Source organism: Paenibacillus sp. FW101-FHT12H11, assembly GCF_058790355.1.
This window is the reverse complement of record NZ_JBYTCO010000004.1, coordinates 155,793-213,463: the sequence shown is the minus strand read 5'-3', so window position 1 is coordinate 213,463 and position 57,671 is coordinate 155,793. Positions and strand designations below refer to the sequence as shown.

Sequence of the window (57,671 nt, the reverse complement as noted above, 5' to 3'; positions counted from 1 at the left end):
ATCTTTAAAACGCCATTCAATCCCTTCAATACCTGCTGTTGTTGCTGCCTTGGCCAGTTCCTCAGGTGTTAAGTCAGGTGTTGCTACTGTAAAAATAGACAATTTCATATTGAATCCTCCTTAGAGTATCGATCATCGTTGTAAGTAGAATAGCTTGTTTGTTTAACTCTTCTTTATTTTGCAGTATAATAAAAACGTATTCATTGCATTAATTGGGCAAAAGTTTGCTAATATTGACTCCAGTTTACTAGAGGAGAACCTCTCATGCAGGATCTATACCAAAATCTTCATCAGTTGATCAATTTCCGCCATACCTTGACGAATGAGCCGCGGCCGATGGATTTCCATCAGCATCAGGATCAATATGAAATCTATTTTTTCCTAACCGGGGATGTTCACTACTTTATCGAAAAGCAGGTCTATCATTTGCAGTATGGCGATCTGTTAATCATGCACAGCAACGAGCTTCACAGGCCTAATTTCCAATCCAAAAAACAGCGTTATGAGAACTGCGTCATTCACTTTAATCCTGCGCTGCTCGCAAACCTGAATTCTTCACAGTTTGATTTGCTGCACTGCTTCAATAATCGCAAATTCGGCGAACAAAACCGGATGCGTCTGAATCCCCAGCAAATTGATGACTTCCTGAAAATATTCGAGCGCATGGAGCTGTACACGCGCCCTCAAGCGTTGCCTGGATCGGACATTTTATTTGTGGCCGCTTTTACCGAGTTGCTCGTGTTTATTAACCGGATTTTCCTCAATCAAGGCAAACAAGAGGATCAGGTCATGATACCTGATAAGCTGTCCTCTCTTTTTACGTATATTGACGAAAATCTGGATCAAGATCTGTCGCTCGAAGTGCTGGAGCATGTGGTGTTTATGAATCGCTCCTATCTTTGCCGATTATTCAAAAAACATACGGGCAGCACCATTCATGAGCATATTCTATTTAAGCGCATTAACAAAGCGAAGCAGCTGCTCCGCGAAGGCTCCACGGTCACGGATACGTGCCAGTTGGCCGGCTTCAACGACTACTCCAACTTCATCCGCACCTTCAAAAAAGCGGTCGGCCTTCCCCCGCGCCAGTACCAGGCGCAGCAGCGGCGGGGCTGAGCGCGCACATAGCCCCTGTCATCGACGGGGGCTGATTTTATGTACGTGCCTATGCCACTTTAACGTTGAAAATCATTCTTACAGTAGCTAAACCAAAAACAAAAGGCCCCCCATCCCCCGCACACCGTGCAGGATCTAGAGGACCACATCACTCAACTTATTTCAAATTTTCCGGGTTCAACTGCAGAAGCTCAGGCAATACGAAAATGCCGTCCTTGCGAATCAACACATCGTCGAACCAAATCTCGCCGCCGCCGTACTCCGGACGTTGGATGTTCACGATATCCCAGTGCAGCGAAGACTTATTGCCGTTGTAAGCATCGTCGTAGCAGTTGCCTGGTGTGAAGTGGAAGCTGCCGTCGATTTTCTCATCGAACAACGTATCCTTCATTGGATGTTGGATGAACGGGTTCACGCCGATCGCGAATTCCCCAACATAACGGGCACCTTCATCCATATCGAAAATTTCATTAATACGATCCGTATCGTTCGCCGTCGCTTTAATGATTTTACCCTTTTCAAATTCAAGCACGATGTTTTCGAAAATAAAGCCGTCATGCGGTGTAGGTGTATTAAAGGAAATAACGCCGTTCACGGAATCGCGAACCGGTGCGGAGTAAACTTCGCCATCCGGAATGTTCAATTCGCCGTCGCATTTCACGCCGCCGATTCCTTTGATCGAGAACGTCAAATCCGTTCCAGGGCCCACCAGACGCACTTTATCCGTGCGATCCATCAGATCTTTCAGCGCGTCCATCGCTTTGGACATTTTGCCGTAATCCATTGTGCATACGTTGAAATAGAACTCTTCAAAAGCATCTGTGCTCATGCTAGCCAGCTGCGCCATAGAAGAAGTCGGGTAACGAAGAACGACCCATCTTGTATCCTTTATACGAACATCAAAGTGAACTTGTTGATAGTAAATGGAATTGTAAAGCTTCATCCGGTCCGCCGGGATATCCGATAGCTCGTAAATGTTAGCTCCGCCGCGCACGCCAATGTAGCCTTGCATTTTCTTCATTTGGAAAGCGTCCACATCCGCCCAAGTTTGCATTTGAGCTTCTGTTCCTTCCATAACAAGCTGGCGAATGACCGCATGGTCCCGCACGTTAACATAAGGATGAGCGCCGGCTGCGTGAATTTTTTTCACGAGTTCTTTGACAAGCGCGTTATCGATGCCATAAGCTTCGATCAAAATATTTTCACCAGGCTGCGCTTTAACCGAGTAATTCACAAGCACATCAGCCAGTTTCGTTAATCTTGGATCTAACATTTCTATCTCTCCTCTATTTCTTCTCTACTTCATCCACTGGGTCAAAAGACGGCTCATTCGTCTGGAAGCCGACTGTCGTCAAGTAAAACCATTCCCCGTTCTCTTCCTGCTGAGAATCGAGTTCAAAAATAAGCGCGCGAAACTTTCTAAGCCATTCCGCATATTTTTCTTTGCTCATTTTGACTTCGACCTGCGTCATAATGATTGGCCAATGCGCACGGTCAGCAGATGGAATTTGGAACGCCTCTTCCGGGGCATTAATCGCTCTGCGTCTGGCACGCGCAAGCACGCTCAAAGTTCTCTCACGGTAGTAGTTCTCTACCTCGGAAACATAGGGGAGCAGCGCTTCGCTAGGCACGAAGCCACGCGCGACGGCACGGTAAAACTTTTGAACGATACCATTCTTGAGTTCCGTACGTATCACTGAAATCAATCCATGCTTTTCCAGCTCATTCAAATGATAATGTACTTTGGCACGCGCCATTCCTAATAGTTTAGCCAATTGTTGGCCGGTATACGCTTTCTCGATGAGATAAAGCAGCACCTTGGCGCGCAGTGGATCACTTATCGTTTTTAATTGTTCTAACTCTTCAATAATATAGACCGGTTGCAGCTTCATCCTGGATTCGACCTCCCTCTCATGTACCAATTTTGCCGTGTAAACAAGCGTCTGTTGGTCAACTTTTAATCTCTTGCGAGATTAATTAAACGACGGTCAAATCTTTTTAACCGTATCATAATGCGAAAAGGAAATCATGTCAATTGCCGTTTCTGCAATGCTCATCGACATCCCCCTCACTTAAATGTTTCAACGCGTTAACGAATTAACGAAGTTAAGCTTTATTCTCTATGGTAGCAAAAAGGGACGTTTCTGTCACCAAGAAAGGCGCAAAACGTCCCATAATTTTTAACTATAAATTTGGTTTCCCGCTTTACGGAACTCATTAGACTTTTCCTGCATCCCGCTGCTCACCGCCGACGCTTCATCCAGCCCCCGCGCATGCGCGTACTGCCTGATATCCTGCGTGATTCTCATGGAGCAAAACTTCGGTCCACACATGGAGCAAAAGTGTGCTGTTTTGGCGCCCTCGGCCGGCAGCGTCTCATCGTGATACTCGACCGCCCGCTCCGGATCGAGCGAGAGATTGAACTGGTCGCGCCAGCGGAACTCAAAGCGCGCCTTCGACAGGGCGTTGTCGCGAATTTGCGCGCCCGGGTGCCCTTTGGCCAGATCGGCGGCATGCGCAGCGATCTTGTAGGTGACGACCCCAACGCGGACGTCCTCTTTGTTCGGGAGGCCGAGATGCTCCTTCGGCGTCACATAACACAGCATCGCCGTGCCGAACCAACCGATCATCGCCGCACCAATCGCGGAGGTGATATGGTCGTAACCCGGCGCAATGTCCGTCGTCAGCGGTCCTAGCGTGTAGAATGGCGCTTCATCGCAGACTTCCAGCTGACGGTCCATGTTTTCCTTGATCATGTGCATCGGCACATGACCCGGCCCTTCAATCATCACTTGGACGTCGTGGCGCCAAGCGATTTTGGTCAGTTCGCCGAGCGTATCCAATTCGGCGAATTGCGCTTCGTCGTTCGCATCCGCGATCGAACCGGGACGCAGCCCGTCGCCAAGAGAGAAGGCGACGTCGTAGGTTTTCATAATTTCGCATATCTCTTCAAAATGCGTATACAGAAAGTTCTCTTGGTGATGCGCCAAGCACCATGCGGCCATAATGGATCCCCCGCGAGACACGATTCCCGTTACGCGCTGAGCGGTCATAGGAATGTAACGCAGCAGCACGCCCGCATGAATCGTGAAATAGCTGACCCCTTGCTCCGCCTGCTCAATCAGCGTATCCCGATACACTTCCCATGAGAGGTCCTCGGCCTTGCCGTTTACTTTCTCAAGCGCTTGGTACAAAGGAACCGTACCTACTGGAACCGGTGAATTGCGGATGATCCACTCGCGTGTTGTATGTATGTTTTTGCCTGTCGACAAATCCATGATCGTATCTGCGCCCCAACGGGTGGCCCACGTCATTTTCTCCACCTCTTCCTCAATGGAAGAAGCGACCGCGGAGTTACCGATGTTCGCATTGATTTTCACCAGAAAGTTGCGTCCGATGATCATTGGCTCGCTTTCCGGGTGATTAATATTAGAAGGAATTATGGCCCGGCCAAGCGCCACTTCATTCCGCACAAACTCGCTATCCAGATTCTCGCGAATCGCAATGTACTCCATCTCGGGCGTTATAATGCCTTTGCGGGCATAGTGCATCTGGGTTACGTTGCAGCCCGGCTTAGCTCGAAGCGGCTTTCGATTTAATCCCGGGAATACTTCCGCAGCCCCTCTTGCATCCGGCGAGGAAAGTCCGTTATCTTCCGGCTTTACCTCACGTCCCTCATAAGCCTCTACATCCCCGCGTTCTTCAATCCATGGCAAGCGATTAGCCGGCAGCCCTTGGTGAATGTTGGTAATTTGTTCCGTATCCGTATAAATACCGCTTGTATCATACACATGTACAGGCTCATTCGCTACTTCGTCGCCGTGAATATTCGTGGATGTCCCGAGCGAAATTTCCCTCACAGGTACTTGGATATCCGGTCTCGACCCTTGTAGATACACCTTTTTACTGCCAGGAAATGTAGAAACTTGAACGTCTTTCACGGGGCTGCTGTTATTGCTTGTTGTCACATCATGACCTCCTTTTAATGGGTAATTGTATTAACGACTACGGCATCTTTAAAATGCGATCCAGCTCCGACGCTGCGTCCTGCGGGGAGCGCGCGCCAGCGATCGCGCTCACAACCGCCACGCCATCCGCCCCTGCGCGGATGACGGGCCAAGCATTCGTGGCATCGATCCCCCCGATGCCAACCAAAGGCAGCCGGATGCCGCCTTCGCGCATCCGGGCAATCATGGCAGGCCCCCGGACCTCACGCGCATCGAGCTTCGTGCGCGTGGCGTATTGGGGGCCTACGCCCAGGTAGTCGGCGCCTTCGGCTAACGCCGACTGCGCCTCCCCCAGATCGTGGGCCGATACGCCCACGATCATATGCTTCAGCCGCTGCCGCACGGCGGCGGCTGGGGCGTCCTCTTGGCCGATGTGAATCCCATCGGCCTCCAGCTCTAGAGCAAGCCTTTCATCGTCATTGACGATGAAAGGGATCCGGTGCTGCGCGCATAAGCGGCGCAGCCGGGCGCCCAGCTCGAGCAGCGCCGGCCCCTGCAGGGCCCCGGCGCCTTTCTCGCGGAGCTGAAACATCGTGATGCCGCCGGCAATCGCCGCCTCCAGCACCGCATAAGGATCAGCCCCTCCACAGTTCGGGCTGCCCATCACCAAATACAACCGCAGCGCTTTGCGCAGTTCTTCACTCGTCATCGCGTACCTCCAGCGTAAACATCGTGACTCACTATAATCGTGTTGGAGGATGCAGCGCCATCCTGCCTTTGCCCCCGCCCGTACGCCCAATGGTTCGTTGGACCATGGCCGCTTCCGATATACAGCGGTTCGGCAATAGCGGCTTGGATGAAATTTTTGGCCAAATGTAAAGATTCGGAAGCTGACAGTCCCTGCGCAAGTCCGGAAGTGATAGCCGCAGCAAACGTGCAGCCAGTACCGTGTGTATGCGGTGTATGTAGACGTCGGGACGAATACTCTGTAAACGACTTCCCATCATAGAGCAAATCCGTAGCATAAACGGAGTTCGCTTCATGACCGCCTTTGATCATCACATGCTGACAGCCGTATGCATGAATTTTTCTTGCTGCTTGTTGACGCGACTCGCTATCCATGATCGATATCCCGCTAAGCGCCTCCGCTTCCGGAATATTTGGCGTGACCACGTCAGCCAGCGGCAGCAGGTATTCAATCATGGCGTCTATCGCCTCTTGTTGAAGCAAAGAGGCGCCGCCTTTGGCGATCATGACGGGATCGACGACAACCCGCCCCCACTTGTAGCTTTTTATGGCAGCAGCTACGATTTGGATGATTTCAGACGAGAATAACATCCCGGTTTTGAGCGCATCCGGCCGCAAATCGGCTCCGATGGACGCTAACTGCTGTTCCACTGCCTGAGCGCTCATCGGGAACACGCCTTGAACGCCGAGCGTGTTCTGCGCGGTCACGGCCGTAATCACTGACATACCGTAGACGCCCAGCTCTTGGAACGTCTTTAAATCGGCCTGTATTCCCGCTCCCCCTCCGCTATCGGAGCCAGCGATTGTCAGAGCTTTATAGATGGACATCTGGGCTCCCCCTTTCAGAATTCTTTAAAAACTTACGTCCATTAGCACCTTGCGGCTGAGACGGCCTTTTCCTACCGCTCATTGTCGGCAGCGCCGATTTTTCGGCTCGAAACAGCCTTTTCGACTCTCTCAAGCGAACTTATTCGGCCGCTTATCCCCGCCTTGCGGCTGAGACGGCCTTTTCCTACCGCTCGTTAGCGGCAGCGCCGATTTTTCGGCTCGAAACAGCCCTTTCGACTCTCTCGAGCGAATTTATTCGACCGCTTATCCCCGCCTTGCGGCTGAGACGATCCTTCGGCCCCTAAACCCGGCTAAAACCGTCCATCGGACTGCTCGCCGAAGCATAGCGTTTCTTCGGAATTCGGCCTGCCTCGAAGCCGGCGCGTCCCGCTTCAATAGCGAGCTTCATGGCATACGCCATTTTGACCGGATCCTTGGCACCTGAAACCGCTGTGTTCAGCAGCACGCCATCCGCGCCCATCTCCATCGCCAGCGCTGCGTCTGAAGGAGCGCCTATACCGGCATCGACGATGACCGGCACCGTTGCTTGCTCAATAATGAAGCTCAAGTTGAGCGGATTAATAATGCCCTGCCCGGTGCCAATCGGTGATGCTCCCGGCATGATGGCATGCACCCCAAGCGCTTGCAGGCGCTTAGCCAACAACACGTCATCCGAGGTATACGGCAGTACAATGAAGCCCTCTTCCAGCAGCATCTCCGACGCTTTTAACGTTTCAACAGGGTCAGGCAGCAGCGTCATTTCATCGCCAATCACTTCTACCTTAATCATGTCGCAAAGCCCGGATGCCTTCGCCAATTTGGCGATGCGCACTGCTTCTTCCGCTGTTTTCGCCCCGGCCGTGTTCGGCAGCAGCGTGAAGTTCGACACATCCAACATAGATAAGAAATTCGGCTGGCTCGCCTCAAAAATGTTCATCCGCCGCACCGCAAACGTCAAAATCTGCGATTCACTCACATCCACAGCCTGCTTCTGAATATCAAAATCCGGGAATTTGCCTGTGCCTAACAGTAGTCTTGAACGAAATTCATATGGACCGATTTTTAACATGGTTAATTATCCCCCTCCAACAAAATGAACGATTTCGATTTTATGTCCTTCCGATAACTCCGTTTTCACATGATCTTCTTTTTGTAAAATGTTCTGATTATGCTCGACAACGAGCATTTTCTCCTGCAGCTCAAAATGGGCCAGCAGCTCTTCAATCGTACGAATCGCATCCGGAACCTCGACGCTTTGGCCGTTAATGTGCAGCTTCAATGCTGTGCAGCTCCTCTCCTTGTAGTCGCCCGCTTTCCAAGCGCTTGGATGTTCCCGACAGATCGGGGCAAAATGCGTCCAAACTGGGCTGTAAACTGCCTGCGTCCTCGCCTAATACGAGCTGAGCGATGATCTTCCCTGTGATCGGGCTGAGCAAAATCCCGTTGCGGTAATGCCCGCAGGCCGCAAATAATCCCTCATACATCGGGACTTTGCCAATGTACGGCATGCCGTCTGGCGTCTGCGGACGCAGGCCTGACCAAGCCTTCTCCCACTCCGCATCGCCGATTAAGGGCATTAATTGGTTCGCTCGCTCCATCAGCTCTGCAAGCCCTGCCAGCGACACCTTGCGGTCGTAGCTGTTCGGCACAACCGTCGCGCCGACGAGCAGCCGTCCTCCGGCTTTGGGGACAATATAGCACCCTGGCGTGAACAGGGTCTTCTGCAGCTCGCGCTTCTCCGTGAGTACGGAGAAGCACTCCCCCTTCACGGGATACACCGGCAGGTCGATCCCGCTGCCGGCGAGGAACTGGCCGCTCCACGTCCCGGCCGCCACAACAACGTGCTCGCTATACAGCGGCCCCTCGCTCGTCATTACGCCGACGACGCGATCGCGCTCCGTCAGCAGCCCTTGCACATGGGCGAATTCCTGCAGCTTCGCCCCAAGCACCCGCGCCGCCTGCGCGAAAGCAGCCGCCAGCTGCGGCGCCTCGACCTGCCCATCCTCGGGCAGGTACAATGCTCCGCGCGTCGCTCGGCTCAGCGCGGGTTCGAGCGCTGCGGCTGCGGCTGCGCTCAGCCACTCCGCTCTTTCACCCGCTGCGCGCTGGAGCTTCTCCCTCGCGCGCAGCTCTTGCTCCTGATCGTCGCTGAGCGCGACGTTCAACAGCCCTTCACGGACGAGACCGATGTCGATGCCCGTGAGGCTCCTCAGTTCCCCGCTCAGTTCGGGGAACATCGCTCTGCTCTGCCTGGCCCACTGGAACAGGGGCCCGGTGTCCGCCATCTCGGACTGCGCTCCGAGCATGCCGGCTGCGGCGGCCGAGGCCTCCGTCCCCAGCCTGCTGCGCTCCAGCAGCGTGACGGACTGGCCTCGCTTCGCCAAGTGATAGGCGATCGATGCGCCTATCACGCCTCCTCCAACGATGATAACGTCACTCGTATGCTTCAAGTCTCTCACCTCTAGTTTCTTCTTGCTGCTGCAACTCTTGGATGTAAGCTTTTACGGTTTCCACGGGGTCATCCGCCTCCCAAATGCCGCTCATCACCGCGATGCCGGAAGCTCCCGCAGCCAGAACAGGCCTTACTCTTGCAGGTGTTATGCCACCGATAGCGATGACCGGAATCGTTACCTGCCGGGAAACATTCACTAGTTGTTCAAGCCCTCTTGGTTCAACCCCCAGCTTTGAACCTGTTGCAAAAATATGCCCATACAAGACATAATCCGCCCCTTCACGCTCGCGTTTGACAGCTTCCTCCGTGCTATGTACGGAGACTCCTGTGCGATGCGCGCTTGGATAGCTATCTCTTATCTTCAGCAGCTGCGGAGAGCTTTCGGGAAGGTGCAAACCGCCAAGCCCTGCAGCAGTTGCCATCCAGGGGTAGCCGTTGATACAAAGGCTTTTCGCGGGTACACCTTGTTCCAACAAATACTGTACGCCCATAAAAACTTCATCCATCGGCTTATTTTTCTCTCGGATATGAATAGCCGTGACATAAGGATGGATCCGGGTTGCAATGGCAGCCATCTCCTTCCATGCCAACTTGCCATTCGATATCACATGCAGCTCGCGCTCGGACATGGAAGTCCGCCTCCTCACTTTTTATACCGATGTATCGATAGGCAAGGCAGCCTGGTGCGGCAATCAAGACGCAAAAAAACCACTTTTCCTAAGAAAAGTGGTTGTAGGTTGCCCGCATAATAAACATGCAAAAATGAGGCGCCAAAGTCCGGTTTCCACTTTCCTCCGCTGGTATGACCCAGTTCAGGTTCAAAGGGTTCAGATTGCTCTGTCTCAGCCTTGCGGCGCCCCTAGGGATACATTCGTATTCATTTGTTCATTATCATAACACGGTATCCAGTCGATGGAAATAAAAATTTCCAATCCATCTTATCCTAGTCACCCGAAGCTATTGCTCTTATAATGGGGAGAACGCAACCCTCGGCCTTTATTATCCATTGTAAGGAAGGATGAACACCCAGATGCTAGCTCAATTGAATCGCCAACTGGAAAAAATTTTGCCGCTCATCACACCTGTCAGCGTGCTTATCGGTGTTCTGCTCGGCAGTCATTTATCCGGCTTTACCTTCTTATCGCCTTGGCTGTTTGCCTTTATGACATTCTCGGGCAGCATCAGCTCCAGCTTCAAGGAATTTGTTAAAGTGATCGTCCAGCCCTTCCCTCTTATCGCAACGCTGTTGATTCTACATGTCGGTATGCCGCTGCTTGCGCTTGGACTCGGTCACGCCGTTTACAGCTCGGAACCGTTAACCATCACAGGGCTCATTCTGGCCGCAGCCATTCCAACAGGGATTACAAGCTTCGTGTGGGTCGCCATTTATCGTGGAAACATCGTGCTGACCCTATCGATTATTCTCATGGATACCGTTCTTTCACCCTTTGTTGTGCCTTATACACTCTCTGCACTGGTCGGCACGAAAGTCCAGATGGACACTTTTGCCATGATGCAAGGTCTATTCTTCATGATTGTCGTACCGTCCTTGCTGGGCATGCTCCTTAATCAATGGACGAAAGGCAAAATTAAAGAGCAGTGGAGCGGCCGTCTAGGTCCTTTTTCGAAAATATGCATGGGCATCGTTGTTGCGATTAACAGCTCCGTTATCGCGCCATACTTGCGTGATTTTAATGCCAAACTGCTCGGTTTGGCCGGTTTTGTACTAGCCCTCGCTTCCCTCGGCTACATCCTGGGATGGATCGTCGCCAAGCTGATGAAGTGGGAGCAGGACGTCGTTGTGGCGCTTACGTTTAACAGCGGGATGCGGAATATTAGCGCCGGCGCCGTGCTTGCTGTAGCGTACTTTCCGCCTCCGGTGGCGATTCCCGTTGTGCTCGGGATGCTGTTCCAGCAGTCTCTGGCGTCGTTATTCGGATTTCTTTTGAACAGAAAATACGCTTTGAAAAGCGATAGACCTAATCTAACTGTGAATCGAGCCAAACAAGTTTAATGGAGGAGCTGCCCGTGCAGCTTCTTCTTTAATTTGGAGGTAAAAGGAACTTTGCTCTCATAGTACTTACAGAGTACCCCCTACGGAAGCAAGAGTTTCCCTTTATTCAACTGCTCAATTTGTTCTTCAGTCAAGTCTCCCATTTTATTATTGGCCGATATCCCATTCAGGGTAATTCCATACTTACCCTTTATATATTCATGAATAGCTTGCATCTCATTTTGTGCTAGTCTACTTAAATCCTGCCCTTCTTTTAATTGCCCAAGTAGTATACCTATGACTTCAGCAGCTAAAGACGTATTGGCTTGAATGCGCGCACTGCCATAAGCGACAGACGAGGCTCCTACGTTTTTGCCTGCTAGAATGACGTTTGCAAACCCCTTAGGAATAAAAGAACGTAATGGCATCCCATATTTGTCGGGATCACCGCTATGTTGCCCCCATGTGTGACTTGCTGTTCCCTGGAGATCAATCGGGTATCCACCTATACTCACGTTATCCCAGAACATTTTGCCACTCATCAGGTCCGCTGCCTGCAAAACATACTCAGTTTGGTAACGGTTGTAGTCACGAATGTACAAATAATCTGGAAAGCCATTGATTTCAGCTTTGTCCCAACCAATCAATTGTTCACGAAGATGAGGTAAGATACGAAGCGTCTCCGCCTTTCCTCTGTCTAATGCAGCTTGTACACTTTCCTTGTCTGAAGGATCCACATTAAATAACAATAGGGCATTAATCAGGGCCTCACCATCTCGTTGATTAATCACGTTAAGCCCCCGGAGAAATACTTCTCTGTTACTTGGTGTAAATGTCGCTCCAACCTTCCCAAAGCCCCATGTAAATTTATCTGTAACTGTAGTAGTTGAACCGTATTTATTTTCTAAATCTATTTTGGTTAAGCGATTCGTTTCCCTCTGGAACTTTTCCCAATCTATGTTGCGAAATTTCATCATGATTGAAGCTGCCATGTACTGTCGTGGTCCGCCGAATACAGTCTCAATGCCTGGAATACGTTCCAGTTCAAGGCCACCTACTAAAGCGTTGAAATCCGTATTTTCTACCCAGTAGTCTGCAGTGATCGTTTTTTCTGATCCTTCCTTTGAACGATAGGTTATGGCCTTAATCTTCTGGGTACCTGTAACCGCATCTTTCATCCTATCAATATTGGTAATTGAAATGCCAGATTCAAGTGGTACCCCCTTTATGAGTGTATTGAAATACTGTGCAAATTCATTTGTTTTTCTTATCTCACCTTTTTTATAGCGATTAAAAAGTTCCTTAACTCTTCCTTGGAGCAAGGACCGATTTTGGTCATCGACGGGCTCATCCAAAAACTGCATTTGTCCTTGTATGAGCTGTCCTCCCGGATGTTCTCTGGGATCTAAAATAGTGACCGATACCCCCTCATCGATCGCTGCCCTAGCCAGATAGGCTCCTTCTATTTCCGAACCAATCACAACAACTTGTGTATGGCTTGAACTACGGTTTTCTTTTTCCACTTGCACGTTTACCTGATCACAGGCAGCCATAAATAATAGACTAGTAAAAAGCAAACTGATTTCTAATCCCTGATATCTTCTCATTGCTCGCTCCAAATACAAATTATGGATGATAAATTAAAAGACGATATTCATGCAATAAAGTTCAATCACATCCCACTCAGCCATTTTTAAGCTAACATTTATCTCCTATTCAGCTTCCCTTCTCTTTTTTTTCATAATTACGCCGTACAATGAGAATGAAATGGAAGACTATCGATAGGAGTGGTACATAGACATATGAAAATTAAAATGAAACAAATAGCCGGCTTATGCATTCTTCTTCCCGCTTTGCTCAGCGGTTGCGGCAACCAAGCTTCCCCTCAGCAAGCAGCGGCAAGTACAGCGCAACCTCAAGCGAGCGCGCAACCTTCGGCAGATGCGAAGCAGCAGGGGCAGAATCGTCCCGCTATGAGCCAGGCGCAAAGACAGTTGTTCAGCACCTTCCAAACGCTTCTCATGATGGACAAAGCGGAAGGACTTGCAATTACTAAGGATCAAGCCCAAGTTATGCTTCCTGTTGCACAGGACATCGAAACCAAGGCTGAGCTCAGTGACGAGAACAAAACGAAGCTGCTCGAGAAGCTGACGGACGCGCAGAAGAAGTTCATCGACGACGCTGCGAGCAAGATGGCCAATCGCGGGAATGGCGGCGGGAACCAAGGCGATGGCACGCGTGGCAACTTTAATGGGCAAAAAGGCGGGAAACCGGACGCCTCAGGCGCACCTTCCTCTTCGGCTTCACCGAATGCAGGGGCCGGTTCTGAAGGCACGAACGCTGGGAAACAACCTCGCGAGAACGGTGGCAACGGCGGCAATCGTCCTGCCGGTGGCAATGGCGGGCAAATGATGAAGGATCCCGGCAAACAGCTTGTTGAGCTTTTGCAGGAGAGAGTGAAATAAAGCAGCGGCATCATCTTTAGAGGAACTTCTGGTCCGCGGAAATTGGTGTATAGCGAAGACAGCCTGTTCGTGTACGCGATTAATGAGCTAGACTTTGCCTAGTGCTACAACAGCCAATTGTAACGGACCCCACAGGCGCTATTTCCAATAAAATAGCCTGATTTTTGAGCTAACGGACTCCAGAAGCGTTATTGCACCTTAAAGCAGCGAAAAACGCTGCTGTAGAGGAAAATAGCGGCTGCTGTGTCCGTTAGATTTTGAAAAGGGCTCTATTTCATCGAATAGCGGCGCCTGAGTCCGTTAGCGCGTAAGTGGGCTGCTTTATTCGGTTTTTTTGCCCGTTATATCGAAAAAGTAAGATTAACCCGAACGCAAAAAGGGCTTCCCGTCGGTAGATAACTCTACATTCGGGACAGCCCTTTTCGGCGTTGATGATTAACCTCTTAGTGCCTGAACAACCTGCTCGGCATCCGCTTCACCGCTGGCCACCAGCTCCACGTGATCGGCAAACATATCACACATATAAACGAACAAGCTCAAAATCTCCAGCACTTCCTCACTGTCAAAAGAGCGCGCAGCCGAGATGCTGTACACATAACGGTAATGCAGCTCATTATGCTCATTAATGCCAAAATGGCCAATCGGCAACCGCGTGTTGATCTCAAGCAGCAAGGCGGCAACCTCTTCGCGCTTCCCCTCTTCAAGGTGAAAAGGAAGCGTACTGTATATTTGCAGCAGCTGAATCGCAGCGATCTCTTCGTCGTTCAAAGGTAAAAAGCTAAAGTGCAGGAACCGTTCCCGTTCCTTTTTATCCTCTTGAAAACCGGCCATCAGCACGTGAAGCGGAATCGCGTCTGATTTCTCCAACAAATTGGTGGCAAGGCCTGTCTCATCCAAAATCTCTTTTAAGAGCCCTAATTGCGCGAAATGACGCTCGTGTACATGATCTGGCAGCATATGTGTCCGCCCTCCTACTTTCTTCTGCCCAATGCTTTCACTAGGCCGCTTAATTCTTCATCTGCTTACTCGTTTAATCTGCTCATTCTTAACTTTCTCAAGTGCAAATATACTTCTTCCCAATGCTTCTGTGCAAATGTGAACGGGATACAGGGATACACTCACCTACTCCCACACGCGAAAAAGCAACAGGCGACATCGCTCCCCCTGTTGCTTATACGAGATTCGCTTTATTTGCCGCCTCGCTGTTGGATAACATGCGTTAGCTCATGTCCAAGCAGCTCCTGACCTTCGCGCGAATCCGGATTATAGCGCCCTTCACGGAAAAAGATATCATTCCCTGTTGCAAAAGCTTCTGCGCCTAACGAAGCACTAATCTCCGACGACTGTGGATTATTATGAATGTTAACATTACTGAAATCCGCATTAAAGGCCGATTCCATCTTCGCCTGAATTTGCGCGTCCATCTTACTGCCGCTGCCTTGCATGGATTTAATCTCCGATTCAACGGAAGCATCCGCATCAAACGCTTCGCCGTCGGAAGCTTTCATCTGCAGCTCTTCCTCTTCCATCTCTCCGCCTTCGCTCCGCTGGATGATCGTCTCCGAGGATGGCTTCATCTGCAGCTCTTCCTCTTCCATCTCTCCGCCTTCGCTCCGCTGGATCGTCTCCGAGGACGGCTTCATCTGCAGCTCTTCCTCTTCCGACTCTCCACTTTCGCTCCGCTGCACATCAGCGGAAGCTCCGCTATTTTCCGATGCTGCAATTTTGTCCGCCACTTCTTTGCCAACTTGATCCGCCTCTTGTTCATAAGCGTCTCCGGCCGGCCCAACCGTCAATTTCGTCTGTATGGACAGCATACTGCCTACCGCTTTATTCCCAATAGCCCGTTGTATATTCATAAGATCTGCTCCTGCAGACTGCCCTTGTGAATGACTCTTATTACGATGTTGATTGTGCAGGGAAGTATCTGGCTGCCTGTTGATACGCGATAGATGCATTGGCATATGAACCCTCCTAGAATGGTCGTACTAAGTAAAATGCCATCAATTGACGGCTTGCGCCCCATCATTATCCGTATCTGAGCGCATGATGTCTTCTAATTTTCACTATATCATACCTGCTGATTTTTGAGGTTACATTTTGTTTGGTTTTCGATCTATAATGAGCACGGCAATATCATCCGATTGGATAGCGCCATTGGCGAAATGGTCAACATCCTGGGTCATCTGTTCCAGTAGCTGTGCCGGCTGGCTCGACAACTCCTTTTGTAAAAGCTCTTGAAGTCGCGAGAAGCCGTATTGCTCCTGCTGCCGGTTTTCTGCTTCCGTAATGCCATCCGTATACATGATCAGGCGGTCACCCTGGTCAAGCGTCACTTCGTTATCCGCATATAGCATATCATCCATGACGCCAAGCGGAAGTCCCTTTTTCCCCTTCAGCTGTTCCACATCCCCGTTACCACGGACAATGTATGGCGGACAATGACCGCCGTCACAGTACTGCAGACGCCCCGTGCCTACATGAAGCACACCACAGAAAATCGTCGCAAACATCGTCGAATCGTCCTTGTACAACTCTTGATTCACGGCTGTAAGCAGCTCTCCAGGCGACATATCCGGGCTCATTTTCCCCTTGAGCAAGGTCATCGTAACCGCCATGAACAACGCCGCAGGAATTCCTTTATCCGATACATCCCCCAAAACGAAAAACAACTTATCGTCGCCAAGTCGAAAATAATCGTAAAAGTCGCCGCCGACCTCACGTGCCGGACGAATAAAAGCCCTTGCTTCCGCCGTAATTTCATTGGCATCCGCCGTCATGTACAAGCCTTGACGTGGCAAGAAGCCCATTTGAATGTTGGTTGCGATGCGCAGCTCGCTTTCCATTCGTTCTTTGGCGGCCGTCGTCTTCTCCAAAACGTCGTAGAGCATGGCATTCTCCAAAGATGCCGCGATCGGAGAAGCAATGGACTCTAGTAGCTGCAAATCACGGTCGGTAAAATGCACATCCTCGCGCTTGTTCAGCACCTGCAGCACGCCGATAATTTTACCTTTGCTCACCAGCGGCACGCAAAGCATGTTGCGCGTCGGGTAATCGACACGTTTGGCGACCTTCGAGGACCAGCGCTCGTCCTGCGCTGCATCGTCGATTTTGACCGATTGGCCGGTCTGGGCCACCCAGCCGGCGATGCCTTCGCCGATTTTGAGGCGAATTTCACGGACTTCATCGCCCTTTTCACCAAGCGCAAGGTCGAAAAACAGCTCATCTTTTTCCTCATCGACCAAGATGACGGAAGAAGCTTCTGCATTCATGATGCGGGAGGAGGTCTCCATGATTTTGATCAGCAAATCCTGTTTGTGAATCGTCGAGTTCACTTCCAAGCTGACATCGAACAACTGCATCGTCCGCTGAAGCTCCAGATCAGCCGTCTTGCGCCTTCGTTCGCTAAGCTGCCACACGATGCCAATCACCAAGCAAACAAGAAGAAGAGCACCTACGACGATATTCATTTCGTACGCCTCCCCAGTTCGTGGGCTCGGCTTTCACACTTACTCGTTCGGCTAGGAAATGGCATGGATCGCATCATCTTCCTTGTCATAAATCGAAAAAATGGAACTAAACCCTGACATATCGAAAACCTCTTTGACATTCTCATTCATGCGCACAAGCGCCAACTTGCCTTGGATGACCTTGATCATTTTCGCTGCGGACAATAAGCTTCTAAGTCCTGCGGAGCTCACATAGTCAAGTCCTTGCAGATCAAAAACAAACTTGCCCTTCCCTTGTTCGACCAGATTCGAGAAAGCGGCTTCCAAACTCGCTGACGTATTGGCATCCAGTCTGCCATTTAAGCTCAGCAGGACGATGTCCCCCTGCATACTCTCCGTTACATTCATGATATTCCCTCCTTCTGAATTCGGCGTTTTGTCATCATCAGTATATTCTCTTCGTTCAGACGCTCATAGCGGATATCATCCATCACTTGTTTCACAAAGTGAATACCCAGACCGCCGATGCCACGCTCGTCCATACTAAGATCAACCCGGGGGCTTGCCTTGAGCAGCGGATTAAAAGGCACTCCGCGATCCGTCAGGCAAAGCTCCCAGCTATCTGCAGCAGCCCCAATGTCGAGACGGATCGTGTGCATACCGCACTCCTCCGGGGGGTGCCCATAGAGAATGACATTGGTTACCAGCTCGTCGCAGACCAAATTCAATTGGAATAACGTCTGATCATCCATGCCCATCGCCGGTGACAGCCCTTTTAAGAATACGCCTAACCGCTCAAGCTCCTTCAGATCATTGCTTAACACGATGGTCTCTACTGACACGTTCGTCCCGCCCTCTCTGCTTATCCACCTAGCCCATTTAAGCCATTTTCAAAAGCATATTTTCCAGCAAGCGAACACGGGCACTTGAGGCATGCAGCAGGCCGATGCCGATCTCTGGATACAATCTCACCAGTCGGGAAAGACTTTCACCTTGCAGCGCAAGCACTCGCACTTCATCGAAAATAGCCTGAGCTGTAACGGCAGAAGGCGATCCGTCCAGAGCCGTCGTTTCCCCAAATGGTTGTTTGGGTCCCAGAACGCCAATCGTTACTGTCTCACCTACACCCGTCTCATTGCTCAGCTCAACATTGCCCTCAATAATTAAATACATCGCGGAATTGCTTTGCCCCCGGCGCAGTAAATAGGTGAGGTCTTCGTGGACTTCTTCCGTCGCAATACCAGCAATTAACCCCAGTTCATCCACTGACAAATCGGCGAATAAGGATACCTGCTTCAGGAAAATAACTTTATCCAGCATGGTCAAAAACTTGCGCTCTTCTCTCATCCCATCACGCTCCAGTGAACTTAATGCGTAAACCGCAATATCCTTCAGCCAATCGTCCGACCATCTCGCAGCTTCTTGCAGCAACTTGAGCGGCTGGGTCATCGCTGTATCGCTGCTGGCCGTTCCTTGCTTCAATAATTCCAGCAGGGCCAAAGCCAATTTACGGTCCCCCAGCCCCTCGGCCAACACCTCAAGCGCATTCTCCCGGACCTCTTCGTTCTCGTCCTTGGTTGCTTCGCGCAGCGTCGCCACAACACGTTCGTCAACGAACTTGGCCATAACGGCCCAAGCCCCGCCGACAAGCGCATTGTGCAGCTCAACGCACCGTTGATTCGCAAGCTCCGCTAATCCCTTCATGCCCAGTTGGAGCAGAGCTTCCGACAAAGCTCGTTCCTGCGTCGAAGCTAGCATGCGATTTACGCAAGGGTCAACGAGCTGCGTTCTCAGTTTATTTTCATCGAGCAGCTCTGCCAGAGCAGTAACGGCTGCGTTCCAGATGAAAGGATTCGCATGGTTCAGGCTGCCCGACAGGGTCGGCAATGCTTTATCGCCCATATCGACCAAGGCTTGAAGAATCGCTTTGCGCAGCTCCTGATCCGCCAAAGGCACCATGTTCAGAAGAATCGGAATCGCCTCGACGTGGCTAAGCTTACCGAGACAGGCCGCAGCGGCAACTTTAACCGCAGGCCGATGATCATCGAGCAGCGACAACACCCAAGCGGAATAGCTGTCCAGCTTCAGATCCGCTACGGTATGGCAGCCATAGACAGCCCATTCGCCGCCGTTATCGAGCATTTTGATAATCGCCTCGTCGCATGCTTGATAGCTTTCTTCGCTTTCGAGCGAGTAAAGCGCCTTAACCCCTTCATGTACAACCCTCGGATGGTTATCCAACAGCTTGACGCGAATGAAAAAGTGCGACTGGCTTTTCAAATGCGTTGCTTTCGAAATCAGTTTCACGCTTTCCGCACGCACCTCCGGGTCTTCGTCCTCAAGGAAAGACGCAACCTGTACGAGATCTTGAATCGTAGCGCTTTGGAGATTCATCGCGCGCAGCACGGCTATACGGATGCGTGAGCTTTCTTCCCCGATCATCCCGATCAAATGGGGCAGAAACGCGGAATCCTTCGCTTTGCCGATGACTTCGAGCGCCAGCTCCCGCACATAATCGTTCGGATGCTTCAAGTAGCCCAGCATGGCGGAAAGCGCCTTGGAACTGCGGATGCCCCCGATAAAGGACTCCGCAATATCAGACAAATCAGCATGCAGCGATTGCACACTTTTAACCAGCTCGCGGATGTATAAGTGCCTGCCGTACCAAGCGACAATGACGAGAACGACCGCCAAACCCACGCCTAGCCAAGCTAGCAGCGACAGCTGAATCAAGCCGAAGGAATGCAGCAACGATAGCAAGGAGCCGATCAAGATCCCGCCTGAGGCAGCGACACCTTGAGCAAAATAACGATAGCCGTCCCTTTTGGAGATGGGCATCATTTTGAAAAAAAGCTGATAACAAGGTTCTGCAATGTAATACAGCAAAATATAGAAGATGGCATAGGAACCCGAAACCAGCGCCAATCCAAGGGACTGATTCATAAATAAGGCCGTAAGTCCGAATCCGCCGAAGAATACCACGGTGATGGCGAGCAGCATATTGCTTGCGCCGAGCCAATTCATTAAGCGTGTAGACACCGTCTGCAGCAAAAGGCAGAACGTGAATTGAATCGCCGTAATTAAGCCGTAAAAAGAGGTTAAATCGCCCTCAAGTGGAAACTTGGCTTCCGCCGCGGTAAAGTACTGATACTCGATCATGAAATACACGGCCGGCATCAGCGTCATTAGCGCAACTGCGCACAATAGGAACGGGCTGCGCAGCATCTGCTTGGCATAGTAACCGGCAGGCAGCTGCTGTTCTTCTTCCTCTGCCTGAACCGTTCCGCTCTGGCTTTTCAGCCGCAGATCTTCTTTTAACGTTAAAGGCACCAAGTAGCGCGCGAGCGCCTTTCGAAAAAAGAGGAAGCCGAACACCATCAACACCGGAGCGAGCGCATAGACGGCTTCCGTTCCTAGCAGCTTGCCGATTTGATGAGCAATCAAGCCGGCGGTAATTCCACCCGTCGTCGTGGACGCGATGAACACAGGCATCAATCTTTTGGCCTGCTGCGTAGGGCATAAGTCAAAAGCTGTGCTCCACAAGAGCAGCGTCAGCTGCCTGACAACAAAGTTGGAGGAGATGAACATAATGGGATAATAATAGCGGAAGTCAATGCCGCCCAGCTTGAAGCCCAGCAGCACCGCACCGTTCAACACCAGTAAACCGATCATCAACAGATAGAGCGTCGTCATCAATTTGGCCTTCGGCAACCGATTGGCCAGCTTTGCCAGCAACCAACCCTCCAGAGGCATGATGGCCGCTTCGGCAATATAGATGTAGGGCAAATACTGCACGCCGAATCTTTGGTTAAAAAGGGCCATAAATGCCGTATAGTTCAATGATTCCGCAATCCCGCTAAAATAAAAGATCGGCAGCATCATCCACAGCTTTCGGATATCTTCCGTCCGCAGTCCCATCCATCTGGTTAAGCTTCCTTGCATATCATCAGGTCCAATCTATCATTTGTCTTCAATAAGCGGTTTATAGAAAGCTAATCGCGCTTCGCCTTCGTAATAGTAATTCGGGTAAGTGCCGATGAGTTCAAAGCCGTTCGCCCGGAACATTTTTTGAATAGGTTGGTATTCGGGTAAATCACATGTATACGTAAGAATGTAGCGCCCCCCCGCTTCTCTCGAGAACGTTTCTAGCGCTTGAAACAAAACTTTCGCAAAGCCATGCCGGCGATAATCGCGATGTACGGCTAAGTAATCCCATAAATAACCACCGGATTGATGCTCATTTTCTTTGCAGCTGGTCACCGCAATAATCTCTCCGGCTTCATTCTCAATAAACCAATGCCAATGATTGCGCTGAGTCAAGCTAAGCAGGGGAGCATTGCGAAAATGCTCCAACTCCCCCGGCGTATGCCTTTGATCATCAAATGAGGAGGAAGATAAATAAAATTCCGTAATCCGTTGTGCGTCTCTCTCTGTGGTCAACTCGTGCACTTGCATATCAAGTTCGCCTCTTTCATCATGAAACAGATAATGTGCCATTCCACTCTGCTGTCGTACCATGTTGGAAATATTCATCACAAATATAGAAGTATAGCTGTGCCGCCTTATCCTGACGATTCTGTTTAATGACCATCAAGAAAGCTTCTCTTGCATCATAGAAACGTCCTACCTGGTAATACGTGACCGCCTGCTCGAATAGCGTCTTAGTCTTCTCTTTAAGCACCCGAATCGTATCGGGATCGCCCTGATAAACGTCGAACAATCGAAGCGGCTCCTTCACTCCTTCTACCTGAATCAATCCCAGGTTTCGGTATTGAAAGGCTGTCGGTTGTTGCAGCGACTGCACCACATGATCGGTAATGAGAATGGATGCGCCGAGCGGTTCCGTCATTTTCTCCAGCATACTTGCCACATTCACACCGTCAGAAATCACATTGCCTTCCAGGCGCTGCTGCTCGCCGATAATCCCGAGACGGAGCGGTCCTTTATGCAGGCCGATACCGAAATCCAGCGGCGAATAGCCGACTTTTGCCCGATGCGAATTGTAAAGATCCAGCTCCTTGCGCATCTCAACGCACGCCTGCAGCGCTTCATCCGCTTGATTCGGGAAAAGTGCCATGAAGCCAGCACCCAGATACTTGTTCATAAGACCTTGATGCTTGCGGACATAAGGGCCGAACCGGCTAAGGAACGAATTGACGAAGTTGAAGTTCTCTTCCGGCGTGAGCTTCTTGGAAAGCAAATAGAAGCTTCGGATGTTAAAAATCAAAATCGACATGTTTTTCTCTACTTGATCGCCAAGTTCAACCTCCAGAATGCTTTCCTTGTTCAAGAATCGCAAAAACTGCTGAGGAACGAAACGGTAGTAGGACTGGCTAAAATTCTCTACCTTGGTAATATAGTCCCGAATACGGGCTGCCATCGTATTGACGCTGTCGCCCAGATCTGACACCTCGTCGCGCGTGTTGATCGTAACAACCGTGTCCCAATTGCCTTTGGCAATCTCGCCGACGCTATTGCGCAGCTTCCGGATTGATGACAGCAATACATAGGTCATGACAACGAGTACAAGCAGCAAACCAACGGAAATGAGCGCAATATTGCGGATAATCGATTGAAGTACCGCCTGGCGATGCTTCAGGATGCCATCCAGGTTTTTACTCGTTTCGAAAACACCGACAATTTTACCCGCTGAGTTAAAAATAGGAGCAATCGCATAACGCCACTCGCCGGAGAAATCCTGCCATTGTCCCGTAGCTGGCTTACCTTCAAGCACAACCTGCTGATTCTCAGGCGTCTGTTGGAAAGGATTGAACATGTGCATGCCATCATCATCTTCTAGAATCCGATAAATGACCCCATTTTCATATTTATATACCGCTTTATAAAAGCCTTGATTATCATCGCTGGCGTTATTTTCAAAAACCGATTGAATCTTGCGGCGGAAAGATTGATAGGTTGCACCATTGTAATCAAGCGGTGACGTCATACTTTCCAGCTTATCGCCATCGACGAGATTTTGACCGTTTTTGGCCAGTAAAATAAGCTCGCTAAACGTTTCCTCTTCCATTTTCTTCGAGAAACTCTCATAAATGACAGTCGACAGCAGAATCATCGAAGCCGCAATGACCGGCACCAGGATGAGGATCTGCTTCATCATCAAAGGAAGTCGCCGCTGCAGCAAATTGAAGAAGACAAGCTTGATCGCATACAACACAAGGATTAGAGCCGCTACGGCAACCGACCAATGTACAAACAATTGGGTTCTTACCGGCTGGCTGTATAGAGCCTCTACCATGGACGGCGTAATGGTTCCATCCGGCAGGCGGCGATTAATTTGCGTTGATTCTACGATAATAAGGCTGCCATCCTGCGCGATGGAACTCGAAGTGGCATCAAAAGCAAGGTCTATGCCGTTTGCTTTCGCCTTCTCTTCGGTTACCAGCCCTTCAATCGTGTAAGGCTGTGCAGGATCAAGCCGGGAAATCATTTTATTGTTAAAATCGATGAAGATCAGGCGGCCCTGATTATCCAGATGCAGGCTTTCAGGGAAATTGCGTCTTGTGCGATCCAGCCCGGGAAGCGGATAAACAAGCTCGGAATGCCCGTCGCCAAAAGCGCGATAGATCTCTCCGCTGCGCGTTGAATAGTAGATCTCGCCAGGCTTAAAGCCGTCTGCCTCAGCGACAAATTTATTTTGCGGGAGCTTTATCGTGTAGACCAACTTGGGCTCGGATGTCTCCTGTTTGCCGACCGGAGCTTGATAGAGGGTTAACTGCTGTACTTCGTCATTGAAGAAATAGACCATCCCATCGTGAACCTGAACATTTCGCAAAGACCCCAATCTATACCGCTGGGTTTGCGCATCATTGTATTCCTGCGAGAACAAGCTGCGGTCGAACTGCCCATCCGGCGTATAGCGAACAATCTGCTCGGACTTCACTGCAATCCCGTAAGGATCAAGCAAGGTGCGAATCGTGTAGAGATATCCCAAATCATCGACAGCCATATCGTTAAAACGGTATACTTCCCCGTTTTTCCCGGTCTCGCTCGTAATGGAGTACTGAAGTACACCATCCCCGTTCAGCTTGTGAATCGTCTTCTTCGCGTTATCGATGACAAACAAATTGTTATGCCCATCCGAGATCGCCTTCGATAAACCGTCGAATGGCATGCTCTTGTGAAAAGGCCATAGTGTGAAGCTTTCCCTGTTTAATCCAAGGTAGGTTCCAGCAGCACCCAGAAGCAGCAGTACGAGCAGCAATGCCGCAATCGATTTCTTCATCGCTCTTTAATCTCCTCTAATATGAAATCTGAATGATTTGCGTCGGTGCGTTCCAATCCACCTGCAGTCCCAAGGATTCTGCTATGAATCTTAATGGGACATACGTCCTTCCTTCAAGCAGAAGGGCCGGACCGTCGATTTGCACAGGATCGCCATCAACATAAGCTTTGTCTTCACTGATACGGCTCGTGATCGTCCTATATTCCGTGCTGACCGTAACCGTGAGAGTATCTTGGTCCCAATCTACGGCGGCACCGAACGACTCCGATACGGATCTTATAGGTAAATATGCCTGCCCGTTTATTATAACAGGCGGAGCATCAAATTTGATGAAAATATTGGGAGAAAGCACGTTTTCTGCCGGAATCGGTTGAATGGATGCACTAGCTGAGCTGGCCGCCAATGAAGCTGAAACATCGGCCAAGGCCGCCTGCTCCTCAGGCGTATACTTGGCCTTTTCTTGCTGCTGCAGCTCCTCCAGCAGCTTCGTGACCTGCTGTTCAAGCTGCGCCTGCACGCCCGCCTCTTGCGGCAGCGCTGCCGCAAGCACCTGCACGGCGTCCAGCTGCGCGAACAGCGCGTCCTTCTTCGCCGTCGCCACCGCCTCGGCGACGGCTTCGAGCGAGCGGGTCAGCGTCGCGACCCGCTCCGTGTCCCCCTGCGCCTGCGCCAGCTTCAGCGCAGTCTCCAGCTTCAGCTTCGCTTCTGCGAGCGAAGCCTGTCCTTCGGATGCGCCCGTTTGCGCATCCGCGAGCTGCGCCTGCGTCGCCAGGAGCTGCTGCAGCACCGCTGCAGCAGCTTCCGGCTCGCCGGCGGCGAGGGCTTGCTCCAGCTTCGTCTGCTGGAGCTCAGCCTGCCCGGCCAGCGCATCCTCGCTGGCCACGTCCTTCCCAGGCGCTGTGCCGCCTGGGGGGGCTTCACCGCCGGGCTCGCCTGGCGGTGTCTCGGTCTCCTCGGACAGCGCTGCGATCAGCGCGTCCGGGTTGTTCACCAGCTCCATCTGCTGAAGGGCTGCCTGGCTGTCGCCTTTCTGCAGCGCCTCCAGCATCCCGAGCTGGGCCTGCGCATCCTTGATCTCGACCGCCAAGTCGGCGATCTCGCTCAGCTTCATATCCGTAACGGCCGCTTCCTTGGCCGCCTCCAGCTTCACAATATCTTTCTTCAGCGTGTCAATCTGCTGCTGCAGCTGTTCGGGCGTTTGCAGAGAAGCAATAGCACCCGGCTTTGCAATCTCCACGGTGACCTTCAAAGCCTCCGCATCCTTCTGTGAAAGCGCTGCGGAACTCGCCGGATCGGCGATTGCGCTGGGGTCTACGGCATTATCCATGCCGAACCAGACCGCTCCAGGCTCATCCGCCTTATAAAAGATCCCCTGTCCCGATGAAGTCATCGTTGCCGAAGCCGCATTATAGGCTTCAGGGGTCAACGCATCCAGCTGTACTTTGTAGGAACCGATGATAACGGTACCTGGCCCTTTTTCCTCATCAGCACCAGAACCGTTCTCACTGCCAGTTGTCCCGTTCCCCACCGAGCTTCCGCCATTTGCTTCACCATTCGTGCCCTCAGTCTCTGCCGCCGCCAACTGTCCGGCATTTCCTTTGCCTTCCAGCAGCAATTCCCCAATCGCTTTCCCCTTCGCGTAGAGCACAACCTTCAAGTTGTCGATTTGACTAAGTTTAAGCGTTAATTGTCGCACAGCCTTATTCGTCTTGGTGCGTTTACCGATCGCTTTACCATCTTTGGTAAACAACGCATAGTCCGTGGCGCCGAGCTTTTTATTCACCGTCACGCTAAAATCACTAAGCAGCGGACCGACGGCCGGCTTCAATTTCCAAGAGCCCGCAGGCGCCGTTGGATTTTGCGGCTTGACGGCGGCGAGCCCGTCATCCAAATTCCGATAAGGCAAGATGCCCTTCTTCAACGTTTTTGCAACAGCCCCGCCTGTGTCGATGTCCAGCTTGCCAAGCGCAGCTTCATAGCTCATTTGGGCCGTTAGAATTTGCTCGTCCGCCTTGCTCACCGCTTCTTTATAAGCCGCAAGCTCGTCGGTTTTCATTAAGCTGAGTTTCACCTTCTGAGCCGCTTTATCCAGCGCGCTTACAGCACTATCCTTATCGCGCAAAGCTTGCGCGTAACCTTCCTCCGTACCCTTTGCTTCCATATAGGAGGCTCTCACTGCTGCTATAACCGCTGTTCTGCTTTCCTTCTCCTGCAGAACCGCCTTATTTTGTTCCATAGTGGCAATAGGTAACGCATCCCGCAGGTCGTCAAGGTAACGCAGTCCGTCAAACTCCCCTTGGAGCAACGATTTGGGAATCGGAATAAATCCAAGCAAAAGGAAAAAACCTTCCCAATCTTTCTTTACCTGTGACAACGTCGTTTCATAACTGGCCAGAAACATGTCCATGTCGATATCCTTAGCCTTATACAGACCATCCATAACCTTCATACGGCTGCTGCCAAATTTGGAGCTGTACAAATCACGTGTCGTGCTTAGCTTATGATCAGCCAAACGCCGATCCTCCGTATCTTTCAGCAGACTGACCGTCGATTTGAGCCCGCTGGTTATATAGGCCGGCAGCTGCTTCTGATCCAGATTTGCGTAATCCGGTTCAAAAGAAAGCTGCACTTTATTCTCCATATCCAACTGAAGCAGCTTGCCTAACGCCAAACGGCTTGATTTGGCCGTCAATTGCGCTTGTTTATAGACGGATGCAGCCTTCTCCAGCGTCTTCTCCGCCTCTTCCTGCTCGGCACTGTCAGCAAGCCCGAATTTCCGCTTCTTTTTAACCGTCTCCAGCGCCGTTTTGGCGTCCTCCCATTTCTTGCGTGCGTTCTCTTCCGCTGCTTCATCCTGATAAGCCGTTAAATATGCTTTTTGCACATCAAACCGAACCGTATTCATCGATTGTCGAAGTGTTTCCTGTGCGATGTACAGCTGCTTGCTGGCCTCAGGCACCTTCAAACGTGTCGCCAGGTCTTGGCTTAAATTCCGGGGCTTGGCAAAAAGACCGGAAGCCTTCGCCTCCTCACTTTTCACAGCATGCTGCGCTTGCTCCAGCTCCAGCTTTTTCTTTGAAATATCCGTTTTGGCGTCCCGCAGGACAGAACTTATTTTCAAGCCTTGATCCATCGCTTCTTTCATGGTTAAAGCTTTTACCGACGCAGCTTCCACACTTGGTCCTGCTGCCAGAACAGGCGCTGCCGACAGCAGCACTACGAGTCCCAGCTTTACTGCTTTTAACCCTGCCACTCTGAATCCCTCCGCTCGCTTGCAACTCTTCCTTTATAGTACAATATCTCTTACACTCTCGCACCCATCTTTTGGAGAAACTTAGCGAAAAGAATCGAATATAGTAATAGATTGATGGTTATCTGCTTTTCTAGTAGTATAAAAGTAACAGAAACTACAACTGCATCGGATCCTGCTATATAAATACTTGTTACATGAATGGAGGTATCCCATGGGGAACCTTGTCTGCGGCGGTGCCATGCTGCAATGTTCTTTCGGCGCGGCGCCCAGTTCGTTAATGGTGCTGCCAGCGAATATGGTCATGACCGCGATGCCCATCGCAAACATTATGGATAATAAACCGATGGTGAACATTTTGCCATTCGGCATGTGTAATTCCATGGCTAATCCTATGGTTGCCGCAGCAACAGCAGCGGCATTCGGCGTGCTAACGCCCATGCCCTGCATACCGGTAACAGCGGCTCCTTGGGTCCCCGGTTCGCCGACGGTACTCGTCGCTAACATGCCGGCTCTGAACAACTCCTCCAAATGCATGTGCAATTGGGGCGGCGTCATTCAAGTTCAGCAGCCAGGGCAAATGACCATTCAGGTGCCTTAACGCATTTTTATTTAAAAATCGAGCGTCCTTTTAGGAGTGAAATCATTTGGAGATTCAGCCGGTCAAAACCATTGAAAAAGTGCTAAGGCCCGTCGTAGCGCCTTTCATCGGACATGTTATGAAAGCCTTTCAAACCATTGGAAGGCTGCCCAAACTAGCGATCATTAAGTTTCAACAGATTCTTAGAGTCATGCTGCAAACGCGTGAGACCTCGTTAAAAAACTATATTTTGATCGGCCCCTACTACGTCTCCAAAAGGCTGCTGCTTTTCATCACCTTGTTGATTCTCGTCCTAATCTTTTTTATCTTCATACGCCCGCCTGCGATTGTGAATAAATGGTTGAACCGGGTTCCTGTTCTGCAGGAGAACACCACAAAGCTGACCAGCTTCTCAGGGAATGGCAAAGTAGTCGGCGCCGAGAAAGCAGCGCGCTATGAAGGCGGCTTAGTTGACGGGCTGTATGCAGGCAAAGGCAAGCTTTATCACAAGAACGGCGTTCTCGCTTATGATGGCGATTTTGAAAAAGGACAGAAATCAGGAGCCGGATCGCTTTATGACGAACAAGGCACATTGCTGTATAAAGGGGCTTTTGCGGGAGATGCCTACAACGGGGCCGGCACCCTGTATACGTCGGGTCAGAAAGTGCTGTATATCGGAGAATTTCAAAATGGCAAATACGGCGGGTCCGGAAAATTGTTTGCCCCAAGCGGCGATCTGCTTTATGAGGGCGCGTTTAACGGCGGCCTTTACAATGGGGCAGGCAAGCTGTTCTCTTCGGGCGGCATAGCCCAATATGAAGGGGAATTTGCAGCGGGCCAATATAGCGGAGCCGGTAAGCTTTACGATACCAAAGGCCTTCTCGTTTATGAAGGCGGCTTTAAGAACGGCAGCTACTCCGGCGAAGGAACCGAGTACTACCCCAGCGGCCTGATGAAGTTTAAAGGCCAGTTCCTGGCGGGCACGTACGGCGGCGAAGGCACCGCCTTCGATGAGAAGGGCGTGCCCCGTTTCAAGGGCACGTATGTGAACGGCGCCCTGAACGGCGCCGGAGAAGCGTACGACGAGTTGGGCAAACTCGTCTACAAGGGCGATTTCAAGGTCGGCGTCTATGACGGCCTTGGCACGGTATTTGACGCAGACGGCGCGCCGCTGCTGCGGAGCTTTTTTGCAGGCGGTCAAGCCAGCCTGCAGGGCTTCCTCGGTTTGTCCAGCAAGAAAGTCGAAGACTTGCTGGGCAAACCGGCGGAAGTGACGCTGCAGGATGCCAGCGTCATGCTTGCGGGCCAGGAGGCGGCGGTTGACGCCTCCGCGGGGGCTATGGCAGCCGCCGCTGACACTGGCGCAAGCGCTGGTGAGGCTGCCGTTGGGGCTTCCACGCCGGCTGCCGCAGGCGCTGGCGCGGGCGATACAGCAGCAGCAACGGCAGGCGTGAAGCTGCTGCTGAGCTATCCGGCCTACCAGCTGTCGCTGCTGGTAGAGCCAGCGAAGGGCAACCCGAAGGAGGCGGTTGTCACTTCGCTTAGCATTTGGGGCTCGAAGCCTTTGGCGCTGCTGCAGCCAGCCATCGAGACCGTCAAAAAGCGCGGCGAGCCGAACGATGCCGGCTACGTCGTGATGGAAACCGAAGTAGGTGCCGGGAATGGCACCTACACGAACAGCTATTACAAGGGTGATTACCTCTTCACCTTGACGCATTTTGATAAAACCAAAGAAGCCCACCTTTTGCAGGTGAGCTCAACAAAATAAAAACAGCCGGGATACGCTCTTGCGGGCTCTCCCGGTTGTTTTTTTGTGGGTTGCATTGTGACCAATATCCCCAAGTAACGCAAATTCTGAGCTATCTACAATAAAGTGATCAAACCTCACTACCCTGACTACTCCGACTCATCTCCACTTCACCACCACTTATCACTCTTACACTCACTCTCCGCCCAGACTATAAACTATAACGGACACCACAGCTCTTATATTGGCTATTTTGACCAATATCAAAAGGCTATCGGACCTGAGAGCCTTTATTCGCTTGATAATTGGCCGATTTAGGCCATCTCACGCTCATTAACGTCTCTCATGTCCGTTAAATTTCATATTGAGCTCGAATCGCTCAAATAGAAGCATCTCAGTCCGTTAGACTCAGACTCATCCCCAAGGCGAGTCCCGTTCTCGCTACTTTGGATACAAACTGCATAAATTCCGCAAAGAAATAGCCATAAACATAAAAAAACCTGCATTTCATACATCAAAAATGCACCCCACAGCCCAAAATGGCGTGGAATCGCGATATTTGATGTATGTTTTGCAGGTTATTATTTAAGGCAAAGCCAACTTGCCCATGACAGTCAGGCGTTCCGCGCCTGTCGCTGACGGCAAATTATTCGGCACGCCGTGGATACAATCGTTCCCCAGCAGGGCGAACAGGATGGCTTCCTTGGCGTCGCCGGAGATGCCAAGCTCGTCGGAAGTGAGGATCGCTTGCTCAGGGAGCAGCTCCTGCATCATGTTAAGCAGCGTAAGATTGCGCGCCCCGCCGCCGCTTACGATGACTTCCGCTATGACGCAGTGCGGCAGAACAAAATCTTTATAAGCGCGAGCAATGGAGTGCGCGGTGAACGCCGTCGCTGTAGCGACGATATCTTCGTGAGCGAGTCCGCGAGCCAATGCGCTTTTGAGCCATGCCGCCGTGTAGGCTTTGCCGAACAGCTCGCGCCCCGTGGTCTTCGGAGGAAGCTGCGCAAAATAAGGATGCGCCAGCATCTCCTCCAACAGCTCGGTGTGGACTTGGCCGCGAGCAGCCCATGCGCCATCCGCATCATAAGTTAGCTTGCCTTCGGACAACTCGTAGACGACTTGATCCATGACCATATTACCTGCACCTGTATCAAAAGCAATCAGCTTGCTGGCATCATCCATCGTTGCAGCTGCTCCCTGTGCCGGGATTGCGGTGCAATTGCCGATGCCGCCGATATTTTGCAGGATGCGCCCTTTGGCCGCATCGCGGAACATAATGAAATCCCCGTAAGGCGCAAGGGGAGCGCCTTGCCCCCCCACCGCCATATCGGCGGTGCGGAAGTCGCCGACAACTACACGGCCGGTCCGCTTGGCGATAACGGATAAATCACCGATTTGCAGCGTTGATTTCGGCAAATAAGAATCGGTTTCATCCGCCACCGGGATGTGCCAGACGGTTTGTCCATGGGTGGAGATGAGATCGATTTCCTCCATGCTCATTCCCGCCGCCTTAGCCGTCTGCATAACCGCGTCAGCAAATCGCTCGGCAATGGCAAAGTTCATGCCGCACAAAAGGGCAACATTCGAGTGATCGATGGAGCAGAGCTGCTTCAGCTTTTCGCGCACTTCCTCCTCGTAGGAGAAGCTTTCGAAGTGAAGCAGTTTGACTTTGGCATCAATCCCGCTGCCATCGATTCGGACGATCGCAACGTCGATACCGTCCAGAGAAGTACCTGACATGATGCCCGCTACGGTCAGCGAGGTTTGGTTGAGAAGGGTACGGAGCATCACAGTCCGCCCTCCCATTTCCAACCTGCGGGATATCCAGCGCCTAGAGTGACTGGCAGTCGGCCTTTCATCTCCAGCTCGCCGAGCAAAGCTTTGGCTGTGCTTTGCAGCGCTAGCGGGCGGCTTTCGTAAGCCGCGATGAAGGTGGAAACCTCCGGCAGCTCCAGCAAATCGTACGGCACGCGCAGCGCGACAACGATTACTGGCTTGCCGAGTGCTTGCAGGGCGCGCACCAGCTCGACCTGCGCCGGATGGAATCGGGCGTTGTATGTCCCGATGACGATCTGCTCCGCTTCTTCAGCTGCTGCCAGCACCGATCCCGTCAACCCGCCGACCTCTGCCAACGGCAGCACGCGGTCGAGCACGTCAAGGCCGCGCTCAGCAAGCGCTGCGCCTAGACTTACCGGTCCGGCGTACGCTTCGTCGACGCCGGACGAAACCGCTGCGGCCACGGTGACCGCTAGTGTTCTTACACGCTTCAGCGGCAGCAATCCCTGCACGTCCTTGACGAGCGTGATGCTGGCTTCGCTGAGTCGCTGGGCGACCGCGCAATGCTCCGCGGTCCCCACTTCAGCCGCCGAGCCCGTCTGCGGCGCAAACAACCCGCGGCGCTCCTTGAGCGCGAGCAGCCTTTGCACGGATGCGTCGATGCGCTCTTCACTCAGACGCCCCTCATTAACAGCCTGCTCAATCGCGTCGATCGCGCCGATCTGGCGGTCAAGCCTATGGCTGATGAGCACAAGATCAGCCCCGGCTTCGATCGCCATAACACTTGCGGCAACTGTGCCATAATGTTCTGCAATAGCATTCATCTCCATGCAGTCTGTCATCACGACGCCCTCGTAGCCCAGCTCCTCGCGCAGCAGTCCGGTTAACACGGACTTGGAAAGCGTCGCAGGCAGCTTCTCGGACTCGAAAGCCGGGAAATAAATATGCGATGACATAATCGCATCGACGCCGCCCTTGATCGCTTGGATGAATGGCACAAGCTCCAAGGAACGAATCCGTTCTTGCTCATGCTTGATCGTAGGCAAATCCAAATGGGAGTCAACGCTCGTATCGCCATGTCCAGGGAAATGTTTGGCTGTCGCAACAACGTTAGCATCCTGGAAACCTTGCACCGAACGCTGTCCGAATTCAGCGACAAGCTCGGCAGACTCGCCGAATGACCGTACGCCAATAACAGGGTTATCCGGATTATTATTCACATCGAGCACAGGAGCAAAGTTCAAGTTAATTCCAAGCGATCTAAGCTCTTTCCCCGAAATGAACGCAGCTTGGTATGCGGCGTCGCCTGCATCTTTTATGCCAACTTTTGTTCCCTCTTTCGGCCCAATCGATCCCGCCGCAAGCGCCATCTGCCCTGGCATCAAAGCAACGCCTTCCGTAATACGGGCAACCATCCCGCCCTCTTGGTCGATCGAAACCCAAAGCGGTAACGTGTCCGATTGCTCGGCGATTTGCTGCAACTGCTCAGATAGATCTGCTACCTGTCCAGTTTGCTCTACGTTACGCGCAAAATAAATAACGCCGCCAATATGGTGTTCAGCAATCAGCGCTTTGAGCTGCTCTGTCGCTTCCGTGCCTTCAAATCCACAAAGAAGCATCTGCCCGATTTTCTCTCTCAGCGTCATGTCCTGAATCTTTTTCATTCTCTTTCCCTCTCCCTCGTTAAAAAAACTTCTATCCGCAAATTAACTCTTTATGTCTTCCTCTGTCTCGGTCTGTTTCGGTGTATCTCGATGTATCTTGCTCTAACTCGCTCTATCTTGCTATATTTCGCTGTATCTCAACTTTTCTCAATCTATCTCGGTCTATCTCAATCCATCTCACTCCATCGCAGCCTATCTCTTCCATCTATTTCTTCAAACGGTTCAGCGCCATCAAAACAGCACCGCTCGCCGCATCCTTTTTAGCCGTAATACAAGTCAAATCCGGATATTTCTCACTCAGTTTTTGAACAAACGCGTTCCGCACATGACTATTGTTCAGCAATACACTTCCAGCCATTGCAAGGCTTCCGTGCTGCATGGACAGTTTTTCTACGACAGGGACGACCGTCTCGAATAGCGATGCAGCGTTTTTAGCCGCAATAGCCAGCGCTGTTTCGTCCCCTTGTTCGCAAGCCTTAGACAGAATCGGTGCCAAAGCAGCGATGTCCTTCTTGTTCGTCTCTTTGTTATAGACAAAACCAACGATCTGCTGAACATTCGTCAGCTGCAGCTGTTCATAGACCATACCGGTAATGACAGTCTCCCCGATTCTTCCATCATTAGCCCGAACGAGCGCAGACAACAGGTCGCGGCCGATGCTGTACCCGCTACCCTCATCATCGATGAGGTGTCCCAGACCGCCGGCACGGTGAATCGTTCCGTCCTCTTTTTTGCCATAACAAATAGACCCTGTACCCGCAATTAAAATAATGCCGTATTCCCGATCATGCGCGCCGCAAAGCGCCGTTTCCTGGTCCCCTGTGATATATACATTCCCTTGATAGCCGCATTCTCTGACATTCGCTTCCAAGCGGGACGTAACACTAGGATTGCTAACCCCTGCTGCACCAATCACAATTTGTTCACAGTGCTCCAGTCCCCCGCAGGCATCGCTAATGCCTTGAAAAATGTCCTGAAAGCTCCGCTTGATGCTCTCCGCATCTTGCCCGTTATAGTTAATCGCTCCAGATTTAAAGCTATGCACCACTTGGCCGCTCTCGTCAGCTATTTTTACCGCTGTTTTGGTACCTCCGCCATCTAGCCCCGCTACGTATCTTGTCATTGGGTTACTTATCACTTCTTCCGTTTATTCTATTTGTACAAATGATACGGCTGTTTCATCTGCGCAAAGGTCTGGCTCTCTTCACGAAATTGCTGAAGCAGATCCGGAACGTTCACCTGGTCTTGTCGATACACATTGTCTCCGCATAACAAATCCATGAAAGGTCTGGAGCCTTCTCGGAAAGGAGGCAGGAAAGCAAATTCTTCATAATTGTTCTTGATCGTGTAGAGCAGAGTGATTCCCGTTTCAAGTGGCTGGACAGCGCGAGTATCCAACACATGGATTTGAACGCCGCTGCAGGATTCTCCCTGATGCTTCGAGAAACTCGGTTTAAAATAGACCGGCCGGAAAACAACGCCTGGCAGTTTCTTGGCATTCATTTCATCCGCCAGCTTCTGCCCATCGATGAACGGAGCTCCTATGGCTTCAAAAGGAACGGTTGTCCCGCGCCCTTCCGACAAGTTCGTGCCTTCAAAGATGCAAGTTCCTGGATACAGCAAAGCTGATCTAAATCGCGGAAGTCCCAGGGAAGGCATGATCCACTCCTGGCCCGTCTCCGGGAAAAGCATGTTTCGCTCCCAACCCTCACAGCGGACCACGTGCAGCTCGCACTGCCAGTTCATCTGATCATTTGCCATCATGGCAAGTTCTCCGACCGTCAACCCGTAACGGACTGCAAGCGGATAATTCCCTACAAAAGACTGATATTCCGGTTTTAAAATATTGCCTTCCACCGTCACCCCGTCCAGAGGATTAATCCGGTCGAGAATGACAAAAGGCTTCCCTGCTTTCGCACAATCTTCCAAAGCATATAACATCGTATAAATAAACGTATAATAGCGGGTTCCTACATCCTGAATATCATAGACGACCATATCGACTTCATCCAGCATCTCTTGGCTCAAACGTTTGGAATCTTTGCGGTACAAGCTGTGTACAGGCACCTGTGTAATCGGGTCCAAATACGTTTCTACCAGCGCGCCGGCGGCTTGATCTCCCCGCACCCCATGCTCCGGAGAAAACAAGGCTGCGAGGTTGAAATTCTCGTGCAAAATTTGAATTGTAGAAACAAAATCCTTGTTCAATCCCGTTGGCGCCGTAATCAGCCCCAGCCGTTTCCCTTTGAATAGATGAGCATACTGCCCGATACAATCAATCCCATTAAGAATCATAGCTTTCCCCTCGCTCGCTTCTTTTTTTTGAACAAAACCTCTACCCAAGCCATTCGTGATAAGCGGCTGCGTGTAGAGGTCGGATGATTTTCTATAATTCAGTTTTGAGCACACGCATATTTTCTTCTGGAATCATGAACGTTTGTGCATATTCTTTTCTGGCCTCAAGTCCGCGGACTCTCATCAAATGCTTGTAGTATTCCAAGTACTTGAACGACTTGCTGCCGGTTACGAACCAATGCGTGGAGACGGCTTTGACCCATAGATCGAAGGCATCCTGATCGTAATCAACATAGACGTAAGGACGGTAGTCCACCGCATCTTCCCAGTTCTCGGCATAATACAATCTTTGGGCAAAATGGGCTGGAAGCTCCCGTTCAAATGTCGGCAAGGCAGCAAAAAAACGGGCATCGTTCACGATGCGGTGCGTGGTCATGTGATCCTTGTGCATGCTGTTCTTCCAATGTGTAATGATCACGTTAGGTCGAACTTGACGAATGACATCAGCTACACGGAAGCGCATCTCTTGGTTATCCTGCAGCTCGCCGTCAGGAATATCGTCGAAGACGAAAGCTTCCCCGCCCAGCATGTCGGCAAATGTTTTCGCCTCTTTCACTTTCTGCACGCGATATTCCGCCATATCTTGTCCTGCCGGAACACCGCGTTCGCCTGCTGTCAGCGCCAGCGTCGCAATGCGGTCACCTTTCAAGAAGTGGCTTGCCAATACGCCTCCAGCCGTTAATTCGGCATCCCCAACATGGCCGCCGATCGCTAATATCGTTAACTTTTGCTCGCTCATTTGCACAAACTCCCTTCTCATCACAGAAAATTGTTTGACGGTTGTAAAACCTGCCTTCTCATAAATGCGAATGGCCGGATTCGTACTGCCTGTGTAGAGCGACATGTAATCCGTCCCTATTGAACGGAATGCTTCGCACAGCTTAAAGAAAAGCAGGCTGCCCAGTCCATGGCCCTCATGCTCAGGAAGCACGCCGATGCCCGCAAAATAGCCGCGTCCGTTGTCTTGACGAATGACCGGGCCTGCAAATCCGATGACTTTGCCTTTATATGCAGCAATGACCACTGGCACACCTTCTGCCGTACACTGCCCTATTTCCCTTTGCCACAAAAGATTGTTAAAGCCATTAAGCATTTCCTTAACGCCGTTATGCTTTTCCGTATCGAACAATTCCACCGTGTATCCTTCAGCTGACGCCTTATGCTCCTTGGCTCTTACATCTTCCGGTATGGTGAAACCGTCCAACTTCAAATACATCGCACATTCTTTCGCACGTTCCACATACCCTGCTTCCAGCAAAAACGCATACAATTTACTTTCGATCGGCACGCCGGGCGCATTGTTATGCTCATGCTTAGGAGTCCCAGGTATATACCATGGCAGTAACATTGGATTAAAGAATAAGACCTCGCCTTGCTTTTTCCCCAATTGCTGAAAACGATGCTCTAATACGTCTAACATGCCTTGATAGTTCTGATCTGTTTGGAACCGGTCGGCCAAAACGATGCAGGTGATGTATCCAGCCACTTCCCCAAGCGGCAGATCATCCCCTGTGCAGCCACAGGCGAAGCCTTTGACCTCATTTTGATCCAGTAACACAAAGGTATTTTCACGATCAAAATAAGGATTGGCCGTGAAAATACGCTCAAAGGTTTCTTCCGTCAGTTCCTTATAGCCATCCTTCACGGCCTCTTCATTCCATAAATCAATAACGGACTGACGATATTGTTGATCCCAAGACACAATCATGCTGAAGTGAACCCTCCCCCACGCTCGGCTTGTATTAGCCTTTTACCGCTCCAACCGTTACACCTTCCAAGAAGTACTTTTGCAAGCTGAAGAAAAGAATAAACATCGGTAGTGCTGAGATCGTAGCCCCTGCCATCATCGGCGCGATAAACGTCGTATTGGCGAAGCGGAAGTTTTTGAGTCCCAATTGAATCGTCTGCATATCCATCGTATTGGTAACCAGAAGCGGCCAGAAGAACGTGTTCCAGCTATCCATAAACGTTAGAATCGCCATAACGGCAAGGACGGTTTTGGACAGAGGCAGAATGATTCTCCAATAGATGGTGAATTGGCTGCACCCTTCGATTTTGGCACTTTCCATAATCTCGTTCGGGATGCTGCTCATAAACTGTTTAGCAAGAAAAATATTATAGACCGTAACGATACCCGGCATAATTAATGCGCTGTACGTGTTTTGCAAATTGAACACATTCACAACAAGAATATACAAAGGAACTTGTGTAACTTGGTAAGGAATCATCATGGAGACAAGCAATACCGCAAACAGCACGCCTCTCCCTTTAAAACGAAGTTTGGAAAATGCATACCCAGCCATACTGGCGAAAATCACATTGGATACCATGACTGTCGTAGCTACGATCAGGGAGTTCAGAATCCACCGATACGAATACTCGCTATAATCAAAGAAGTATTTGAAGGAAGCGAATGTGAACTTGCTTGGTAAAATGGAGTAGTTCACCGCTCCTGCCTCAACCGGATCTGCAAAGGATGAAATAACCATGAAATAGATTGGAAATATCGTCGCCAAAGCAAAAAGGAGAAGGGCGATAAAAATGATTGAATTACGAATGGTTTTTACTCTAGGTTTGCCTGCATGACTGCTGTATAAAGCCATTATTTATCCATCCCCTCTCTTAATAGTCGACATCTTTTCCGGCAAATTTAAACTGAATAACGGAAATTCCTGCGATAATAACAGCTAGTATCAGCGATTGTGCCGCGGCTTTACCGAATTCAAAATAAGTAAAGGCATTATTGAAAATCAATAGGCCAACCATCGTCGTCGCATTGTTCGGGCCACCGCCGGTCATCAGGTAAGCGTTCTGGAACACTTGGAAAGAACCGATAACACCCGTTACCAGAAGGAATAACGTAGCTGGTTTCAAAGCAGGAACAACAATGTACCACAGCTTCTGGAAGAAGTTCGCGCCATCCATTTCCGCTGCCTCATAGAACGTATCATCAATGCCAAGAAGTCCAGCCAGGTAGATGATAATGCTTGTGCCGTGACTGGATAGCCAGGACATCAGGACCAAAGAAAACATAGCTGTTTTACTTGAACCCAACCAGTTCTGATTGCTGAATCCGAAGAAATGAATCAGTTGATTGAGAATCCCGCCCTCAAGCGGATCGAAGATCCATAGCCATACGACTGATAAAGCAACACCGGATGCTACGACTGGCAAATAATAAATACCTTTGAAGAATCCTTGCGTTTTCTTCCTCAGCGGAAGAATCAAGATCGCGATCACCATGGATAAGATCAAGTTAACCGGTACGGTCAGTACCGTATAAACGACCGTGTTTCGCATGGCTTGCCAGAACAAAGGATCTTTTAATGAAGAAGCATAATTGGCGAATCCAACATAAGTGGAACCAAGAGGTTTGTATTCCTGGAGACTGATAATAAAAGCACTTACAACCGGATATGCGGTGAACATCGCAAAAACAACCAAAGCGACGGCAATAAATGCATATCCCCAGACACCTTCTCCTTTGATTCCTCTTCTTTTTATCGGTTTAGCGATATTCGTTGCCATTTCCTCTAACCCCCAAACCCCGTTTCAGAAAACCCGGATTAAAATAGTTCGGATAGTCGTGTGAGTTGCTTTCACGACTATCCGAAATGTACGGTTTTTAATTAGTCTTTTACAACGCCGTCTGCGCCAAATGCAGCAATTGCGGCAGTTTTCACAGCTTCGTACATCGCTTCAGGTGTAACTTCGCCTGCGATTAGACCTTGGAACTTAGGAACGATAACTTCCGTTTCCAATTTGATCGCTTTAGCGCCTAGTTCACTTGGGATATCGGAACGAGCTGGCGTTGCATTTTTAAGCATATATTCAACAGCAGCCACGTTCTCTGGGCTTCTCTCAATTTTCATGCTTTCAGCCGCTTTTTTAGCGCTTTGCGTGATGTGTGCGGAGAACAAATCATTATTTGTTGTCGCCGCGTTTTTACCGCTAGCTAGGAAGTAAGCCGCTTTAACAACGTTTGCTTTGTGCTCGGCAGTCGGTTCCTTTTTACCGCGGAACGTCATGTAACCGTCAACGACAGCAGCAGCGGATTGTTTAGCCCCTTGGAAAGTTGGAGCCGGCAATACTACATAATCAACAGGGATGGAATCTTTTACTGCACTTGCATCATTTGCTTTCAGTTTTGCGTTGTTTGCTTTTGCAGAGTTCTCAAACACGGCAAGACCTTTACCTGTGATCATCGTTTGACCTGTCAAGAACATGTTCCAACGTTTACCAGCGTCTACGGAGCTAAGCTCTTTCGGCATGGATCCGTCATCAATCAGCTGACGAAGGTCTTTCAGTAGACCCAAGTAATTTTTGCTAGTGTATGCATATTTCAAATCTTTATCAAATGCGTTCGGCATACCGGCATTTTTCGCCATAATACCCAAGTAGTCAACTGCAGCAACGCCTTTCACCGCAAACACAAAACCGTAACGCGTTTTACCGTTTTCAGTAACTACGCCTTTTTTGATCGCTTGACGGAATTCGTCATACGTCCAGCCGCTTGTTTGTACTTTTTTCCAATCGATTCCTGCTTTTTCTAGGAACTCTTTATTTCCGCCCAATGCGTGTACTTCCATGTACGCCGGGAAGCCGTAAAGACCTTTGCCATTTTTCATGTAATCAAGTGGAGCTTTGTCATAATCATTGATCATTTCAGGAGTTGCTGTATCCGTGATGTCCATGAGCAAACCTTGCTGCACGTATTTCGGGATACCGTCAGAGCCTCCGAATGCAATATCCGGCGGGCTGCCCGCATTCACTTGTGTATCCAACTTCTGCTTCATATCTTCCCAGCTAGCCGGTTCGATTTTCAACGTCAGATTAGGATATAACGCATTAAAATCTTTGGACATTTGTTCGAAAGTTTTTTGGTAGTTCGGTGAAACCGGTGGCAATAGTGCCGTAATGGTATCTTTCGCTGTTGAAGCGCCAGCACTAGCAGCTGGAGCTGATGCAGCCGGTGAACTCGATTCTTTCGTGCCTGAAGCGCCACCACAAGCGGTTAAAGCCATTGTTAAAGCTACAACGGATGCTAATACGGGCATTTTTCTTTTCATGAAAAACAGACCTCCTAATAATTTCAGTTATTTACACAACTTGAACAAAGGTACGTATGGCTCTTTTCAAACTTCCTTCACTTTGCTGCAGGGCTTGTTCAGCGTCCGCGGCATTCATGCCTGTTTTGATCATCATGATGGCTAGCTTACAATTCATGGAAGCAGCTTCCAAATGGGCGATCGCAGTCGCATCGTCAACGCCTGATGCCGCCCGAATAATCCGTACGGAACGATCACGCAATTTGATATTACTTGCTTTCATGTCAACCATTAGGTTGTTATAAGTCTTCCCTAATTTGACCATCGTACAAGTCGTAAGCATATTAAGAACCAGCTTCTGTGCTGTCCCCGCTTTCAAACGGGTGGATCCCATAATCACTTCCGGCCCAACGACAGGCGCGATGCATACGTCACAGACAGGCGCTAATTTCGAGTTTTTGTTATTTACAACGCCGATTGTCGCAGCCCCAATTTCCTTCGCTTTTCTCAAAGCAGCAATGACGAATTGTGCGCTTCCACTAGCTGTAATTCCAATAACCACATCTTTGTCAGTCACTCCGCAACGCTCGATAAGTGCGACCCCTTCTTCTGCGTTATCCTCAAATCCTTCAACCGCAAATCTTAGGGCCACGTCGCCTCCAGCAATATGGCCTTGCACCAGCATGGCATCTACACCAAAAGTAGGAGGACATTCAGAAGCGTCGAGCACACCGAGTCTGCCAGAAGATCCGGCCCCTACGTAGAACATTCTGCCACCATTTTTCAGTGCATGATGCAAAATGTCAACCGCTTTCATAATCTGCGGAATCTCCGCTCCTACGGCTGCGGGAACTGTCGCATCCTGCTCATTCATCAAATGCAGCATTTGTTCTGTTGTACATTCGTCGATCATCAGTGTTTTCTCATTAATCTCTTCCGTAGTCAACCCCGACAGATACTCATCCATTGTCTCATCCTCCTATCCTGTTTCTTTAAGTTTCTAAATTCATACTAGCGAAAAATTTCATCATGGTCAATACTTTTTGAAATTTTATTTTATTTTACAAAAAAAATTTGAATTTTTATTTTGGAATACGACAAAAAAAAGACAACGATTTTATGATGCTTAGCCGTTGTCTTTCTTATTCATTTGCGGTGTTTGATGCTAGCGATGATATCATGTGTCTTGGACAAATATTTCTTCACTTTTTTGTACTCTGCGCTGGCGACTCCAGCAAAAAGAATATCAATGACCGTTAGCATAGCAATACGCGAACCCATTGCCCCACTGCGGATTGTAACCTCAGGTGTCGAAATGCTGAGCACGATGTCCGCCTTTTCCGCTAACTCGCTTTTGTTATATTTCGTAATCGCGATGACCGTAGCGCCGTTCTTTTTGACAATGTCCAGCGACTCGATAATTTCAATCGTGCTGCCGGAGTTGGAAATAAAGATGGCTACATCTGATTTATCAAGAAGTGTGGCATTGGTGAGTTGGCTGTGCCCGTCTGTGTAGCTATGGCACATCTTGTTAATCCGCGAAAACTTCTGCTCCGCGTCAATGCACACCAAACCGGATGCACCAATCCCGAAAAAAACAATGCGGCTGCTCTCGCGCAACACCTTCACCGCGCGGGCGATTTCATTTTTATCAATCACACTTAAGGTATCTTCAATTGATTTGCTATTGTTACGGGAAATGTTAGAGATAATAATCGAAAGATCGTCCCCAGGCTGAATATCGGTATACTGATCCTTCTGCTCGTCATCCATAGAGCCAATTGAAGCAGAGATGCTGACGATAAAATTACGGTAACCTTTGTAACCCATCGTTTTGCAGAACCGCAGCACCGATGCGTCGCTCGTTTTCGTCAACTGTGCGAGACTCTTAATCGATAAGTGAGGAATCTCTTCCAAGTTCTCTAAGACATACTCGGCCACCAGTTTCTCTACAGGCGTAAGACTTTCTTTCATATCCCGAATTTTGATCAAAATGTTATCGTTAATTGCCATCGCTTTTCCCTACTCGCCATATATTATCTGAGCTAAAATTACTAATATCATACGAATATTTTTTTGAAAATACAAGATGATCTTCTCCTATCCTAACGGATTCCCAGTCGCCAATCAAGAAATTTTATTTCAGTTAATATTTACCGTTATAAAATTAAATTCCAGAGCAAATTCCAGGCCAATGACAGATCAAATGATGCTGGTCGAAAAAATAAAGGGCCATCCGTGCAAGTCAGTTAGACTTGCGGGATAGCCCCTTTTATAAGAGAGGGAACTGTGGTCCACTATTTTGCTGAAAAGCGGACATTTGGCTAGTTAGAGGGAACTACGGTCCGTTATTCAGGCGATTTCAGCGGAACTGTGCTAATTCGCGGGTGAATAGTGCCCTGTAGTTCCGCTTGGGACGGGACTAGGGCTGATTCAGCTCAAATAGCGCCCTGTCGTTCCTCTATCCGCGGCTCGGCTACTCCAAGTAACACTATATATCTACTGCCACTCCAAGCACCGACTAAACTAACTACTCCAAGTAATCAGATCTTCCCTGCCACATATGGCCCAAACTTACCCCGCCTCCGCAGCCGAAGCGGCAGCATTAGCAGTAGCGGCGTTCGTCCGAGCCACCCGCATCGACGCCAAAGCGTACACGATAAGCGCCGCCCAGATCAGGGAAAAGCTGATAAACAGCACCGGCGAAAACTTCTCTTTAAATACGAAAATGCTGAGCAGCAGCGTAATCGAAGGTCCGATGTATTGGATGAAACCCAACATCGATAACGGAAGCCGCCCGGCTGCTTTGGCAAACCACAGCAAAGGCAAAGCCGTTACCGCGCCTGACAATAAAAGCAGCACAAACGAAACAGTAGGAAGCGACCAAGCCGCTTCATGATGAGTGAAATGCAAGTAAACGATATATGCGACAGCGATAGGAAAAACGAACGCGGTTTCCCCAGCCAGTCCAACCGATGCTTCGTAGGACACCTTCTTTTTCACCAAGCTGTAAACGCCGAACGAAGCCGCCAGCGACAAGGATACCCACGGGAATCTGCCGTAGTCGATCGTAGCTACCAAAACGCCGGCTCCCGCCAAAGCGACGGCAAGCCACTGACCAAGATTTGGCTTCTCACGCAGAAACAAGACAGCAAGCATGACATTAAACAATGGGGTAATGTAATATCCGATACTCGTCTCAATGACATGGCCATTGTTAACAGCCCAGATGAAGATTAGCCAGTTGGACGAAATCAGGATTGAGCTTGCCGCGACCACGAGCAAAGTCTTGCGGTTTGTAAACATGTTTCTGAGCTGCGTCATCTTGCCGCGGCCTACGAATAGAAGCAGACCCATAAAAACAAATGACCAAATGACGCGGTGTGCCAAGATTTCCCCTGCCAGCAGCGACTCAAACGATCTCCAATAAACAGGCAACAAGCCCCATGCGATATAAGCTATAATGGCGTACCAGAGCCCTTTTTTCATAGTTAAACCTTCTTTCAATGTCTAGTTACAGAACCCTGTGAATCTAGTTGTTTCATCCGCGGGTCAATTTTGCATTGTCCTATTGTAACATAGAGTGTCACATCTGTCCGTACCTAGTTAAGTCCACTTTTTCACAAAAAAATAAACCCCCGATAGACGAGAGTTTCAAAAGTGGACACCCTATGATTTTATTACCCTTTAACAGAACCCGCAGCAATACCTTCCACGATGCGATTGCTGAGCAACAGGAAAGCCAGCAGAATCGGCAAAATACTGATCATCAACGTAGCCCCGATAGCTCCCCAGTCTGTCGTATATTGACCGATGAAATTTTGCACCCCGACGGTTAGCGTTTTATATTTCTCGGAACTAATGAAGGTATTGACGAAAATAAACTCGTTCCAATTGTAGATCATATTGATAATAACAGCCGTGGAAAGCACCGAGACGGTCATCGGCAGCGTGATGCTGAAGAACATGCGATTCACCGAGCAGCCATCCATGACAGCCGCTTCTTCCACCTCACGAGGCAGTGTGTAGTAGAATCCGAGCATGATCATAATCGTAATCGGCAGATTGAACGAGATGTACGACAGGATGATGGATAATGGGTGGTTGGTCAGATGTGTTTTAGTGAAAAAACTGAACAGCGGGATCAGCGTCGAGTGCACCGGAATCATCAATCCCACCATGAACAGCCCAAGCACGAAGGATTGGAGCTTCCACTTCATCCGCGTTAATGCAAAGGTGACCAAGCTGGCCAACAATACCGTAACCGCTACAGAAACCACTGTCATCCAGACACTGTTGAAAAAGTAATTATTGATATGTCCCTGCGTCCACACCTTCTCATAATTTTCCCAGCGCAGCCGTTCCGGAAAGGCCATAGGCGCCAGATTAAAGATTTCTTCGTTATTTTTTAACGAAAACAGCATAAGCCACAACAAAGGAACGACCTGAATCACAGCAACGATGGTCAAAATAGCATACAGCACGCCATATCCAATCCGTCCCGGCAGCTTGCTCCGCATGATTTGAGGCTGCGCTTGACGCTCAATCATTTCGATATTCATCTTAATCAAGCTCCTTTCGTTACGAATACTGGATGTTATCCTTGGATGCCGTTGCTTTGCGAATCAGCCATGTCACAACGAGACAGATGATCAACAGGAAAAAGCCAATGGCGCTGGCGTAGCCGAAATCGTAGCCTTTGAACGCCTTACGGTACATGTAGGAGGCCATAACTTCACTGGCACCATTCGGCCCCCCGCCTGTCATCACATAGATTAGGTCAAAATATTTCAGCGACCCTACAACTGCAAGGACTACGGTCACTTTCATGACTTCGGCGATCAGAGGAATACGAATGGACAAGGCAATTCGCCATGGGCTGGCGCCGTCAATGCGCGCGGATTCAATCAGCGAACTGGGCACATTTTTCAAAGCGGCATAGTAAATCAGAATGTAGAATCCCGCGTACTGCCACAGGATCGGAATAAAAATTGCATAGAGAACGATCGATGGATTCGAAAGCCATTCAGGTGTATGCTGGACCCCCAGCGACGTCAGGATATGATTGAGCATCCCGTTCGTCGGGTGGAAAATTTTCAGCCATAGTTGGGCAATTGCTACTGAGGACAGCAGCATCGGAATTAAGTATACTTTGCGAAACAGATTGGCTCCACGAAGGTTGGCCGACAGCACCAGCGCTACCAACAAGTAGACGAGCAAGCTCAACGCTGAAAAAATAGCAAGCAGAAAAGAATGCTTCGCACTGCTCCAGAACAGCTCATCACGAAGCAGCTCCATGTAATTTTGCAAGCCGATAAAACTCATTTTACCGACGCCGTCCCACTTCATTAATCCGTAATAGCCCGTCATGACGATCGGCATGTAGATCAGGGCCACAACCAGAAGTAACGAGGGAATGACGTACAAAGCGATCATGGATTTATTGGACATGACTTTATCCATAACGGACACTTCCCTTCCTTACCGATAAAGGAAAAGGACATACCGCGTGTCGGGGTATGCCCTTCCCACTCGATTCATGTGGTTACTTACCTTCTTTGGCCAAGGCTTCTTCATGCTTTTTCGCAAACTCTTCCGGCGTGACTGCTTTGCCGAACAACGCTTGAATCATGTTCAAGTGAACTTCAGCGGAAGCCGGTTTCATCTGTACGTCAGCGAACAAGGTGATGTTGCTTGCTTTATTAAGTTCATTTAACAAATCAATGTACATTTGCGGCAGCTTCACCTTGGAAGTATCTACTTTCGTCGCCGGGATCACACCCGCTTCGGAAATCGCGTGCTCGCCCCACTTCTGAACGAAAAAGGAAACGAATTTCTTGGACTCCTCTTTGACCTTCGAGTTGTTGGCAACGAACAAGCCTACGCCCGGTCCGCCAACCCAGCTGTCCAAGTTCCCTTTGCCGCCATCTACGGTCGGGAATTTAAAGAAGCCGATTTGATCTTTGAACGCTTGTGGAACATCTTTATTCGTTGTGTAATTCGGCAGTTCCCATGTTCCCATCATGTACATAGCCGCTTTGCTGTTCATGAATTCCGCTTTGCCCTCATCGTTGGAAAGTCCGTTGAAGCCTTTGTTGAACCCGTTCATATCAACCAGTTGCGTAATTTCGGAAGCTGCGCGAACCAGGCCAGGATCATTGAATGAACCGGTGCGGTCAATGGCTTTCTTCAACGTTTCCGGTCCGCCGATGCGATCGGCCAGGTACATATACCACAGGGACCCGGTCCAGCGGTCCTTGTTCCCAAGCGCGATTGGGGCAACACCGTTGGAGCTGAGCGTTTTAACCACATTTTTAAATTCATCATAGGTTTTCGGCACTTGCAGGTTGTATTTCGCGAAAATCGCTTTATTGTAGTACACCGGCACGATGTTCAATTCCACGGGAAGCCCGTAGGTTTTGCCGCCAAAAGCATAGGCGTTCGTCGTTCCGTTCACGAATTTATCCTTCAAATCGCCTTGCAGCAGGTCGTCTAGCGGAGCGAACATGTCGCCTTTTACATAAGGATCCATGTAGCCTGCAGCCCAAGTGAAGCCTACATCCGGTAATGCGTTGGAAGTGGACAGGACCTTCATTTTATTTTTATACTGCTCATTCTCAAGCACTTCTTGTTCAATTGTCACATTCGGATTTGCCGTTTGATACTCTTTAATGATATCGTTTACAATTTTGTTTTGCGTTGCGGAGTTACCGGTCGGCCAGAGGTGCATCATTTTGATCGTTACTTTCTTAGCTGGTTGCGCGCTTTCTGCGGCTGCCTTGGCTGTTTCTTTGGCAGGCTGCGGTGAGCTGGCGCTCTCTGTCGTAGAACTGGAGCACCCGGATAGAACCAAACCGAGACTAAGCATCGTCGTCATCGTCCATGTAAGCGTTTTTCTTGCCATGCGTTGTTTCCCCCTTAAACTATGTTTGCTACGAGTATTATTGTAGCGCTTTCATTACGACGGCAGGGAGTAACGGCTATCGGGAAATATACCACTATTTTTGGGTATCTAATTTTGGGTTTCTATGTTCTCCTCGTTCTCATTCGCCTGCTTACGGTATTGGTTCGGACTGATACCTTCATAGTCTTTGAACAGTTTAATAAAATACTTCGATGTCTGGTACCCGACCTGTTCGGAAATGTCCGCAATCGTCAGCCTGGTCTGCAAAAGCAGTTCCTTCGCTTTCTGAATCCGGCTCCTCGTGACATATTCACTGAAAGTGAAACCGGTCTGTTCCTTAAAAAGAGCACTGAAATAGCTCGGATTCAAATGGATGTGCCCAGCCACCTCGCTCATACCCAGAGGTTCCTGGAGATGCTCCTCTACATAGAGTACGGCTTGCCTGACGGGAGGGCTGTAATTCATGGAGACGGTTTTGGCCTGCATGAGCCGGGAATCGACCATTTTCTCCATCGTCTCCACGCGCCCGCGTTCTTCTTCAATCTGCAGCGCCTGCTCAACGGCTTCTAGGAGCTTGCTCTTTTTGATCGGCTTTAGCAAATAGTTTACGACCCCTAGCTGAATGGCAGTTTGCGCATATTGGAAATCGGGATGCCCCGAGATGACGATAACGACAGGCTTATGCCCTGTATTGCGCGAGTCCTCTACGACTTGCAATCCGCTGATCTCCGGCATGCGAATATCAGTGATAAGCAGATGCACCGGGCGGGCATTCAACACTTCCAGCGCTTCAGCTCCGTTGCTGCTGCTTAAGATGTGATAGCGGCCGATCGACCAGGCTTCGAGCGTTTTGCGGATGCCTTCTCTCGTTAGCGGCTCATCATCAACGATCAGTATGGTTTTGCTTGGTGGAATCATCGTTATCCTCCTTATGAATCGGAATGTCGAAGCTAACGCTTGTCCCTTGGCGCGGAATACTATGGATGGACAAGCCTCTGCTGCCCTCTGCGAGTGCTGGGTAATATAACTGAATGCGGCGCTGGACATTGGAAATTGCCATGCCCTTTCCTTTACCCGACGGCGCGCCTCCACGTTCCATCGCATCCTTGACGGCTTGGAGCGTCTGTCCGCTCATCCCCGGTCCGTCATCGCTGACCGTGATTCGCAGTTCCGCAGCTTCCAAAGGTGAAGGCTCTACGCGGATTGTGATAAGACCAGGATCCGTTTTTCCTTCTAAACCGTGTAGGATTGCATTTTCTACGAGAGGCTGAATTAGCAGTTTGGGGATCAGGACATGATTGTACGCATCGTCAATGTTGATTTCCCAGACCAGGCGGGAACCGAACCTCACACCCATAATGCTCAAATACCGCTTAATGTGCTCCAATTCCTCTCCCATCGACACCCATTCATCCTTATTTGGGCTGCCGATCACATAACGGAACAAATCGGACATCGCAACAACAAGATCGGCGAGTTCCTCCTCATCTTTATCCTGCAAAGACCAGTACAAAGCTTCCAGCGTATTGTATAAAAAATGCGGATCAATCTGCGCCTGAAGCGCTTGCAGTTCCGTGCGGCTTTGGATGACCTCTTTTTCATAAACCAATTTAATGAGTCCGTTGATATTGTCTACCATTTGGTTATAGGTCATATTCAAATCGTTCAACTCGGTTGTATACGTTTTCGTAAGGTTCGGCGTCAGTACGCCTTGCCGCGTATTTCTCATGGCTCTCATAAGCCTTAGAATAGGCCGAGTAATCATCATCGAGAGCAAAAATGAGAGAATAATGAACAACACCGACCCAATCGCCCCGGATACGATAATGGCCCAGCGCAGAACAGAAATCCCATCGGTAATATCGCTGACCGGATACAAAATCATAAGTGTCCATCCGGTTTGTTCCGATGGCTGCTTCACCAGAATATAGCGCTTCTGTTTGATCGTTACCGTCTGAGAGGTAGTCTGCATTAACTCGCCCACACCGTCCGTAACTTCACCATCCGGTATGATCGGTGTTCCTGAGCTGTCTGCCAGTACCAGCAATTCCTGGTGACTGCCTGTATCCGTTAACTGTTTCTGAAAATCAAAGTAGCTGCTGTTAATTCGGACAAGTAAATAACCGCCATTCGAAAACCAACGGTCAATTAAGTTGATCCGTCGAATCGCTAGAACCGTACCGGGTTCCTTTGGATCATTCCCGATCCAGACCAGCTTCCCTTTTTCCTTATCCGCTTGCTCGATCCAGTTGTTGTCCACCCGATCGGACATTTTCTGATCGTCCAGTGGGAACAAACGTACAAATCCCGTCGTGTACAGCTCCACATTGCTTACACCGCTATAAGATTGTATATGATTGGCGATCTTCGACAACGCCTGCCTCTCGCCAAAGGTCACCTCTTTACCTTGCACATTGGAAAGAAACAGCTGCTGTAGATAGGCGTCATTGACAGCCTGCAGCGTTAGCGTGTCAATTTGCGTGAGGATCGCTTCGAGTCTGCCGTTCGCCTGCGAGGCGATTTGCTTCATCTGTGTTTCCGCTTTCGTGTTCAGGAGGGTGGACACCGAGTTGAACGTAATGGCTCCAGCGCAAATTAGCACGATGATCATAACGAATACGAAGCCGGCCAGCATTTGATTGCGCAGTGTATTCCAATTAGCCACCTTCTGCCACATGTGGGGTTCCCCTTTTCTCTCTGGATTCGTGCACATGTTTCTCGCCAAATCATACTACAGACGTGTGAAATTGCCTACCAGCTTTCGTTGATTAAAAATAAAGTTAGGCCACGCCGGGAGTTGGTGACCTGGACTTAGTGCCAGTTCAATTGTGGTGGTTCAGTTGCCATAACTGCTTGCGTCGCATCAGATGGGCTGCGGATGTGTGTGCTTCATTGGATGAAATCCACTGAAGAGGCTTCATGAGAAGCCAAATGTGTGATTTCATTGGACAAAATCCAACCACTTCTACGCAAATCCGCGTATTTGAGGCAATAGTTTGCTGCCCCGTTGGATTTACTCCAATGAAGCGTGCGATTTCATTGCCAAAATGGGCTTGTCATTGGAATTCCTCCAATGGCGGTTTCCAATAATGGCATCGGCCTCTCTATGTTGTATTACGTGCAACAATATGGCCTCAGTTTGGCCGTTATCGCCTTCTACGTTGTATTTTGTACAACGTTTTGGGTGGAATAGCGCGATTTTGCGCTATTTGGGTTGAATTCATTGTACTTTGTGCAATGAAGAGTGGTGGGGTGGGGGTTAATGCTGTTCTATGTTGTAGAAAGTACAACAGAGACATGGGGTGCGGGGGATTGCGCGGGGCGGGCAGGCTGAGCGGATAGGTTGCTTAGTGCGAGGCGGCATTCGGAGCAGATGGGTTACTTGGTGTGAGGCGATCATGCTGAGCGGATGAGTTACTTGGTGCGAGGCGGCATTCGGAGCAGATGGGCTACTTGGTGCGAGGCGGCCAGCCTGAGCGGATGGGCTACTTGGTGCGTGGCGATCATACTGAGCGGATGGGTTACCCGGTGCGAGGCGGGCAGGCTGAGCGGATCGGTTACTTGGTGCGAGGCGGGCAGGCTGAGCACATGGGTTACTTGGTGCGACGTGATCATGCAGAGCAAATGGGTTGCTTGGCGCGAGTCGGGCAGGCTGAGCGCTGGGTTGCTTAACGCGACACACTCATACATCGAGCAACAACAAAAAAAGCAGGCCGCCTAAGGCACCTGCTCCCCTTAATCTACTCTTCATCCCGATAAAAGAAATTGGGAAGCTTCACTTCATTGCTATAGTGCTGATGAAAAATATGCGTCGTCGCCGGAGAAAGCGGCGGGATCAGCCACGTCCAGTCGCCTGTGACCTCACGGCTCGCCTTTTCCTCTTTCTCCTCGAACCGTTTGAACTGCCGCGCTGCGGTATGATGATCCACAATGGCTACGCCCTGCTGCTGGAAAGAATGCAGCACAGCCACATTCAACTCTACAAGCGCACGATCCTTCCAGAGGGAAGCGTCGCGCCGAGTATCTAACCCCATCACTTCCGCTACACGCGGCAGCATGTTATATCGCGCTTCGTCAGCGAAGTTACGAGCCCCGATTTCTGTACCCATGTACCAACCGTTGAAAGGAGCCGCCGAGTAGTGAATGCCTCCGATCTCCAGGTACATGTTAGAAACAATCGGCACCGCGTACCATTGGAGGCGCAAATCCGCCATTGCCGAGATATCCGGATGCGTGATAGTGACTTCCTTGACCAGTCCGCTCGGAATTTCATAGAATTTCGGCGTGTTATTCCCCATCTGAAGGACTAGCGGCAGGACATCGAAAGACGTTCTCGCTCCCTGCCACCCAAGAGATTGGCACATGGCCGTGATCTGCAAAGAAGCCGGATCGCCCACAATGCCATCCTCCGTCTCATAACCTGCATATCGAATTAGCTGTGCATTATGAATAAAGGCCCCCGGGCCTGCCGTTGCCCCTGCCCCCTGCACAGGTGAAAATACCGTAATCATCGGGCGAATTTTCCCGTCATTCGTCGCCGTCTCAATATGCCGGAAGAGAGCTTGCGCCATCTCATCTTCCGTTGCCGCATGACGGGCATCCTGCACAGTCAGCGTCTCCCAGAACAATCGCCCGATGCAGCGATTACTGTTGCGCCAGGCCATTTTGGCCCCATGCTCCAGCTCTTGCAGCGTGTGCTCGTAGGAACCCTTATACCCGATGGAACGGGTAATTTCGGCTATGCGAGCTTCCATCTCGCTTTCGCTTTTGCCTAGTTCAGCGTAACACTCTCTAATAAAAGGAACTGCCTTCTCCAACAGTTGATCCTGTACATCCTGCACTTCTTTCATAGGTGTAACTCCATTCCGATTCATAGAAGCTCCCTTGGCCTTCAAGCCTTCAGGGCTCCTTATCTATTACAATTGTGCGCTAAAATGCTCCGGTACATAGGCGATTTGAGAGCCGGCAATAATCGTCAACTCGCCCTGCTCCTCTGAATAATGAACGGCGTCATCGCCAACATAGAACCATACTTTCCGTGTGGGTTGATTCTCAAACGCTTGAAAAACAAAAACATTAAGTTCATCTTTCCATTTTAAAAGCTCAGCAATACGCTCCCTATCAATCTTCACGGTAAAAACCCATTGGTTTTCTACTTGCTTATACAGATACTCAACCGGCTGCTTGCCTGTATCGATAAATGCCCGGCCGCCCACCGCATGTTTCACCAAAAATTGTTCCTTCATCTCCGCAGCCTCCTTGTTATGGCAGATCGATTACCATGAAATGCGCATCTTCCGCAGCACGGAGCACAAGCGTCGACTCCGCCTCCATCCGCGCACTGTCCATAGTTTCCAGCTGAGCCTGATTGGCCTCTAATTTCCCGCTAATGACCATAAGGAAAATACGCCGATTCTCGCCCTGATTGAAGATCAGCTCTTTACCAGCTTCCAGCTTGCTGAGATAGATGCTCATATCCTGATAGATTTTCGCTTGGTGCTCGCCGCCTTCAGGTGTTACGACCGGCAGCAGGGCATTCGTCATGGCCTCCGGCACATAGGTCACATTCTCGAAGGACGGCTCCGTGCCCCGCTTCGCCGGCATAAACCAAAGCTGGAACAAGCTGAGCGGCTCCGAATCCGAGGCATTATATTCGGCATGAATCACGCCGCTGCCCGCTGACATGCGCTGAACGCCGCCAACTGCCGTAATCGCCACATTTCCTAAACTATCCTCGTGCTTAATCGCTCCGCTGAGAACGACGCTGACAATTTCCATATCGCTGTGCGGATGAGGACCAAAACCGCGGCCCGCGGCAATTTCATCATAATTGCAAACGCGCATAACCCCGAAACCCGTATTATTTTCATCAAAATAATCACCAAACGAAAAGCTCTTATACCCTTTGAGCCAGCCTAAATCTGAACTGTTACGCGTATGTGCAGGAAAGACTTGAATCACAGCTATCGCCTCCTTTATGTAGTACTCTAAGCTTATCATATTGTGATAATCGACTTCCATGTCGGAACCGTGGCGGAACGGTTGCAAAATAAAGGCGAGGCGCCAAGGGAACAAAAAAAGCCATCCCTCGGCCCTTTCAGACCTTTCGGAACAGCCCTTATCTGCTTTCTAATCGCCAAGCACGGAACCTGCAAAGTCCGGTGTGCCGTCCTCATGCCACTTCAGTACGCGGACAAATGTATGGCGATTGGGATCGTAAAGCGGATCGCCTTCAATCTCTTTGTAATTCCTAGCGTGGAACACGAGAATATCTTGTGTACCATCTTCAGACACGGTAAAACTGTTATGCCCAGGCCCATAAAGGGAGATGTGCTCATCGGTGGAGAGAACCGGCGATTTTGATTTTGACCACGACTGCGGGTCCAACAAATCCGCGTCTTCGTCTGCTGTTAACAGCCCCATGCAGTAATTGAAGTCTGTTGCGCTTGCGGAAAAAGAGATGAAGATGCGTCCATTGGCCTTTAATACCGCTGCACCCTCATTCACCTTGAAGCCGATGATTTCCCAATCATACTGCGGCGTCGTAATCATAACCTGCTTGCCTTGGAGGGTCCAGGGGCTGCTCATTTCCGAAATATACAGGTTCGAATTTCCAACAATGTCAGGATCTTTCTGCGCCCAAACCAAATACCGGATTCCACGATGTTCGAAGGAGGTAGCATCCAACGCAAAACTCTCCCACTCGGTGCGCAGCTGCCCCTTCTCCACCCACTCCCCTTCCAGAGGATTGGCTGCATCATTTTCAAGAACAAACATCCGGTGGTCAAATAGCCCTTCATTCGTTTCAGTCGTTCTAGCCGCAGCAAAATAGATATACCATTTGTCCGCTACAAAATGGATCTCCGGCGCCCAAATATTGGCGCTTAGAGGGCCTTCGCTATATTTCCGCCAGGCTACAACTGGCTTCACCTCACTTAAACCTTCGATTGTCGCAGAGCGACGCACTTCAATGCGATCATATTCCGGTACCGACGCTGTAAAGTAATAAAATCCATCTGTATGCTTATATACCCAAGGATCAGCACGCTGCTCCAAAAGAGGTTTGATGACGTTGGTTTCCAAGTTTTTCATAAGTTAGTCTCCTTTAACGCTATCTGTGAATATCAATTTGTCAGTTTGTCAGTCCCACTGTCAGCCTTTCACACCGCCAACCGTAAGCCCCGATACGAAAAACCGTTGGAAGAAAATAAAAACAATTAGGATCGGTACGATCGCCAGCACGGACCCGGCTATAAGAATATCGTAGTTGTTGCCGTAAGGCGTGACTAAGCTGGATAGGCCGATGGGCAGCGTCAGCTTCTCACCTGTTTTGAGCACAATTAGCGGCCAGACAAAGCTGTTCCAGCTGGCAAGAGCCTGCAGGATGGCCATAGCCCCGAAAGCCGGCGCCATCAAGGGCATCATGATTTTGAAAAAGATCCCGTACTCCGAGCAGCCGTCAATTCTCCCCGCATCAAGGAAATCCTTCGGCAGTCCAGCCGCATATTGCCGGAAAAAGAAGATCGGCAGCGGCGCTACGACAAATGGCAGAATAACCCCGGTATACGTATCGATTAAACGGAAGCTGATCATCTGCTTATAAAGAGGGAGCATAATAATTTCAACGGGTACCATCATGACCAAGAGCACGAAGAGGAAAATGAGATTTCTCCCGACAAAACGGTACATCGCCAGCCCGTAACCCACCATAGAGGATAAAAGTAAACAGCATACGGTATAAACAACCGAGATCACGATACTGTTCTTATACCATATCAAGTACTTCTTGGCGGAGGCAGAAAACAGAAACGAATAGTTATGAAAAGATAACAGTTCCGGCTGCAGCTTCACATTAAGCCCGTAACGCAGCATCTCTTTGGATGGTTTTAACGAGGCCAAAGCCAGACTGTAGAACGGGAACAAAGCGAGAATCGCAAGTACGGCAAACAGTAAGAACAATAAGGAGGATTGAAGGAATTTGTTTCGTTCCATTTGCATGTCCTAGTCCTCCTTTTTAAATAATCCGAAAAATTTTAGCTGAATGACATTCAATACCATCGTAATCGCTAACAAAGTAATGCCAATGGCGGAACCGAATCCCAAATTATTTCGCTCGATACCTTCCCTGTAGAGCAGGCCAATCATCGTCAAACCAATGTCATTGGGGGAGCGATTGCCATTCCACAGAATGAAGCTCTCGGTAAACATAGAATAGCCGCCATAGATAGAAATCGTAATGACATAAATTGCAACCGGCTTCAATAAAGGCAGTGTAATGCGCCAGAAGCGGTTCCATTTGTTCGCGCCGTCAATTTCCGCCGACTCATATAGCTCATGCGGAATGCTTTGCAGCGCTGACAAGAAATAAATGATATTGACACCGGTAAAACGCCAAGTCGCCAGTATGACCATGACAAGCATGCCTGTCGTTGAGCCCGCAAGCCAGTTAATGCTCGGCAGGCCTAACAAATGACGGAAACCGTTCATCACAGCCTCGTCCAAACTGCCGAAAACAAGCCGGAATATCGTCCCCGCCACAACAACAGAAGTGAGTGACGGAATAAACAAAGCAGAACGGAAAAAAGCGCTCGCTTTGGTGAGCTTCCCGTTAAGGAATACAGCAAGCACAAGGGGCAGCGGGATTAACACCAGAATGGTCCAGAACGTATACCTGCTGCTATTTTTCAGTGCCGTTAAAAAAGACTCGCTCCATAAATTTTTATAATTGGCCAGCCCAATGAAATGCGTTTGACCCGGAAGCACCTCTTGGAAGCTCATGACCACCGTCGTTACTACCGGATAGGCAAAAAATATGAGGAAAGACAATACAAAGGGCAAAACAAATACATAGGGAGCTACCCGGGAGGAATACAGAAATTTACTCATATCGACTATCGCTACTCCTCTCTAGAAGCGCTGCCGGCTTCATCTCAGCCGTATCATTCAGCTCAGGCAAAGCCAGCAGCGGAACGCGAGGCGTTCGAACTACTTGATATTTTTCACGGCATCGTCCAGGACTTGTTTCGGATCCTTCAAATCATTCAGCGCTTGGAAAATTGCTTTTGTCTTCAGGTAATCGGAAACGGCCGGCGTCTTCTCCTTAATATTCGTAGGCGCAATTTCACCTTTTACAGAAATGAGAACGTCCCACAGATTCTTGCCAAAATATGCGGTGAATTTGTTATCCGCTTTCAGCGCCGGGTCGTTCCACACATCTGAGCGGATCGGGTCAAATCCGAGCTGCGACCAAATCTGGATGTTCCCCTCTTTAGACAATTTGGCATAGGACAGGAATTTCTTAGCTATGTCTTGATTCTTCGATTGCTTCGTAATGACCGTTCCCGTGCCCCCCATTCCGGAAGAGCGCATCTCGCCTTGTTTAAATACCGGCATAGGTTTAATGATGATTTTACCTTTGAGATCAGGCATGTAGTCCGTAAAGCGCCCCATATACCACATCGGCATCCAGACCGAAGCTGCGCCGCCTTTATTCATAAAGCCGTAGTATTCTTCGGCATGATGAAAGCCGCCCGGAGCCACAATAGCTACTTTCTCCTTCACCAGCTTTTGAAGGTAAGACAGCACATCCGTATTCGCTTGATCTCCCAGTGTTACGTTACCGCTTTTATCCAGAAAATCTGATCCATGCTGAACGACGAGTGGCCAAAAGCTCCACTGATCCTGCGTTTCGACGGTCGTCATCGGCTTTCCGGTTTTTGCGAGAACCTGTTTGCCTGCATTTTCATAATCGTCCCACGTCTTAATGTTATCCGCATTCACACCCGCTTTATCGAGAATATCCTTGTTATAGTAGATGACTTGAGCACCAACGTGGTAATCGATGCCGTAATATTTGCCGTCTTTGGCATAATTATCGAGTCGAGACATGACCAGATTCGCTTTCTCCGGCTCAACGATATCGTTGAGAGGGGTAAGCTGCACATCGCCTTTCAGGAAATTTCCAATCTTGCTGATTTCAATGTCAGCCATATCAGGAGCACCTGTACCGGATTGCAGCGCAACAAGCAGTTTGTTGTGGTTATCATCATAAGGGAACGTTGTCGCTTCTAGTTTGATCGACTGATCAGGATGATCTTTATTCCA

At 49.9% G+C, this 57,671-nt stretch carries 49 protein-coding genes, 1 pseudogene and 1 riboswitch (2 of these 51 cut by a window edge); of the genes and pseudogenes, 6 read left to right on the top strand and 44 right to left on the bottom strand.

The window, feature by feature from the left end; translation table 11 throughout:
• Positions 1-108, bottom strand: the start of a protein-coding gene (locus tag AC3WTJ_RS14540; RefSeq protein WP_492522378.1) for a sugar phosphate isomerase/epimerase family protein. Its footprint begins 744 nt before the window's first position; only the first 108 of its 852 coding nucleotides appear in the window; its start codon is at positions 106-108; its stop codon lies off the left edge, out of view.
• Between the two features lie 156 nt (positions 109-264).
• Between AC3WTJ_RS14540 and AC3WTJ_RS14535 the strand changes: the two genes are divergently transcribed.
• Entirely contained in the window at positions 265-1,116 is an 852-nt protein-coding gene (locus AC3WTJ_RS14535) for an AraC family transcriptional regulator (RefSeq protein WP_127453789.1), read from the top strand.
• 157 nt (positions 1,117-1,273) lie between these two features.
• On the opposite strand, the gene AC3WTJ_RS14530 is transcribed toward AC3WTJ_RS14535, so the two are convergent.
• The 9 genes from AC3WTJ_RS14530 to AC3WTJ_RS14490 all read right to left on the bottom strand — a co-directional run bounded on the left by AC3WTJ_RS14530 (position 1,274) and on the right by AC3WTJ_RS14490 (position 9,719).
• Complete coding sequence (locus AC3WTJ_RS14530) at positions 1,274-2,389, bottom strand: aminopeptidase (RefSeq protein ID WP_492522377.1); 1,116 nt, start codon at positions 2,387-2,389, stop codon at positions 1,274-1,276.
• 13 nt (positions 2,390-2,402) lie between these two features.
• Entirely contained in the window at positions 2,403-3,008 is a 606-nt protein-coding gene (locus AC3WTJ_RS14525; RefSeq protein ID WP_127453793.1) for an ArsR/SmtB family transcription factor, read from the bottom strand.
• A 288-nt stretch (positions 3,009-3,296) separates the two neighbouring features.
• Positions 3,297-5,084 carry a phosphomethylpyrimidine synthase ThiC gene (gene thiC / locus AC3WTJ_RS14520; RefSeq protein WP_492522376.1) on the bottom strand — a complete coding sequence of 596 codons (1,788 nt, stop codon included), beginning with the start codon at positions 5,082-5,084 and terminating at the stop codon, positions 3,297-3,299.
• 37 nt (positions 5,085-5,121) lie between these two features.
• The gene (gene thiE / locus AC3WTJ_RS14515; protein ID WP_492522375.1) at positions 5,122-5,772 is read right to left on the bottom strand and encodes a thiamine phosphate synthase; all 651 of its coding nucleotides are present in this window, start codon (positions 5,770-5,772) and stop codon (positions 5,122-5,124) included.
• The gene (gene thiD, locus AC3WTJ_RS14510; RefSeq protein WP_492522374.1) at positions 5,769-6,638 is read right to left on the bottom strand and encodes a bifunctional hydroxymethylpyrimidine kinase/phosphomethylpyrimidine kinase; all 870 of its coding nucleotides are present in this window, start codon (positions 6,636-6,638) and stop codon (positions 5,769-5,771) included. Before thiD ends, thiE begins: the two co-directional genes overlap by 4 nt.
• Positions 6,639-6,939: 301 nt before the next feature.
• Complete coding sequence (locus AC3WTJ_RS14505; protein ID WP_492522373.1) at positions 6,940-7,707, bottom strand: thiazole synthase; 768 nt, start codon at positions 7,705-7,707, stop codon at positions 6,940-6,942.
• Between the two features lie 6 nt (positions 7,708-7,713).
• A complete protein-coding gene (thiS, locus tag AC3WTJ_RS14500; RefSeq protein ID WP_127458742.1) occupies positions 7,714-7,917 on the bottom strand; it encodes a sulfur carrier protein ThiS in 204 nt (67 codons plus the stop codon).
• The gene (gene thiO / locus AC3WTJ_RS14495; protein ID WP_492522372.1) at positions 7,901-9,088 is read right to left on the bottom strand and encodes a glycine oxidase ThiO; all 1,188 of its coding nucleotides are present in this window, start codon (positions 9,086-9,088) and stop codon (positions 7,901-7,903) included. Before thiO ends, thiS begins: the two co-directional genes overlap by 17 nt.
• The gene (locus tag AC3WTJ_RS14490) at positions 9,072-9,719 is read right to left on the bottom strand and encodes a DUF561 domain-containing protein (protein WP_492522371.1); all 648 of its coding nucleotides are present in this window, start codon (positions 9,717-9,719) and stop codon (positions 9,072-9,074) included. The genes thiO and AC3WTJ_RS14490 overlap by 17 nt, the downstream gene beginning before the upstream one ends.
• A 143-nt stretch (positions 9,720-9,862) precedes the next feature.
• A riboswitch (TPP riboswitch) is annotated at positions 9,863-9,961 on the bottom strand.
• A gap of 159 nt (positions 9,962-10,120) precedes the next feature.
• Here AC3WTJ_RS14490 and AC3WTJ_RS14485 point away from each other — a divergent pair.
• Positions 10,121-11,104, top strand: coding sequence for a bile acid:sodium symporter family protein (locus AC3WTJ_RS14485; RefSeq protein ID WP_157317678.1), 984 nt, complete (start codon positions 10,121-10,123; stop codon positions 11,102-11,104).
• Positions 11,105-11,184: 80 nt separating this feature from the next.
• Here AC3WTJ_RS14485 and AC3WTJ_RS14480 read toward each other — a convergent pair whose 3' ends face one another.
• Positions 11,185-12,690: an FAD-dependent oxidoreductase gene (locus AC3WTJ_RS14480; protein ID WP_492522370.1), complete on the bottom strand. Its 1,506-nt coding sequence runs from the start codon at positions 12,688-12,690 to the stop codon at positions 11,185-11,187.
• 195 nt (positions 12,691-12,885) lie between these two features.
• On the opposite strand from AC3WTJ_RS14480, the gene AC3WTJ_RS14475 reads away from it, so the two are divergent.
• Complete coding sequence (locus AC3WTJ_RS14475; protein WP_492522369.1) at positions 12,886-13,548, top strand: hypothetical protein; 663 nt, start codon at positions 12,886-12,888, stop codon at positions 13,546-13,548.
• A 435-nt stretch (positions 13,549-13,983) separates the two neighbouring features.
• Here the strand turns inward: AC3WTJ_RS14475 and AC3WTJ_RS14470 are convergent, their stop codons facing one another.
• The 9 genes from AC3WTJ_RS14470 to AC3WTJ_RS14430 form a co-directional block, all read right to left on the bottom strand.
• The gene (locus tag AC3WTJ_RS14470; RefSeq protein WP_492522368.1) at positions 13,984-14,505 is read right to left on the bottom strand and encodes a YbjN domain-containing protein; all 522 of its coding nucleotides are present in this window, start codon (positions 14,503-14,505) and stop codon (positions 13,984-13,986) included.
• A gap of 230 nt (positions 14,506-14,735) precedes the next feature.
• The gene (locus AC3WTJ_RS14465) at positions 14,736-15,512 is read right to left on the bottom strand and encodes an eCIS core domain-containing protein (protein WP_492522367.1); all 777 of its coding nucleotides are present in this window, start codon (positions 15,510-15,512) and stop codon (positions 14,736-14,738) included.
• A 129-nt stretch (positions 15,513-15,641) separates the two neighbouring features.
• Positions 15,642-17,018: a PP2C family protein-serine/threonine phosphatase gene (locus AC3WTJ_RS14460; RefSeq protein ID WP_492522366.1), complete on the bottom strand. Its 1,377-nt coding sequence runs from the start codon at positions 17,016-17,018 to the stop codon at positions 15,642-15,644.
• Positions 17,019-17,069: 51 nt separating this feature from the next.
• The gene (locus AC3WTJ_RS14455; protein ID WP_492522365.1) at positions 17,070-17,405 is read right to left on the bottom strand and encodes an STAS domain-containing protein; all 336 of its coding nucleotides are present in this window, start codon (positions 17,403-17,405) and stop codon (positions 17,070-17,072) included.
• Positions 17,402-17,839: an ATP-binding protein gene (locus AC3WTJ_RS14450; protein ID WP_492522364.1), complete on the bottom strand. Its 438-nt coding sequence runs from the start codon at positions 17,837-17,839 to the stop codon at positions 17,402-17,404. The genes AC3WTJ_RS14455 and AC3WTJ_RS14450 overlap by 4 nt, the downstream gene beginning before the upstream one ends.
• A gap of 37 nt (positions 17,840-17,876) precedes the next feature.
• The gene (locus AC3WTJ_RS14445) at positions 17,877-20,939 is read right to left on the bottom strand and encodes a HEAT repeat domain-containing protein (RefSeq protein ID WP_492522363.1); all 3,063 of its coding nucleotides are present in this window, start codon (positions 20,937-20,939) and stop codon (positions 17,877-17,879) included.
• Between the two features lie 18 nt (positions 20,940-20,957).
• Entirely contained in the window at positions 20,958-21,494 is a 537-nt protein-coding gene (locus AC3WTJ_RS14440) for a GNAT family N-acetyltransferase (protein ID WP_315953012.1), read from the bottom strand.
• Positions 21,472-24,240, bottom strand: a complete 2,769-nt coding sequence (locus tag AC3WTJ_RS14435; protein WP_492522362.1) for an adenylate/guanylate cyclase domain-containing protein — start codon at positions 24,238-24,240, stop codon at positions 21,472-21,474. Before AC3WTJ_RS14435 ends, AC3WTJ_RS14440 begins: the two co-directional genes overlap by 23 nt.
• Positions 24,241-24,256: 16 nt before the next feature.
• The gene (locus AC3WTJ_RS14430; protein WP_492522361.1) at positions 24,257-27,493 is read right to left on the bottom strand and encodes a stalk domain-containing protein; all 3,237 of its coding nucleotides are present in this window, start codon (positions 27,491-27,493) and stop codon (positions 24,257-24,259) included.
• Positions 27,494-27,704: 211 nt separating this feature from the next.
• Between AC3WTJ_RS14430 and AC3WTJ_RS14425 the strand changes: the two genes are divergently transcribed.
• Positions 27,705-28,091 carry a DUF4280 domain-containing protein gene (locus AC3WTJ_RS14425; protein ID WP_407869658.1) on the top strand — a complete coding sequence of 129 codons (387 nt, stop codon included), beginning with the start codon at positions 27,705-27,707 and terminating at the stop codon, positions 28,089-28,091.
• Positions 28,092-28,137: 46 nt separating this feature from the next.
• Entirely contained in the window at positions 28,138-29,838 is a 1,701-nt protein-coding gene (locus AC3WTJ_RS14420; RefSeq protein WP_492522360.1) for an MORN repeat-containing protein, read from the top strand.
• 564 nt (positions 29,839-30,402) lie between these two features.
• Here AC3WTJ_RS14420 and AC3WTJ_RS14415 read toward each other — a convergent pair.
• The 17 genes and pseudogenes from AC3WTJ_RS14415 to AC3WTJ_RS14335 all read right to left on the bottom strand — a co-directional run bounded on the left by AC3WTJ_RS14415 (position 30,403) and on the right by AC3WTJ_RS14335 (position 50,244).
• Positions 30,403-31,608, bottom strand: coding sequence for an anhydro-N-acetylmuramic acid kinase (locus AC3WTJ_RS14415; RefSeq protein ID WP_492522700.1), 1,206 nt, complete (start codon positions 31,606-31,608; stop codon positions 30,403-30,405).
• A complete protein-coding gene (gene nagZ, locus AC3WTJ_RS14410; protein ID WP_492522359.1) occupies positions 31,608-33,260 on the bottom strand; it encodes a beta-N-acetylhexosaminidase in 1,653 nt (550 codons plus the stop codon). The genes AC3WTJ_RS14415 and nagZ overlap by 1 nt, the downstream gene beginning before the upstream one ends.
• 205 nt (positions 33,261-33,465) lie before the next feature.
• The gene (locus AC3WTJ_RS14405; protein ID WP_492522358.1) at positions 33,466-34,383 is read right to left on the bottom strand and encodes an N-acetylglucosamine kinase; all 918 of its coding nucleotides are present in this window, start codon (positions 34,381-34,383) and stop codon (positions 33,466-33,468) included.
• A 29-nt stretch (positions 34,384-34,412) separates the two neighbouring features.
• Positions 34,413-35,555, bottom strand: coding sequence for an exo-beta-N-acetylmuramidase NamZ family protein (locus AC3WTJ_RS14400; RefSeq protein ID WP_492522699.1), 1,143 nt, complete (start codon positions 35,553-35,555; stop codon positions 34,413-34,415).
• A gap of 91 nt (positions 35,556-35,646) precedes the next feature.
• Complete coding sequence (locus tag AC3WTJ_RS14395; protein ID WP_492522698.1) at positions 35,647-36,354, bottom strand: PIG-L deacetylase family protein; 708 nt, start codon at positions 36,352-36,354, stop codon at positions 35,647-35,649.
• A gap of 42 nt (positions 36,355-36,396) precedes the next feature.
• Positions 36,397-36,831 (bottom strand): annotated as a pseudogene (locus AC3WTJ_RS14390) (GNAT family N-acetyltransferase); the annotation flags it as partial.
• A gap of 526 nt (positions 36,832-37,357) precedes the next feature.
• The gene (locus AC3WTJ_RS14385) at positions 37,358-38,218 is read right to left on the bottom strand and encodes a carbohydrate ABC transporter permease (RefSeq protein ID WP_157317660.1); all 861 of its coding nucleotides are present in this window, start codon (positions 38,216-38,218) and stop codon (positions 37,358-37,360) included.
• Between the two features lie 19 nt (positions 38,219-38,237).
• Positions 38,238-39,143: a carbohydrate ABC transporter permease gene (locus AC3WTJ_RS14380; protein ID WP_127457868.1), complete on the bottom strand. Its 906-nt coding sequence runs from the start codon at positions 39,141-39,143 to the stop codon at positions 38,238-38,240.
• A 101-nt stretch (positions 39,144-39,244) separates the two neighbouring features.
• Positions 39,245-40,684 (bottom strand): ABC transporter substrate-binding protein, encoded by a 1,440-nt coding sequence (locus tag AC3WTJ_RS14375; protein ID WP_492522357.1) that lies wholly within the window; start codon positions 40,682-40,684, stop codon positions 39,245-39,247.
• Positions 40,685-40,715: 31 nt separating this feature from the next.
• On the bottom strand, positions 40,716-41,630 hold the full coding sequence (gene murQ / locus AC3WTJ_RS14370; RefSeq protein ID WP_127457870.1) for an N-acetylmuramic acid 6-phosphate etherase: 915 nt from the start codon (positions 41,628-41,630) through the stop codon (positions 40,716-40,718).
• 179 nt (positions 41,631-41,809) lie between these two features.
• Positions 41,810-42,676, bottom strand: a complete 867-nt coding sequence (locus AC3WTJ_RS14365; RefSeq protein ID WP_127457871.1) for a MurR/RpiR family transcriptional regulator — start codon at positions 42,674-42,676, stop codon at positions 41,810-41,812.
• Positions 42,677-43,237: 561 nt separating this feature from the next.
• Positions 43,238-44,152, bottom strand: coding sequence for an EamA family transporter RarD (rarD, locus tag AC3WTJ_RS14360; protein ID WP_492522356.1), 915 nt, complete (start codon positions 44,150-44,152; stop codon positions 43,238-43,240).
• A gap of 191 nt (positions 44,153-44,343) precedes the next feature.
• A complete protein-coding gene (locus tag AC3WTJ_RS14355; RefSeq protein ID WP_246069314.1) occupies positions 44,344-45,213 on the bottom strand; it encodes a carbohydrate ABC transporter permease in 870 nt (289 codons plus the stop codon).
• 31 nt (positions 45,214-45,244) lie between these two features.
• A complete protein-coding gene (locus tag AC3WTJ_RS14350) occupies positions 45,245-46,126 on the bottom strand; it encodes a carbohydrate ABC transporter permease (RefSeq protein ID WP_127457874.1) in 882 nt (293 codons plus the stop codon).
• An 82-nt stretch (positions 46,127-46,208) separates the two neighbouring features.
• Positions 46,209-47,567 (bottom strand): extracellular solute-binding protein, encoded by a 1,359-nt coding sequence (locus AC3WTJ_RS14345; RefSeq protein ID WP_407869667.1) that lies wholly within the window; start codon positions 47,565-47,567, stop codon positions 46,209-46,211.
• A 108-nt stretch (positions 47,568-47,675) separates the two neighbouring features.
• Positions 47,676-48,485 (bottom strand): response regulator transcription factor, encoded by an 810-nt coding sequence (locus tag AC3WTJ_RS14340; RefSeq protein WP_492522355.1) that lies wholly within the window; start codon positions 48,483-48,485, stop codon positions 47,676-47,678.
• On the bottom strand, positions 48,451-50,244 hold the full coding sequence (locus tag AC3WTJ_RS14335) for a sensor histidine kinase (RefSeq protein ID WP_492522354.1): 1,794 nt from the start codon (positions 50,242-50,244) through the stop codon (positions 48,451-48,453). Before AC3WTJ_RS14335 ends, AC3WTJ_RS14340 begins: the two co-directional genes overlap by 35 nt.
• A 767-nt stretch (positions 50,245-51,011) precedes the next feature.
• On the opposite strand from AC3WTJ_RS14335, the gene AC3WTJ_RS14330 reads away from it, so the two are divergent.
• Positions 51,012-51,239, top strand: coding sequence for a hypothetical protein (locus AC3WTJ_RS14330; RefSeq protein ID WP_492522353.1), 228 nt, complete (start codon positions 51,012-51,014; stop codon positions 51,237-51,239).
• 68 nt (positions 51,240-51,307) lie between these two features.
• Here the strand turns inward: AC3WTJ_RS14330 and AC3WTJ_RS14325 are convergent, their stop codons facing one another.
• The 7 genes from AC3WTJ_RS14325 to AC3WTJ_RS14295 all read right to left on the bottom strand — a co-directional run.
• Complete coding sequence (locus AC3WTJ_RS14325) at positions 51,308-52,417, bottom strand: nitric oxide synthase oxygenase (RefSeq protein ID WP_492522352.1); 1,110 nt, start codon at positions 52,415-52,417, stop codon at positions 51,308-51,310.
• A 66-nt stretch (positions 52,418-52,483) separates the two neighbouring features.
• On the bottom strand, positions 52,484-52,813 hold the full coding sequence (locus tag AC3WTJ_RS14320) for a hypothetical protein (RefSeq protein WP_492522351.1): 330 nt from the start codon (positions 52,811-52,813) through the stop codon (positions 52,484-52,486).
• Positions 52,814-52,829: 16 nt separating this feature from the next.
• Positions 52,830-53,528 (bottom strand): pirin family protein, encoded by a 699-nt coding sequence (locus tag AC3WTJ_RS14315; RefSeq protein WP_492522350.1) that lies wholly within the window; start codon positions 53,526-53,528, stop codon positions 52,830-52,832.
• A gap of 168 nt (positions 53,529-53,696) precedes the next feature.
• On the bottom strand, positions 53,697-54,659 hold the full coding sequence (locus AC3WTJ_RS14310; protein ID WP_492522349.1) for a glycoside hydrolase family 43 protein: 963 nt from the start codon (positions 54,657-54,659) through the stop codon (positions 53,697-53,699).
• Positions 54,660-54,719: 60 nt separating this feature from the next.
• Positions 54,720-55,559 carry a carbohydrate ABC transporter permease gene (locus tag AC3WTJ_RS14305; RefSeq protein WP_492522697.1) on the bottom strand — a complete coding sequence of 280 codons (840 nt, stop codon included), beginning with the start codon at positions 55,557-55,559 and terminating at the stop codon, positions 54,720-54,722.
• Between the two features lie 9 nt (positions 55,560-55,568).
• On the bottom strand, positions 55,569-56,453 hold the full coding sequence (locus AC3WTJ_RS14300) for a carbohydrate ABC transporter permease (protein WP_492522348.1): 885 nt from the start codon (positions 56,451-56,453) through the stop codon (positions 55,569-55,571).
• Positions 56,454-56,552: 99 nt separating this feature from the next.
• Positions 56,553-57,671: the 3' portion of an ABC transporter substrate-binding protein gene (locus tag AC3WTJ_RS14295; protein WP_492522347.1), read on the bottom strand. The gene runs 186 nt beyond the window's last position; only the last 1,119 of its 1,305 coding nucleotides appear in the window; its start codon lies beyond the right edge, outside the window; the stop codon is at positions 56,553-56,555.

What these genes read in the sequence shown, in the direction of transcription:
- AC3WTJ_RS14535 (WP_127453789.1), top strand. Translation starts at nt 265, where the DNA reads ATGCAGGATCTATACCAAAATCTTCATCAGTTGATCAATTTCCGCCAT.
- AC3WTJ_RS14530 (WP_492522377.1), bottom strand. Translation starts at nt 2,389, where the DNA reads ATGTTAGATCCAAGATTAACGAAACTGGCTGATGTGCTTGTGAATTAC.
- AC3WTJ_RS14525 (WP_127453793.1), bottom strand. Translation starts at nt 3,008, where the DNA reads ATGAAGCTGCAACCGGTCTATATTATTGAAGAGTTAGAACAATTAAAA.
- thiE (WP_492522375.1), bottom strand. Translation starts at nt 5,772, where the DNA reads ATGACGAGTGAAGAACTGCGCAAAGCGCTGCGGTTGTATTTGGTGATG.
- thiD (WP_492522374.1), bottom strand. Translation starts at nt 6,638, where the DNA reads ATGTCCATCTATAAAGCTCTGACAATCGCTGGCTCCGATAGCGGAGGG.
- AC3WTJ_RS14505 (WP_492522373.1), bottom strand. Translation starts at nt 7,707, where the DNA reads ATGTTAAAAATCGGTCCATATGAATTTCGTTCAAGACTACTGTTAGGC.
- AC3WTJ_RS14490 (WP_492522371.1), bottom strand. Translation starts at nt 9,719, where the DNA reads ATGTCCGAGCGCGAGCTGCATGTGATATCGAATGGCAAGTTGGCATGG.
- AC3WTJ_RS14485 (WP_157317678.1), top strand. Translation starts at nt 10,121, where the DNA reads ATGCTAGCTCAATTGAATCGCCAACTGGAAAAAATTTTGCCGCTCATC.
- AC3WTJ_RS14480 (WP_492522370.1), bottom strand. Translation starts at nt 12,690, where the DNA reads ATGAGAAGATATCAGGGATTAGAAATCAGTTTGCTTTTTACTAGTCTA.
- AC3WTJ_RS14475 (WP_492522369.1), top strand. Translation starts at nt 12,886, where the DNA reads ATGAAAATTAAAATGAAACAAATAGCCGGCTTATGCATTCTTCTTCCC.
- AC3WTJ_RS14470 (WP_492522368.1), bottom strand. Translation starts at nt 14,505, where the DNA reads ATGCTGCCAGATCATGTACACGAGCGTCATTTCGCGCAATTAGGGCTC.
- AC3WTJ_RS14465 (WP_492522367.1), bottom strand. Translation starts at nt 15,512, where the DNA reads ATGCCAATGCATCTATCGCGTATCAACAGGCAGCCAGATACTTCCCTG.
- AC3WTJ_RS14460 (WP_492522366.1), bottom strand. Translation starts at nt 17,018, where the DNA reads ATGAATATCGTCGTAGGTGCTCTTCTTCTTGTTTGCTTGGTGATTGGC.
- AC3WTJ_RS14455 (WP_492522365.1), bottom strand. Translation starts at nt 17,405, where the DNA reads ATGAATGTAACGGAGAGTATGCAGGGGGACATCGTCCTGCTGAGCTTA.
- AC3WTJ_RS14445 (WP_492522363.1), bottom strand. Translation starts at nt 20,939, where the DNA reads ATGCAAGGAAGCTTAACCAGATGGATGGGACTGCGGACGGAAGATATC.
- AC3WTJ_RS14440 (WP_315953012.1), bottom strand. Translation starts at nt 21,494, where the DNA reads ATGGCACATTATCTGTTTCATGATGAAAGAGGCGAACTTGATATGCAA.
- AC3WTJ_RS14435 (WP_492522362.1), bottom strand. Translation starts at nt 24,240, where the DNA reads ATGAAGAAATCGATTGCGGCATTGCTGCTCGTACTGCTGCTTCTGGGT.
- AC3WTJ_RS14425 (WP_407869658.1), top strand. Translation starts at nt 27,705, where the DNA reads ATGGGGAACCTTGTCTGCGGCGGTGCCATGCTGCAATGTTCTTTCGGC.
- AC3WTJ_RS14415 (WP_492522700.1), bottom strand. Translation starts at nt 31,608, where the DNA reads ATGCTCCGTACCCTTCTCAACCAAACCTCGCTGACCGTAGCGGGCATC.
- nagZ (WP_492522359.1), bottom strand. Translation starts at nt 33,260, where the DNA reads ATGAAAAAGATTCAGGACATGACGCTGAGAGAGAAAATCGGGCAGATG.
- AC3WTJ_RS14405 (WP_492522358.1), bottom strand. Translation starts at nt 34,383, where the DNA reads ATGACAAGATACGTAGCGGGGCTAGATGGCGGAGGTACCAAAACAGCG.
- AC3WTJ_RS14400 (WP_492522699.1), bottom strand. Translation starts at nt 35,555, where the DNA reads ATGATTCTTAATGGGATTGATTGTATCGGGCAGTATGCTCATCTATTC.
- AC3WTJ_RS14395 (WP_492522698.1), bottom strand. Translation starts at nt 36,354, where the DNA reads ATGAGCGAGCAAAAGTTAACGATATTAGCGATCGGCGGCCATGTTGGG.
- AC3WTJ_RS14385 (WP_157317660.1), bottom strand. Translation starts at nt 38,218, where the DNA reads ATGGCTTTATACAGCAGTCATGCAGGCAAACCTAGAGTAAAAACCATT.
- AC3WTJ_RS14380 (WP_127457868.1), bottom strand. Translation starts at nt 39,143, where the DNA reads ATGGCAACGAATATCGCTAAACCGATAAAAAGAAGAGGAATCAAAGGA.
- AC3WTJ_RS14375 (WP_492522357.1), bottom strand. Translation starts at nt 40,684, where the DNA reads ATGAAAAGAAAAATGCCCGTATTAGCATCCGTTGTAGCTTTAACAATG.
- murQ (WP_127457870.1), bottom strand. Translation starts at nt 41,630, where the DNA reads ATGGATGAGTATCTGTCGGGGTTGACTACGGAAGAGATTAATGAGAAA.
- AC3WTJ_RS14365 (WP_127457871.1), bottom strand. Translation starts at nt 42,676, where the DNA reads ATGGCAATTAACGATAACATTTTGATCAAAATTCGGGATATGAAAGAA.
- rarD (WP_492522356.1), bottom strand. Translation starts at nt 44,152, where the DNA reads ATGAAAAAAGGGCTCTGGTACGCCATTATAGCTTATATCGCATGGGGC.
- AC3WTJ_RS14355 (WP_246069314.1), bottom strand. Translation starts at nt 45,213, where the DNA reads ATGATTGAGCGTCAAGCGCAGCCTCAAATCATGCGGAGCAAGCTGCCG.
- AC3WTJ_RS14350 (WP_127457874.1), bottom strand. Translation starts at nt 46,126, where the DNA reads ATGGATAAAGTCATGTCCAATAAATCCATGATCGCTTTGTACGTCATT.
- AC3WTJ_RS14345 (WP_407869667.1), bottom strand. Translation starts at nt 47,567, where the DNA reads ATGGCAAGAAAAACGCTTACATGGACGATGACGACGATGCTTAGTCTC.
- AC3WTJ_RS14340 (WP_492522355.1), bottom strand. Translation starts at nt 48,485, where the DNA reads ATGATTCCACCAAGCAAAACCATACTGATCGTTGATGATGAGCCGCTA.
- AC3WTJ_RS14335 (WP_492522354.1), bottom strand. Translation starts at nt 50,244, where the DNA reads ATGTGGCAGAAGGTGGCTAATTGGAATACACTGCGCAATCAAATGCTG.
- AC3WTJ_RS14330 (WP_492522353.1), top strand. Translation starts at nt 51,012, where the DNA reads ATGGGCTACTTGGTGCGAGGCGGCCAGCCTGAGCGGATGGGCTACTTG.
- AC3WTJ_RS14325 (WP_492522352.1), bottom strand. Translation starts at nt 52,417, where the DNA reads ATGAAAGAAGTGCAGGATGTACAGGATCAACTGTTGGAGAAGGCAGTT.
- AC3WTJ_RS14320 (WP_492522351.1), bottom strand. Translation starts at nt 52,813, where the DNA reads ATGAAGGAACAATTTTTGGTGAAACATGCGGTGGGCGGCCGGGCATTT.
- AC3WTJ_RS14310 (WP_492522349.1), bottom strand. Translation starts at nt 54,659, where the DNA reads ATGAAAAACTTGGAAACCAACGTCATCAAACCTCTTTTGGAGCAGCGT.
- AC3WTJ_RS14305 (WP_492522697.1), bottom strand. Translation starts at nt 55,559, where the DNA reads ATGGAACGAAACAAATTCCTTCAATCCTCCTTATTGTTCTTACTGTTT.
- AC3WTJ_RS14300 (WP_492522348.1), bottom strand. Translation starts at nt 56,453, where the DNA reads ATGAGTAAATTTCTGTATTCCTCCCGGGTAGCTCCCTATGTATTTGTT.